The organism is Mycoavidus sp. SF9855 (genome assembly GCF_024582735.1).
GTDB lineage: Bacteria > Pseudomonadota > Gammaproteobacteria > Burkholderiales > Burkholderiaceae > Mycoavidus.
Map to the genome: position 1 here is coordinate 628,358 of NZ_CP102085.1, position 57,671 is coordinate 686,028.

A 57,671-nucleotide genomic window follows, 5' to 3' on the forward strand; every position below is an offset into this window, starting at 1 on the left:
ATGCAGATTATATTGTGGTTGAAATGGCGCGTCACCTGCTAGGTGAAAATTGGTTGCCCGATTATGTGAAGCAGGCCAATGCGGGAGGAATTGAACGGGTGCTAGTATGACAAACTGTGTGTTATGCGAAACTGCTGGGGGCGATTTACTTTGGCATGACGATAAAGTGCGGGTTGTGACTATCGATGAAGCCGATTACCCGGGTTTTTGCCGGGTTATATGGAATAACCATATGACTGAGTTCTCGGAGCTTGAGCCTCGGCAACGGGAATATTTAATCGATATCGTCAGTCAAGTTGAGCGGATTATCCGGCGGGTGATGCAGCCCGTAAAAATGAACCTGGCTAGCCTTGGCAATCAAGTGCCGCATTTGCACTGGCACCTGATTCCGCGCTATGCTGATGACGCCCATTTCCCAGCGCCGATCTGGGGGCCGCGCGTGCGCGCCACAGCCGAAGCGGTTTTACAGCTACGCCGCAGCCGTGCACTTGAATTGCGAGCAGCCATCATGAGTGGTCTTGCAAGTCAGCCGGTGGTGGCGCCTCACTGATGATTTATTATGGAAGGTTGATCTAATGAGTAAAACGCACTTTGGCTTTCAGACGGTTGCTGAAAACGAGAAGGCGCGCAAAGTGGCAAACGTATTCGATTCGGTTGCCGCAAAATACGATTTAATGAATGATTTAATGTCGGTCGGTCTCCATCGGGCATGGAAAGCATTCACTGTTGCGCAAGCCGGTGTAAGGCCCGGTTTTAAGGTGCTTGACTTGGCTAGCGGCACCGGAGATTTGGCTAAAACTTTTGCCAAACAAGTGGGCGACTTGAATCAAGGTGGCGAGGTTTGGCTCACTGATATTAATGAATCGATGTTGCGCGTGGGCAGGGACCGCTTGCTCGATCAAGGTTTGATCACACCCACACTCTTATGCGACGCAGAGCGAATTCCGTTTCCTGCTGGCTATTTTGATGTGGTGACGGTGGCTTTTGGTTTACGTAATATGACGCATAAAGAGGTGGCACTCGCCGAAATGCGGCGCGTGCTCAAACCGGGTGGCAAATTATTAGTGCTTGAATTCTCAAAGATCTGGGCGCCCTTGGCTAAGCTGTATGATTTTTATTCATTTAAAATATTGCCATGGCTTGGCCACAAGGTTACGCGTGATGCGCAGAGTTACCGCTATCTAGCTGAATCGATCCGGGTCCACCCTGATCAAAACGTTTTGCAGGCGATGATGGCACAAGCAGGTTTCGATCAGGTCAATTATCATAATTTGGCGGCAGGGGCGGTTGCCCTGCATATTGGCATAAAATATTAATTTTCTAACTGAGGTCTATCCAATGTTTTCTTTATCAGCTATACAGTTTGCTGATTTCTCTCTAAGTTCATTGGCTCGTGCTGGCCGGAATTTCCTGGTGCGGCGGATGGCCAGGCTGACTTTAAAGCGCGTTGTTGTGCTGATGCTAGCCAGTGTGCTCGCGCTGGGACTGATGATGCAAGAGGCTGAGGCTAAACGCATGGGCGGCGGCCGTAGCAGTGGTCGCCAAGCGCAGATGTTTAAGCGCCAGCAAGCCGCTCCTAATCCGCGCCCAAGTCGGCCCCATGCGGCTGCCCAGCCAACGCGTAATCGTTGGCTCGGTCCGCTGGCCGGGATTGCTGCTGGGCTAGGGATTGGCGCTCTTTTGTCTCACCTAGGTTTAGGTGGAGCGTTAGGTGGCTTGCTCTCTAACCTAATTATCATTGGCGGAATTGCTCTACTTGGCTATTGGTTGGTGCGTTGGCTTGCCGCGCGACAGGCGCGTAATAGCGTGGCGGCTTCGCCAGCGTTTATGCGTGGTGCGCATGAGCCGGCAATGGCTTCAAACGCTGGCTCGAATTTCGATATGCGTGCGGGTTTTGCGCAAGATCAGAAAGGTCTGGCGTCGCAATTTAGCGGCGGTATGGCGTCTGCTCATACAGCAGTACAGCCTGTAAACGCTGTGCCAGCCCATTTTGATACGACGCTTTTTTTGCGTAACGCCAAAGTTCTTTTCGTCCGCCTACAGGCCGCTTGGGATGCCGGCGATGCGGCCGATATTCGTGAATTCACAACCCCGGCCATGTTTGCTGAGATCAAACTCGATCTAGCTGAGCGCGGTATGGCGTTGAATCAAACAGAAATTGTGCAACTTGAAGCCGCGCTGATTGGCCTTGAAGAGCAAGCAGGCGAGACTTTAGCGAGCGTACAATTCTCAGGATTGATTCGGGAAGAGCTGGGGACCCATGCTCAGCCGTTTTCTGAACAATGGAATCTCACTAAACGAGGCCATGAAGGTTGGTTACTGGCTGGCATTGAGCAAGATACTTCACCTAGCGGCGTGCCATTACTTTCTTAGTGCGTTTGATTTAACTAAAAACATTTTTTGGGCGCTTCTTGTAGGCGCCCTTTATTATGTTAGCGCTTGCATTGTATCGCCCACTGCTAGCTAAATGCTATGTCTACTCCTGCTTTAACTGTTATGCTGCTTGACGACCATCCGGTAGTACTGGATGGATTTAAGACGCAATTATGCGCCGCGCCGGATATTAAGATCGTTGGTACTTTCATTACCAGCCGTGCGTTGCTAGCTGCGCTTAGAAGTCATACTTGTGATGTTTTACTGATAGATTATTCATTGGGTGAGCGCGATCTTGATGGCGTTAATTTGGTCCGCTATCTAAGCGTGCGTTATGAAAGGATTAAAGTCCTTGTGGCCTCAGCGCATCATGATCCAGCCACCATGATGTTAGTGATGCGAGCGGGCGCGCGCGGTTTTTTTAGTAAGCGCCAGAATTTAGCCGAGCTACCGCAGGCGATTCGTATCGTTGCCTCCGGGCAGGCTTACTTAGGCGTGCAGTTGGCAGAACAACTTTCTGGCCCATCTTATGCGCTAAGCGAAGTGGTCACTTTGGGGCATACGGGGCAGGATTCACGTACGGATTACGATATCTTATCTCCCCGTGAACGTGAAGTTTTACGTTGTTGTCTTGAGGGCCTGACATTGACGCAAATTTCAGAAAAATTCTCACGCAGTATAAAAACAGTAAGTGCTCAAAAGAGGGCTGCTTACCGTAAATTGGGTATTCAGAATGACTGCCAACTTTTTAAAATTGGCCCTTCTTTGAAAGCCAAGGTAAATCAAGGCTAGCCCTTTTAGCTAAATGACTGACTGCCTAGGGTAGTTGGTATGCTATCGGCTTTGCAGCATTCACTTCCCCATCAAGCTAAAAACCACATGCATAACCCAGTAGACCATGACAAAGCTGAACGTGCTGCAGCGCTGCGCGCGCAAATCGAGCAGCACAATGATGCCTATTACGTACAGGATGCCCCGGCAATACCTGATGCCGAATACGACCAATTGTTTGCCGAGTTGGTAGACATTGAAACAGAAAATCCTCATTTGCTGACACCAGACTCGCCTACGCAACGCGTAGGCGGCCAGGTTGCCGAGGGTTTTAAGCCGGTTGTGCATACGGTGCCGATGCTGTCGCTGAACAATGGTTTTAGCGATGAAGAGATTGAAGCATTTGATAAACGTTGCGCGCAAGGGCTGAATAAAACAGAGTTGGATACAGGCCTAAACTATGCTTGTGAACTCAAGTTTGATGGACTTGCGGTTTCATTGCGTTACCTCGACGGGGTACTGACGCAGGCGGCAACTCGGGGCGATGGCGTGCGCGGAGAGGATATTACGGCCAATATCCGCACGCTACGCTCGATTCCGCTGCGTTTGTATGGGTCCTCTATCCCTGAGCTGCTTGAAGTGCGTGGCGAAGTGTTTATGCTCAAAAGTGCTTTTGACACATTAAATGAGCGTCAGCGCGCAGCGGGTCAGCGAGAGTTTGCTAATCCGCGTAATGCAGCGGCAGGCAGCTTGCGCCAGCTCAATCCAAAAATCACCGCCAGCCGGCCACTGTCATTTTTTGCTTATGGGATAGGTGCGCTTGCCGGCGTTGCCATGCCACCCACGCACCAAGCTTTGCTGGATTGGTATCTGGAGCTGGGCCTCCCAGTCTGTGAAATGCGTGCGGTCGTGCAAGGAGCAGTGGGGTTACTTGGCTTTTTTAAGGCAATGAGCGAGCAACGCAATAGTTTGCCTTATGAAATCGACGGTGTCGTATACAAATTGAACCAGTTGGAAGATCAATTGCGGCTTGGTTTTGTTGCGCGTGCGCCGCGCTTTGCACTGGCGCATAAATTTCCTGCACAAGAGGCCTTGACCAAGTTGATTGCAATCGAGGTTAATGTGGGCCGCACCGGTGCGGTTACGCCGATCGCACGGCTTGAACCCGTGTTTGTGGGGGGCGCAATGGTGACCAATGCGACCCTGCACAATGAAGATGAAGTGCGGCGCAAAGATATTTTGATTGGCGATACAGTGATTGTGCGGCGGGCTGGCGATGTGATTCCAGAAGTGGTGAGCGCATTAATTGAGCGCCGGCCCATCGATGCGCACCGTTTTGAGATGCCAACTGAGTGTCCAGTATGCGGATCTGCGATTGAACGCTTGCCCGGTGAGGTGGTTGCTCGTTGCACGGGGGCCCTGGCTTGCGCCGCACAGCGTAAGCAAGCACTTTGGCACTTTGCTCAGCGGCGCGCGCTGGAGATTGATGGTCTGGGAGAAAAAATTATCGATCAACTGGTCGAACAAGAGCTGGTGCGTACGCCTGCCGATTTGTTTAAGCTAGACGTTGCAACGCTGGTTGCGCTTGAACGTTTTGCTGACAAGTCTGCCCAAAACCTGCTTGCTGCATTGCAACATGCTAAGCAGACTACGTTGGCTCGTTTTATCTATGCACTTGGTATACGCCACGTTGGCGAGTCAACTGCGCTTGGTTTAGCGCGTTATTTCGGTGCGCTTGATTCGCTGATACAGGCGTCCCGCGAAGGATTGCTCGAAGTCGATGAGGTCGGGCCGGTGGTGGCGGAATCCATCCTCCAATTTTTTGCCCAAGCGCATAATCTCGAGGTGATTGAACAATTGCGCGCAGCCGGTGTAACCTGGCCTGAAGGGCCACCTGCTGCGCGGCCTAGTGCTGGACCGTTGGCCGGTAAGACGGTCGTCCTAACGGGCAGTTTACCTAACTTAACCCGCGAACAAGCAAAGGCGCAACTGGAAGCCGCGGGCGCCAAAGTCGCGGCTTCAGTCTCCAGCAAAACCCATTATGTGATTGCTGGGGCAGATGCTGGTAGCAAACTCGCGAAAGCGGAGGCGCTAGGGGTTGAGGTGCTTGATGAAGAGGGTTTGCGCCAGTTGTTGGCAAGCGTAGAGTCGCCGCAAGATCTTTAGTGCCGGTGGCTCAAAATCTCAGACTGCAATGGCGCGGAGTAATTCGGTTTCAAGCTGAATCTGTTGCCGGTGGTTAGCGAGTTTTGCACCGGCGAGCAAAAACATGTCTTCAACGCGCTCTCCTAGCGTATTGATGCGTGCTGCATGTAGGCTGATTTGGTGTGCCGCGAGTATATAGGCAATTGCATAGAGGAGCCCTGGCCGGTCATTGGCTGAGAGTGACAGGATGTAATATTGGCCACGTTCATCGGCGCGCAAATTAACCCGTGGCGTGCTCGGAAAAGTACGTGATTGCCTTGACAGCCTGCCTGGAGATGGGCTGCGTAGTGGTTTGGCGGCCGCCAGATGGAGCGCTAATTGCCGCTCAATGCGCGCGGTGATTTCATCGTAGTCGTGCAGCGTTTCATTTGCTGCTCTATGCGGATTGTCGTCTAGGCTGTAATAAGCGTGAGTCACAAAGAAACTATCCAGCGCATAGCCATGGCGGGTGGTGTGGATGCGCGCATCTAATACGGATAGAGCATGACGGTCGAAGTAACTACAAATACCGGCAAACAAATCGGCTTGATCTTTCATATAGACCAGCACTTGCACCCCTTCCCCAAGCGGTGAGCGACGAGCTCGGACAATCGGCTGAGGGGTTTCGAGATATAAATAAAGTGCATGCGTTTGCCAGGCAATATCGGGGGCGTCATGGCGTAAAAAGTAAGCAATGTCTAGCTGCTCCCAAAAAGCTTGGGAGGCACCCGCCGGGATCAAGTGCTGCTGCAGCAGCACGAGTGCTTGCTCTTTACGGAGCGCCAGCGCCGAATGCGTATTGGGTTGCATACCGCCGAGTGTATTTAGGGTGAGCCGGTACAAGTCTTCAAGTAATTTGCCTTTCCAGGCATTCCAAACCTTCGGACTCGTGCCGCGAATATCGGCCACCGTCAGTAAATAAAGCGCGGTAAGTTGGCGCTCGGTTTGTACTTGATCTGCAAAACGCTTGACGACGTGCGCATCGCTGGTATCTTGTTTTTGTGCGACTCGGCTCATGGTTAAATGGTGCTCGACCAGCCAGACAATCAAGTGAGCATCTGCAGCCGCTAGCTTGTGCTCGCGGCAAAAGCGCTGTGTTTCGGCCATGCCAAGGATTGAATGGTCGCCTCCCCGTCCCTTGGCAATGTCATGAAAAAGTGCGGCAATCATGAGTACCCATGGCTGTTCAAAATTCATCATCAATTGGCTGCAGAATGGATATTCATGAGCATGTTCTGCAACGCCAAAGCGGTGCAAATTGCGCAACACCATTAAGATATGTTGATCTACTGTATAGGCATGATAAAGATCGTGCTGCATTTGCCCCACGATCCGCCAAAAGCTTAATAAGTAGCGACCCAGCACACTCGTTTGGTTCATCAGTCCCAGGGCGTGGGCGGTGCCTGAGCTCTCTGTAGAGTTCTGCGATAGCTGCAAAATCTCAAGAAAGTGTTGGCGGTTTTGTGGCGAGCGGCGCCACTCTTGGTTCATCACGTTGCGCGCATTGTATAAGGCACGCAACGTGCGAGTCGATAAGCCCTTAACGCCGGGAGTGCGCTCGCACAGCAAAAAAGTTTCAAAAATCGCATCAGGTTCGCGCTGATACAGATCATCTTGCAGAATTTCGATCATGCCTTGTTTTTCAGCGAAGCGCTCGGACAGTCTATGCGTAATGCCGCTTGTCTCTGGAAAAAAGTGCGCTTCAATCGTTTGCAGCAAAATCGTGGTGAGCTGGGTGACAGCCTTAGCCGCCCAGTAATAGCGACGCATCATTTGCTCGCTAGCACGCTTAGCAGGCGTTGCGCGATAGCCGAAGCTTTCAGCCAGCTGTGTTTGAAAATCAAAAGCAATCACATCTTGCCGCCGGCCAGCCAAAATATGCAGCCGGGCGCGTAGCGTTTTTAAAAAGAGTTCGTTGCGGCGCAATTCACGAGCTTCGCGCACGGTGAGTTGGCCGCCTAGCTCAAGTTCGTGCCAGCTATGGCCAAAGCCGGCTGTACGCGTCAACCATAGAATAAGCTGCAAATCGCGTAATCCGCCTGGGCTTTCCTTGCAATTAGGTTCAAGGCTATAGGGAGAATCCTGAAACTTCGCATGGCGTTGTTGCATTTCAAGCAGCTTTGCCTGGAAGAATGCGCGCGTATCCAGGGCTTGATTAAAGCAGCTTATAAACTGACTAAAGAGCGCTAAGTCGCCGCCGATACGGCGCGCTTCGAGGAGGGCAGTTTGCACCGTAATATCTTGGCTCGCCGCCTCTATACACTGTGCGATGGTGCGTACGCTGCTGCTAATTTCCAGGCCAAGGTCCCAAGCCATACCAATAAAGGATTCGAGCTTAGCGGTTAAGTTGGCATCGGGTTCAGCAGGCAACAAAATGAGAATATCGAGGTCAGAGTGGGGCGCCAGTTCGCCCCGGCCAAAACCGCCCACTGCCGTTAGCACAAAAGATGGCGGTAGCTGACATAAGTGCCATGCATTTAAAAGCGCGTGATCGGCAGTGCGTGCTAGCGCACGCATGAATGTATCAATTTTGCCGATGGCGTTAAACTTTTCAATGAGTGCGGCTTTGGTGGTTTTAAAGCTGGCAGCTTGAGCCGTAGGGTTGCCAGGCAAACGCTTACTTTGCATCGCACTCATTGTCAATTTGCATCGAGTACAAAATAGTTAATCATAAAGCAACGGCTTAAACGGCGACGCTATTTGTTGGACGTGCTGGGGAACCCGCCGATACGGTGAGCACTTCATGGCCCGTTTCTGTGACCAGTACCGTATGTTCCCACTGGGCAGAAAGGCTGCGATCCCGCGTTTTCACGGTCCAATGATCCGGCATCGTGCGAATCTCGCGGCGCCCGGCGTTAATCATCGGCTCAATCGTAAAGATCATGCCTGCCGCGAGTTTAAGACCGGTGCCTGGCCGGCCATAATGAAGCACTTGTGGATCTTCATGGAAGACTTTCCCAATACCGTGTCCGCAATATTCGCGCACGATGCTATAGCCTTGTGCTTGGGCATGTCGCTGAATGGCATAGCCAATATCGCCTAGCTGCGCGCCGGGGCGCACTTGATCGATGCCTAGCCACATGCATTCATAGGTTGTTTGCACGAGCCGCTTGGCGAGGATTGAACCCTCGCCCACAATAAACATGCGGCTCGTATCCCCAAAATACCCATCTTTAATCACGGTAATATCAATATTTAAGGCATCGCCATTTTTGAGCACCTTGTCACCCGGAATGCCGTGACAAACGACATCATTCACTGAAATGCAGGTCGCTTTAGGATAGGGCGGGTAGCCATCGGGCTGATAATTCAGTGGGGCTGGAATCGTTTTTTGCTCGTCGAGCATATATTGGTGGCACAGGCGATCAAGTTCGCCGGTCTTGATGCCAGCCGCGACAAACGGCGTAATGTAATCCAGCACTTCGCCCGCTAGTCGGCAAGCAACACGCATCTGCGCGATATCGTTTTCATTTTTAATGGTAATACTCATATTTTTGTCCAATTGTCTTAGCTGCGCTCATTTGTATTATGACCTCATGAGAGTATCGAGTGCAAGCGCATAGCAGCGAAGGCTGGGCCTGCTGACGAATGGATTTGAATAGTTGGGAATTAAAAGACGTTTCTTTAAGCGCCGATTTGTGGAATAATCTGGATACCACGGGGCCGACTTGGTTTCGACGTGGGTTGCAAAGCAATGTAGGGCATACCGAGGACCCGTTACCTCGTTAATCAATGGGAAAAAAAGTAACTGCAAACGACAAAACGTTCGCTGTAGCCGCTTAATTGCGGCTCGCCTCGCACTCGCTCTCTGACGGGTTAGGGTCGCAAGACCGCGCGAGGTCATTTACGTCAGACCGTAGTAGGTGATGTCACGGCGTCTACTATTAAATCTAGTGAATCGCTGTAGTAGAGCGTGTTCGTCCGCGCTGCTGCAGTTAAATTAAATGATTGAACTAAGTATGTAGAACTGCTTGTAGAGTGCTTGCGGACGCGGGTTCGATTCCCGCCGGCTCCACCAATATTTCCTTTGAAATCAATGGGTTAGAATTTTTGAAATATCGTTTTTTACCCCTGATTACCACTCATTTCTGATCGGAAAGACAGCATTCCGACAGCATTTTTTTAGCAAAAAGCGCTGTAGCCTTTTCTCCGGCTTGCTGATCTGCTGACGGCATCCAGCGACCATAGCGACGAGCGATCATTGTCCAATTTGGTTTAATACCGCCGAATGCCGCAGCAATTAATCACGATTCTCAGCCAGCTTAATCAAGTAAGACGCTTGAGACAGGCTAAACCTTGCCTACACTATGCCTAGCTTGCCAAGCTGCCAGTTGCATGGGGCGTAATCCGTAGCGAGCCAACACACCTTCATGCAAACGCCGCAACTCTTCAAGCGTCAACGCTAAGACATCTGCGCGCTTTTCTTCAGGTATGCCATGTTCTTGCAAATAACCCTCTAGCAAAGCTAAAGCATCCTGCTCTGGGCGCACTACCACATCGTGCACCATGCGCTTAATCAAAGTGCCATAGGCCAAACGTACTGGGTCTGGCTCAACTAAATCCCGCTTAAGCACAACATATTCTTGGGTCGAACGCTCATAAGCCCAAAGATATAAATCTCGTAATAATTGGATGCGTGTTAGCTCATAGACACCGAGAATAGCGCAGCTGTAGGCAGCTTCAGACACACCTAGAAAAGTAAGAGGACACAGATTCGTGCGCAACAGAGGCAAATTCGCAGCTAGCCTCGAAACCCGTTTATTTACATCAGCGAAGGGTTGCAAATAAGGCAGATGTACCATCATGAAAAAAGACTGCTCGAATGGGTCAGTGATTTTGCTCGCTTTATTTAACAATTTATCTAGCGCCTCACTAATCTGAGCCGGCACGGCAAGCGGCCGATAAACGCTTTGGCCAATTTCCACAGCATGTTGGCGCAGGCGCCCTTCGTCGGCTGGGTTCGATAATAAATTTTCTGCTAATAAACTATGTAAATTAAGCAACGTATAACGATTACATCCAACTACCTCTGCGTTCTCCACCAGCAACTCAATGGCCGCTTTATGGTTGAGAATCATCTGGGTTTCAAAAGCCGTCTTATTCGTTGCGACATGGCCGTGCTCAAGCAACTCCCGTGTATCGAGGCGACTGTAAGTATTCCCTTCTAGTTGGCTCGAAGCCCATGATAAGTCAATCAACAATCGATTCAATAGAGTGCGGCCATACGTACCAGCAGGTAATTTGGCCTGGCCTGCATCGCCCATTTTCCATAACTGACGGCGCAGTGGCGCAGGTAAATACCAGCTCTGATTGGGCCGATAACTCTCTAGAAGATCCCATTGATATCCAACTGGCTTGCGCACCATAAGAGGTTGATTGACGTACGCCAAAATCTCTTGGCTGTCTAAAGATAAAGAAATTGCGCTGGGGAAAACCGCGCTGAGCTCGGGCGCAGTAACTGAAGATGGGGTAGCCACCACATATCGTCTAGCGCGCCCTTCCCCCACACCCACGATTTTTCTCTGGGTAATCGATTGACTCAACCAACGCTGAACGGTTCGGCGCGCCAGCTCGGGATGCAGAGTAAGCAGCTTAGCTAAAGTAAGCCCTTCGGGGGAATGTTGGATAGAAAGTAATAATTGTTTAGCAGATGACTTCATTTAACGCTCTTTACTTCTGAATATGAAGCAATTATGGCGCAGTTTTTATAACTGCGCCATAAAAGTGGCGCAGTTTTTATAACCGCGCCACTTTTAATCAGAATTATTTATGCTAAACCTCATTTGAATGCGCTGCGCATTTATGAATGAAGCGGCTCTAAAAGCTGCCCCTTTACAGGATGCAGTAGACCTCAAAATAGCCACTGATGACGAAAGACAGCGCCTAAAAGCATGGAAACTGTATCGCGTCAAACTTAACCGCATTGAGCAACAGCCAGGCTTTCCGGCTCAGGTTGATTGGCCTAAACCGTCTGATCAATCTACCGTCAACACTATTGGTTTCAGCCTCGCTTGGATCAAATCAATGCGATTTATCCTAGGGCGTGTTGACGTTTCACATAGGCAGCCACAAGAAAGCGCATGCGATAGTGACCATACTCTCATAATTGCGTTTTAACTTATCGAATCGGGTTGCTAATGAAGCTGTTTTAACCGCGCGAAGGCTGTAATGCTAAACTCAATCGGTTTCCCCAAAAGCATCGACTGCTAAATGGATTTTGGTGGTCTGACCCGCATGACTTTTCCCGATGGCTTCATCTCGCTCACTTGCCGCTCCAGCGCTGTGCTGGTGAGCTTTGATATAGCTACCATCAATAAACGTCCACTCTAAATCCAATTGCCCAACCTCCGAAAAATCAAACGACTATCGCAGCACGATCCAGAACGAAATTCAAGATTTTTGAAAGGATGGTAGCAGAATATAGGATATTATAGCTATACCTAAATCAATCAAAGTACGGGTAAAACATGAGAAAACTTGATGTCAGTGTCATTATTCCGTTTTACAAAAAAGAAAGTGAATTTAAATTTGCGATTGAAAAAAATTATAAGCAATTTGAAAATATAAAAGAATTAATAATAGTATTTGATGAGCCAATAAATATTGATATTGATCGATATTTATTTAATTAATTAAATATAAAATACATTATAAATTTTATCAAAATTATGAAAAACACCCATGGAGAAATCCAAGTGTTGTCATTAATTTTGGACTCGCGCAAGCAACAGGAAAATATTGTATCGTCATTTCACCAGAATCAATCTTACTTGACAATGCTATTCATTCACTAGTATGTGAATGCGATGAGAATACATTTACAGTTGGCTCTATTCTATTTACGACATACGACTACTATGCGTCACATTGTAGTAATAATGAAATCTTGATGAGCCACTATGGTAATGAAACAAGATGCGAAAAATTTATAAGCGGATTTAATTATGGTTCTATTTGTTGCACCAAAGAAAATTTAGAAAAAGTGGAATATTATACAAATGACTTTATTAAAAAAGGATGGGGCGGAGAGGACGATAACATTAGATCAAAATTAGAAGCAAAAGGTATTGTTAAGAAAATTTTGAATGATGCCAAATTATTGCATTTGGAATCTAATCGTGAGTTTGAAATGAGATTTCTTAAAATGAAGAATATTATTCACCAAGGTAGTGAATTGGCATACGATAATTTTTCTAAAATTGATTGAATTAATTGGGAAGCTTTTGTATATTTTATTGTGTTTCATTTTACGTTAAATACTCACTATATGCAGAATGTTAGCTCGTTAACTAAACAGCCAGTTGTCGTATTAACCTTTGACACATTACCGACGGCTCAGACGTTGTGCATGGATGGAGAAATACGCATGCAAAAATATATTGATGCGCTTGCTCACGGGCTGCCATATACACCAAACGTATCTCGGGTAACTCGGCTGAGAGTTCTGCCAGTCGGCCTACAAGAGGCTTCATGCGGAAGCCCCGCTTCTTCAGCGATGGGGCGGTCAAACAGGTAACTTTTATGCTATGGTGTCTATGGGACCGGGAATGCTCGATCGGCGGGCGCTACCTGGTGTAACCGGGGGCGCCCGTTTTCATTGTGGGAACACCTTTAGGCTATTCACACTCCCATTACGATAGAAGTGCGGGAGCACTACATCAAAAGCACGGTTCGCTTCATCGGGTTGTAGGACGTGTCGCGCTACTGTTCACATAGTTAGAGCGAACTTGAGCTTGCCGTGTGTTCCCGAGTTGGCCCTAAGACGGCAATGGCAAGTCCACCCGCCAACACTAAGCCCGCGATAATAAATAATCCCATTTGCAGGCTACCTGTGACCTCTTTCAACCAGCCGATAATAACGGGACTTAAAAAGCAGCCTGCTAAACCAATGACATCCAAAATTGCAATGCTGCCCGCGGCGAGTTTGCCTTTTAAATAATCCGAAGCCATGGCCCAAAATACAACAGACACCGTAAATAGACCGGCAGTGGTAATCGTGATGCTAATCAATGCAATGATAAGGTTATTGCTGGCCATAGCACAGAGCCCGAGGGCGCTAATGAGCATTAAGAGCGTGGTATGCCAACGCCGCTCAAGGTAGCGGTCGGAAGTGCGCCCAAACACAATCATTGTAATGATCGAGACCGTATATGGAATGGCTGACAATAGGCCAATTTGGGTCAAACTGACTGAGTTGGCTGAACTGGCTTCTCTTAAGATGGTTGGCATCCAGAAATTGACCGCGTAAATACCCGCCAGAAAGCTTAAGTAGCACAGCGCCATTGCATAGAAGTGTTTGTCTTTGAAGACATGGTGCATCCGCTGGTAAGAGGGACGCACGACATGACGTTGCGCAAGGTCGGCATTGAGTCGGCGCTTTTCTCCAGCGGACAGCCATTTTGCTTGTGCTGGCGTATCCTCTAAGTAGAAAAAGATGATCAGTCCAAGAGCGATGCACGGTAAGCTCTCAATCAGAAACATCCACTGCCACCCTTTTAAAATCCAGATGTTCGTCATATGCGTCATCAGCCAAGTGGAAAGCGGGCCAGCAGTAATGCCTGCGAGTGCGGCAGCGCACATGATGAAAGAAATGGCGCGCGCGGTACGGGCTTCTGAGTACCAATAAGTAAGGTAAAAAATTACGCCAGGAAAGTACCCGGCCTCAAACGCGCCGAGCAAAAAGCGCAACACATAAAAGCTATAGGCGTCATGCACGAACAGCATGGCCGCCGAAGTTAATCCCCATAAAATCATGATCCGGCTAAAAGTTTTACGCGCGCCTATTTTTAAAAGCAATAGATTACTCGGTACCGCAAATAACATCAGGCCGATAAATAGGATACCCGCGGCTAAGCCATAGACGGCCTCACTAATGCCAATATCTTGTTGCATTTGCAGTTTTGCAAATGCAATGTTGACACGGTCCATATAAGCCAGGACATAACCTAATGTCAGTAATGATAGGATGCGCCAGTTGATTTTACGGTATATCGTTGCTAGCTCATGCGAGGGGGTAGCTAAGGTGGTGCTCATCTCTTTTGCTCCTTCAAGTGTCGTGTTTTTAATGCACTCGTCGTTTCCCGTTTAAAAAAATTTCAATTTAAAATTAGACTCTGTAGGGGTTCTTCAAAAGAGGATGATTGAAAGGTGGATTAGCGGGCAGCAAGTACCGCTTCGATCGCGCGGGCTATGCGGATAATCCGCGCGTCGCTATGTGCGAAACCGCACACGGACAGTCCGACCGGTAGTTCTCCGGCTTGCTGGCAGGGTAGAGTGAGCGCGCAGCCGTCCAAGATGTTGGTGATGCGTGCATTGCGCAAGGCCAGTGTATTGGTTGAAAAAAATAAAGCGTCGTCATGGATGAGCGGCGCTAACGGTGGCGGCACGATAGCCGCTGTGGGCATCAGCCATGCATCCGCATCCTCTAAACGCTGCCGAGCTGCTGCTTGTAAACGCTGGTGTCCGGCGAGTACATCAAGGTAGTCGGCCGCCGTATGGGTTTCGCCTTTGCGGATGTTGGCGGCAACCCGCGGGTCATAACTTGCGCCAGCACGCTTAAAGAGTGGCCGGTGCCAAGCCCAGGCTTCGGCTGCAACGAGACCCCCTTTGGCATTAATTTGGCTAAGCTCAAATAACTCGGGAAAAGAAAATTGTACGATATGCGCGCCTGCTTGGCCTAATGCCTCAAGCGCTGCTTGAAAAGCTGTGTTGACGGCATCGTCTAGATCGGCACTGACGTAATCGTCGGTGACGTAAAAGCGTAAGCCGTTAATATTGGCTGCGCTAGCCTCAATTGAGGGGGGGGATTGGCCGGCTAATACAGCATCGAAAATTGCACAGCAGTCAACCGACTGGGCGAGCGGTCCAGCTGAATCAAGCGATGGAGAAAGCGGTATGGCGCCCGCCATAGGAATGCGCTTGGCGGTTGGCTTAAAGCCAGTCAGTCCGCAAAATGCTGCGGGCACTCGAATCGAGCCGCCGGTATCGGTGCCTAGGGCAGCGACCGCCATTTCGCCCGCCACAGAAACGGCAGCGCCGGCACTCGACCCTCCCGCTACGCGGTTTGGGTGATGAGGGGTGCAGGGGTTGCCATAATGTGGATTGAGGCCGAGTCCTGAATAAGCAAATTCGCTCATATTCGTACGGCCAAGCAAAATGGCGCCCGCAGCTCGCAGGCGGGCGACTGCGGGAGCATCTGAGGTGGCCGGCGGCGCATCCATTAACGCGCGCGAACCGGCTGTCGTAATTTGCCCGGCGATATCAAACAAATCTTTAATCGAAACTGGCAAGCCGGCCAACAGCGATGGCGCATAACCGACAGTGCGCGCAGCATCGGCTGCGTGTGCCGCGGCTAATGCATTTTCTGCGTTGATGTTGATCCAAGCACTGCCGCCGCCACGACGGTGGGCATCGATGCGCGTGAGAGCGTCTTCAATCAGGCGTACGCTCGTAGTACGTCCGCTTTGCAATTCAGCAGCCAGATTCCGAATCGTCTTCATTTGTGCTCTTTTACTGTATTAAAGCCATTCAATCGCAGGTAGATTCACGAGGCTCGTTTCGTGCATGATTGACACAAATTCGCGCATATATGGTTGTGCCGAGAGCGCTGGCAGTGCTGCTGCATAAAGCTCGCCAGCCAGCAATTCACCATTATGCGCGACGATTGGCCGTGCGCTAACGTAGCGTTTTTCTAGATAAGCTGCTACTGCCCACCAGGGTAACGCAGCAATCCCGCGTCGGCTAGCAAGCAGTTGCAAGATAGCAACGGTCAATTCAGAAGTACGGCGTTTAGGTTCGATGCCGGCTGGTTTAAGGACTTGCCTGACGATATCGAGCATATCGTCCGGTACGGAGTAGTTCATTGAAGCTAGATCGCAGATACTGTTCGCCATATTCAAAGTTATGGCAAAACTTATAAGAGGGCGCCAGGCGGGTTGAAGAAACTCGCGCTGATCTAAAAGAATAGCCAATTAAAAAGAAATAATAGTTGCTTTTTATAATAAAAAGAGTAACTATTGTTTCTATGTCTAGACGATCTACCGCCGCTTCCATGCTCCCCGCACCTGTTGCTCGCAGCTTGGGCGAATTGGGCCAAAATTTGCGCATTGCGCGTAAACGCCGCAAAGAAACGCTTGCCTCGTTTGCAGAGAGAATGCAGGTATCAATACCGACTTTACGCAAAATGGAGCGAGGCGACCCGACTGTTTCTATCGCGATTTATGCAATGGCGCTGTGGCTCATTGGGCGGCTTGCATTTCTGAGCGAGATCGCTGATCCATTCAATGATGAAACGGCTTTATTGCTCGAGTTACGTAGGTTAGAACCTAAAGTCAACGGAAGTGCGCGATGAATAATCGGCTTTTTGTTTGGGTATATGTCGAGGGCGCAAGTGCTCCTATACCTTGCGGTGAACTTGAATTGTTGGGTGGGCGGCGCTGTTTGTTTCGATATTTGCCTGATTATCTGAGTAGGTCGAATGCGTTTGCGCTCGCGCCTGATCTGCCATTGCGGCGAGGTCAGTTAGAGCCCTCCGCTGGGCAAGATTTACCCCCGATTTTTGAGGATGCAGGTCCGGATCGTTGGGGCCGCCAAATTATTGATAAAATTTTTCAGCCGCAGCGGCGTTCACCGATTGATTATTTGGTGCTATCCGGTGAGGATAGGATTGGCGCGCTTGGTTTTTCACTGTCAGAAACCGTTTACCAAGCTGGGCATCAGCAGGTTTTTGGTTGTGCAGATCTGGCCGAACTATTGCAAGCAGCATCTGCTGTCGAGTGTCAGCTACCGATGACTGAGCATTTACGCCGGCTGTTGCAACCTGGGGCGAGTGCAGGTGGCACCCGCCCCAAAGTCATTTTGCAAGAAGGTGGACGCAAGTGGTTAGCTAAGTTTCCAGCCTATGGGGATGAAGCTGATGTGTGTGCGCTTGAATATGCTTCGCTGCGCTTAGCCGCTGCCTGCGGCATCGCAGTGCCGGCATCGGAACTCATTCCTATTCATGGCAAAAACGTTTTATTAGTGGAGCGTTTCGATCGGGCCAGCGATGGTCGCCGCTACCATTTTGCCAGCGCCCGTACTTTGCTATTAGCACAAGGCATCAAAGAGGGCGAAATGGCATACTCTGATATCGCTGAAACGGCGCGCCGGTTTTCAGCTTACCCTAAAGCAGATTGCTTGCAAATTTTTCTCAGGATGGCATTTAATGTGTTGATGGAGAACACCGATGACCACGAAAAAAATCATGCTTTTTTGTACCGGGACGGGCATTGGACGCTTGCTCCAGCGTATGATCTTCAGCCCCAGTTGCAAGCGGTGGGATATCAACAGCTGCTCGTTGGCGCAGGCAGTTATGAGCCAACGCTCTTTAATATGATGGCGGATTGTGGCCGTTTCATGCTCACCAAGACTGAAGCGAGCGCGGTGCTGAAACAGTTAGCCATTCAATTAGAACGCTGGCCGCAAATTTTTGCCCAATCTCATGTATCAGCAAACGATATTGAGCTTTGCCGGCGGTTTATTTCGCTGGAGCAGATATCAGCGCTTTGTCAATGATTTCGCGGACGTCTTTTGATTGTACTGAGGCCAATACTGTTGCAAGCGCCTCGTGCATTTGCTCGCGTAGTGCTGGGGTAAATTTACGCCAGCGCTCAAGTAGGCGGGCAAGCCGCGCAGCAAGCTGAGGGTTGAGCGTATCAAGTGCCAGCACCTGTTCAGCCCAGAGTGCGTAGCCTGTGCCATTCGTTGCGTGAAATTGCGCAGGGTTGCCGCTGATAAAGCTAAAAATGAGCGCGCGTACGCGGTTCGGGTTTTTTAATGTGAAGGCAGGATGATGCATCAAAGTGCGTACAACCTTGATCAGGTCCATCTCTGTGCGCTGTTGAGTGGCTTGTAATGCAAACCACTTATCAATTGCCAGCGGTTCGTTTTCAAACCGTTGGTAAAAATCGGCAAGCGCTGCTTGCGCGGGCTGGCCACCTAGATGTATCAAAGCGGCAAGGGCTGCACTACGATCGCTCATATTATCGGCGCGAGCATATTGTGTTTGCGCTAGATGTAGCGCGTGCGCGCTTTGCTTGCTGTTGGTTAAATAGCTAAGCGCTAGGTTCTTTAGAGCACGTTGTCCCATATCGGCGGGTGTTGGCTGGTATGGGCCGGGCGTTTGGTGACGTGCATAAATAGCGGACCAGTCGTGACTCAGAGCGTTAGCCAGCTGGGTGCGTAGATATTGCCGTGCAGTATAGACTGCCGCTGGGTCTGCCTGGTCCATTTGCTCCGCCAGGTAAATCTCGGTCGGTAAGGTCAGTACCTGTTCTCGAAAGGCAGGGGTCAGTGTTTCGTCACGCAAGATGCGGCCAAAAGCATCGATGATCGACTGGTTAAGCTCATTGCCAGTGAGTTGGGTACGCCCGGCTTGGTGGGCGAGGGCAAGCAAAGTGCGGGTTACAAGCCGTTGGCCAGCCGCCCAGCGATTAAACGGATCACTGTCATGGGCCAGTAAAAAGATGAGCTCATCGTCAGTATAATCGTATTCGACAATCACCGGCGCCGAGAAGTCACGTAGCAGTGATGGTACGGGTTGAGTCTGCACGTTGATAAAGCGAAACGTTTGTTCAGCTTGGCTTAATTCAAGCACGCGTGTTGCAGTGCCTGGTGCGTCTTCGCCATCCAGTTGTAATGCAAAGTCCTGCCCATTTGCATCGACCAGCCCAATGGCAAACGGAATCAGGAGTGGCGCGCGTACTGTACGAGGTGCATTCAGCACAGGTTTATAGTGCTGTGCCAGTGTCACCGTATAAGTTCGGGCCGCTTCGTCATATTGGCTGCGCACTAAAATGTAAGGCGTACCTAGCTGGCTGTACCAATGTTCAAATTGCGCCAGGTCGCGCTGATTCGCCTCGGCCATTGCTTGCCGGAAATCATCACAACTCACCGCTTGCCCATCGTGGCGCTGAAAGTACAAATCCATGCCTTGGCGAAAACCGTCGCGGCCTAGCAGCGTTTGATACATGCGGACGACTTCAGCGCCTTTCTCGTAGATCGTAGCGGTATAAAAATTATTGATTTCAACGTAACTTTCTGGGCGCACAGGGTGCGCCATTGGGCCCGCATCCTCAGCAAATTGCACTTGCTGCAAAATACGCACATTCTCGATCCGTTGGCTTGCCCGTGCGGCCGCAGCATTGACCGCGCCTGCCGCCGCTATATCGGCTGAGAATTCTTGGTCGCGAAATACGGTAAGTCCCTCTTTTAAGCTGAGTTGGAACCAATCGCGGCAAGTTACGCGGTTGCCCGTCCAATTATGGAAATATTCATGGCCGACGACGGCCTCAATATTGGCGTAATCACTATCGGTAGCGGTTTGAGGATTGGCTAACACGCATTTAGTATTGAAAATATTGAGCCCTTTATTTTCCATGGCCCCCATATTGAAATCGCTGACCGCAACAATCATAAAACGTTCAAGATCAAGCTCAAGGCCAAAGCGTGCTTCATCCCAGTGGATGGCATGAATGAGTGCGTCCATGGCATGACGCGTTTTATCGAGATCATGCGCTTCAACCCAGACTTGTAATAGTTTCTGAGCGCCTGAGCGGGTTACGATGTGCTCTTCAAGGGCCACCAATTGGCCCGCAACCAGGGCAAACAAATAGCTCGGTTTGGCAAAGGGGTCGTGCCATTTGGCATAATGTTTGCCGTTAGGTAAATCACCCGCCTCAATCAAATTGCCATTGGATAACAAGATGGGATAAGCCGCTTTGTTGGCGCGCAGAGTCACCGTATAACGCGCCATCACGTCTGGGCGATCAAGAAAATAAGTGATTTTCCGAAAACCTTGCGCTTCGCACTGAGTAAAAAAATGGCCGTTTGATAAATATAAGCCCATGAGAGAAGTATTGCTGGCAGGCTTGCAAGAATTGACGATAGTGAGTTCAAAAGCATCGGGGACATTATAGAGGGTGAGTTTTGCCTCATCTATTTGCCGGTTGGTGCAGGGAACGCCATCAAGGTGGATGCTAATCAGCTGAAGGGCTTCGCCGTTTAGCTGTAATTCAGGACAGTAAGCGGCCTGCGGGTTGCGGCGCAGCTGCATTTTACTGGTGACGGTGGTGCACTCAGCTTCAAGCTCAAATTCCAGTTCGATTGTATCGATCAGAAAAGGGGGCGGAGTGTAGTCAGTACGATGAATGGTGCTCGGGGAGGTGGAATTTGGCATTGTCAAGTGAGTGCGGAAAAGGATTGTTTGCTCTATTGTACAAAAACTGGGTGGTCTGGTACAAAATGAATCGATTCATCAGCCGCAAAATTAGCCATCCGGCTAGGTATTCATCCGAGTCCGATCGAGTCAGAATAAGCTGACTCATTACACGGCGAGGGCAGAATGAATACACTATCGATGCCACATGATGCATTGTTCAAACTTTTTTTGATGGATGTGGATATCGCCCGCGAATTTTTGCAAATCCACTTGCCTTCTTCTTTGCAACAACAGTTTGATTTTAATACGCTGGCTCTTGCACCCGGCGCATTTGTTGAGGCTGATTTAAGCCAGCATTATTGCGATATCGTTTATTCAATCCGTGTGCTCAAAGGCCAAGGAGCGGCATATATTTTGCTCGAGCATGAAAGTGCTGTGGGGAAGCTGACGCCTTTTAAGCTGTGGCGCTATCAAAGCGCGATCATGAAGCAGCATCTTAATCAAGGTGACACGCTATTACCGGCTGTATTTCCGATTATCTTTTATCGAGGCACAACTGCTTATCGAGGCCCGCTTAGTCTTTTGGATTGCTTTCGAGATAAACCATTGGCACAAGAAATGTTTGTCTTAATCAAGCCCATCCAACTGATCGATTTGTCGGCAATAGCAGACGATATCTTGATGACACATAAGCGTTGCGCGGTATTGAAATTAGCTCAAAAGTATATTCATAGTTTGGATTTACAGCAACTCGCGCCTAAAATTTTTGAGCTTTTTGAACGCTATCCATTATCCATTGAAAAGAGAAAAGGATTGCTATATTATCTAGCAAAAGAAGGCCGGGGATTGGACGAACATTTTGTCCAATCTATGATCAGCATTGCACCAAATTATCAGGAGGACATTATGTCTGCTGCACAATATTTAATTGAGGAAGGACGGCAAAAGGGCTTGCAAGAAGGCCAGCAAAAAGGTGAGCGTCAAATGGCTCTCACCATTGCTGAAAATATGTTGAAATCAGGCGCTGCCCTAAATTTCATCAAACAAGTCACCCAACTTTCTGATGAGAAAATTGCAACATTAAAGTTAAAGCAGTTAAGCCACTAAGGCTTGCATTTGCTGTGATTTTTTTAATGTGTTGGGGCCGGCAGTTGAATCGCGCCTGCATCTTTACAGATTAATTGCGATACAGTAACCATCTGTTTGCACTGGAGTGCAAGCAGCTTTAATTCTTGTACGATTTCATTAGGCTCAGTATTCGCTTGTTCGGCCTCGATGACCATTGCATCCAATCTGTGCGTTAGCTCTTTTTTGATCTGCGCAAAATCACTTTCTACCTGCGCGCCTGCTTCTGCTTGCATCAGATTTTCGCGTATTGCACTCAGGGCATGGGCGAGCGCAGGGTTGTCAGCTGTGCCGTCTGCAGCTAATAAAGGTGCAGCTGCCGCCATTTGTGAGGCAAGTGTATGGCTTTGGATTAATAAGTCGTTTATTTCAGCTACGAATTTTTGTTGTGCCTTAGGTTCTAACATCATGCGAGCAAATGCATTGCCTAGATTGGCAAAGGCGATCTGTGTATTTTTACGCGCCAACCGACAGCGGAAGTCGTTGCTGATGGCGGGTGAAGCCGGTAGAGCGTTAGTCGCGGCTGTTTTGCTGGCGCCCATGCAGATGGCGTCGAAATATTGCCGCATTGAAGCAATCATTTCTTTGACCAGCGGTTTCATTACGCGATATTCCCAATATGGAAATAGGTGGCTAATGCCAAGCGCAATGGCGCCGCCAATAGCGGTATCGAGTGCGCGCTCACCAATCAGTCTCATGCCTTCTGGTGCGAGTAGATGATATAAAAGTAAGACATAAGAAGACGTAAAAACCACGCTTGCAGTATAGTTAAAAAGCACCAGGCTATAGCTCATGACCATGCACGTGAACATCACGAGTAGTAGAGTGACAGGGGATTTCACTAGCAAAATCAAAGCAACGCTCGCAGCACAGCCAATGACTGTGCCAATCAACCGTTGCGTATTGCGTTGTTTAGTGAGAGAAAACCCCGGCTTCATAATGATCACGATGGTTAAGCAGATCCAATACGCATTAGTCAGAGGCAGTAGTGTGCCGATCCACAGTCCGAGTGCCACGGCGATGCTCACGCGTAGCGCATGCCTAAAGCTGGGTGAGGCGATTTTCAAATTTGAAAAAATCTGCCGTAGTGGCACATGCTGGCGCTGTAAGAAATGCTGCAAGGCTTTATCAAGTTGTAATTCAGTGGTGGGCTGAGGATTATCGCTGCGCGTATTGCGATGCATTTTATCGAGCAGCCTTGAGACACTCCAGACGCGCCGGAAAGCGGCGACGAGCATTGCATAAGCTTCAGGTTCTTGTGCCGGGAAGGCTTTTTTGCGCTTAACGTCAATTTCAAATTCAAGGGCGCGCAGTTCAGTTTTGAGGGTGACAAGTTGTTGCGAAGCGCTGTTTTGCGATACGGCAAGCCCAATATTTTCAAGATCGCGGGCGCATTTTCGTAGAAAATCGTGGAAAAAAATAAGCACATCTGAATCTGCAAATACCGTGCGCATTAAAGTGTAATCTACGTGTGCGGCAACCACGGTTTCATGCAGATCTACAATATTGATAAAAAGATTAAAAAGCATGGTGCGCCGTACATCGAGGTGTCCTGCGCGCAGCACAGGCAGATTGCGCAGTACAATGCCTCGCGCGACGTCGTGTTTATCGATGGCGGCAATTTGTTTAAGCACGAGTTGCCGGTGGCACTCGTCAAGATCGTTATTCAGTTTGTAAAAATCGGCGCGGGCGCGCAGATATTCGGCTGTTGCAAACATGCTTTCGGCAATCGATTGCTGTTCAATACGCTCGGCTTGCCAGCGGTTAACTAAAGTACTCCAATAGGTATACCAAAGTCCGCCAAGCAATAACCAAGCGGCATTCATTAGTGCCTCTAAGACAGTGAAATGGTTGCCAAGGGTGGCAATCATCATAAAGAGCGTGGCAAAGCTAATTTGCAGCCACTTATCGCCATACACCACCAACATTGACAGTGCAAAGCTTAAGGGCGCAATGGTCAGCCATAGCGGCAGCGAGGCGCCGGTAGCAATGCCAGTCGCAAATGCCGCCAAAAAACCAAGCAGCGAGCAGAGCAGCATATCGTTATGTTTATGCTTAAGCGGTCCTGGTTTATCCACTGCGCAGACGCCAAGCGCGCCGGTGGCGATGGTAAAACCTAGCGCTCGGTCGTGAAATAGCGCAAGCATTAACACCGCCGGCAACGAAATGCCAAACGCGATGCGTAGCCCACCATAAAAATATTGGCTATATAAGAACTTTTTAATTTGTGTTGAGTAGCGCATGGAGATAAAAAAGCCGGTACGCCTCCACCAGGCGGAGGGTAAGAGTCTAGCGTATTTTTGTGAAAGTGGTATTCTGTTATTCGGGTTGTTTTTCGGAGAACGCTATGCCTTATAGAGAGATCAATGATTTACCCGAAAGTGTACGCGCGCATCTCCCTCAGCATGCACAGGAAATTTACAAAGAAGCTTTCAATCATGCGTGGGACGAATATCGTGATGAGAAAGACCGTAGAGATAACGCTTCACAAGAGGAAACTGCTCATAAAGTAGCGTGGGCAGCTGTCAAGCGATTCTATCAAAAAGACGCTAACAGCGGTCAATGGGTGCCAAAGCAAAAATCGAATGCTTAAGCTGTTTTATTCAAATCGCTATGAAGCGCTGACGGATGCTTTGCTGGATAACCTGGCCGATGATAAGTCCGATCCTTGGTGTGCCACTTCTATTATTGTGCCTAGCGTTGCCCTGCGCCGCCGCCTCGAATTAGATATTGCTACGCGCTTTGGCATCTGCATGAATGTCGACTTTGCTTATTTAGCACAATGGCTATGGGCACAAATCGGCCGCATCTATGAGATTCCTAAGCATTCTCCCTTTGCGCCAGAGCGGTTGGTATGGCATTGCTACCATTGGTTGGATGCACGCACATGGCCGCATGAGGATAAGGAGAGACTTGGTGCTTATTTGCAGGCGGCCGACGATACCATGCGCTATGAGTTTGCCGAGCGTGTTGCAGTGCTCTTTGATCAATATCTAACCTACCGCCCAGACTGGCTTACCGCCTGGTACGAAGGTCGCTCGCTGATGGCTCGGCGCTCGATGGCACCAAGCCAGACGCCAAATGATATTGGCATAGGTGCTACCTGGCAAAGCGATGAGTGCTGGCAAGCACAATTATGGCGTTTAATCTTTGCTGAGCTTGCAATGTCAGGCGAGAGCGCACCCGGCGCCTATCGCTTTCTCAATGAAGCCTCTACGCTGAGTTCAGAGAGCGTGGCGCGTGCCGGCTGGCCTAAATCTGTGAGTATCTTCGCTTTACCCGCAATGCCGCCATTGCATATTGCTCTATTGCGTGAGCTGGCGCGCTGGATCGAGGTGCGTCTATATGTGATGAACCCTTGCCGTGAATATTGGTATGACATCGTCGATGCGGCTCGGGTGACTGAACTGGCATTAGGCAACAAGGCTGATTATCACGAAACCGGCAATCTGCTACTGGCTGAATGGGGCCGGCAAACACAGGCGCAGTTGCATTTATTGCAAGAGCTAAGCGAAGGCACAGTCAGTAGCGAGACTGCGCACTATATCGAGAACGATGCCCCGACTTGGCTAGCTGCGTTACAAAATGCTGTGCTCAATTTGCAACAGTGGCCAGTGCCGCCAGCGGCAGGCGAGGAGGCTGCGACCGGTGTCGAAGTGCATGTTTGTCATAGCCTAGTGCGCCAGCTTGAAGTGTTGCATGACCGGCTACTCGCGCTATTGGATGAAAATCTTTCATGGACGCCGTCCGATGTGCTGGTGGTATTGCCTAATTTGGCCGCCGCCGCCCCGCTGATTGATGCGGTGTTCGGCGCAACTGATGGCAAGCGCCGTATTCCTTATAGCATTACAGGGTTGCCGTTTTTGCACACCAACCCGATGGCGCGCGTTTTGTACGAAATGCTCGACCTACCGGCACGCAATATTGGCGTAGCGAATTTAATCGAATGGCTACGCACTGACGCACTGGCCGCGCGTTATGAAATTCGCCAAGCGGACAAAACTCAGATCGATGCTGTCGCCTCTATGCACACCCAGGACGGGAGTGATGCCGCTGTCTTCGAAACGCTCCGGCTATGGCTTGCCACAGCACTTGCCCGGCGCGGTCTGGCGCCATCCAATGACACCCTGAGCAGTCATGACAGCCTCAGTGCGCCAGAACGCCACACTTTTGCAGACGCCTTAATGCGGCTCTATCTTGGCTATGCTTTGCCTGCTGGGGCGCTGCCGATTGAAGGTTATTTGCCTATACTCTCTGTCAGCGGCGCTCAGGCTAGCCTGTTAGGTTCTTTGTCACGGTTCATTGATGATCTGGCTGCCTTGGCGGATGAATGCGCGTTGGCTCGCCCGGCAGCCGCCTGGCGCATTGTTTTGCTCAATGCCATCGAGCGTTTTTTCGTAACAGATACTGAATCAGCCCAACCAATCGCTGATCTACGCGCTACGATTATAGAGCTCACTGAGGCGATGGAAGCAGGGGGCGCAAAGCAGCCTTTATCAGCAGCCGTACTGCGCTTGGCGCTTGGCCGCGTGCTTAATCAGCCAGTGCGGGGTGGTGTGCCAACGGGGGGCGTGACATTCTCTGCACTGACGAGCTTGCGGGGCCTGCCCTATCGTGTCGTCTGTCTGCTTGATATGGGGGAGGGTGTGTTGCCGGGTAAGGTGCGGACAGATGAATTTGACCTGATGGCTAGCTTCAGCCAGCCGGGAGATCGCCAACGGCGCGATGATGAACGTACTTTGTTTCTTGATTTGGTGCTTGCTGCGCGCGATTGTTTATTGCTGGCTTATACTGGCCGTAGTATTCGTGATAACACCCCACTGCCCAGTGCTGCTGTGGTGAGTGAATTATTGGATTATCTAAGCCAGGCGTTGGCTGGGCCGGATGCTACGCAGACTGAAATGGCGGCGGCGCGCAGGCGCTTTGTGATTGAGCATCCGTTGCAATCTTTCTCCGCCGAATATCTAAGCAATGATGGCGCGCTTTTTACTTATGATTCAGATCGTGCGGAAATTGCCACAGCGCTTAACTCACTCAATGCGCCTTCCGCTGAGGGGAGGGCAGCAGCGTTTTTTAGTGCACCGCTGCCGCTAGAAGAAAGCCAGGAAATCATCTTTGATGATTTCGAGCGCTTCTGGCAACATCCAGTGCGGGCATTATTGCGCGATAGGCTGGGTCTCGCCCTGGCTCGTGCCCAGTACGAGCTATCCGATTTTGAGCCGTTCACCCTTGAGTATGCTGGGCGTGATGCATTGGCAAAACGTCTGTTGCCTCTGTTGCTGGCCATAGGAGAGCAACCCGAAGACATCGAGGCCAATCAAACTCAGGGGGGGCCGCCTGTTTTATTCGAGCACGCGCGCTGTATTGCGCAAGCAAGCCCCGAGCTACCGAATGGCGCAACCGGCGCATTTGTGTGCACGCGCGAATTGGATGCACTGGCAGCACTTGCTGCGCGCATTCGTCTGGCCCGTACGGCTGGAGTGGTGAGCTATCCGTTCACGCTTGAACTGGAGCCAAAATGGCCTGATGTCCCATGCTTGTTAGGTGAGCACAGTGCCGCGGCTGGCGGAGGTAGCCAGCTTCAGTTGATGGGTGTATTGCATGATGTCAGTCAAGACGGGTTGATTCTGTATCGCCATGGGCGGCCTGGCGCACGTGATTATCTTGGCGCATGGCTGCGTCATCTAGTTTTATGTGTGATGGCTCCGGCGGGGGTGAAGCTGTGCACAGTATGGCTAGGCAACTCGATGAGTTTTACTTTAAACACGGTTAATGACGCCCAGACCTATTTGGCTGAATTAATGGCGCTTTATCGTGCAGGCCGCTGTGCGCCGCTGCATTTTTTCCCCAAAAGCGCATGGGCTTTTATCAATGATGGAGAGGAAGCCGCTCGTAGAATGTGGGCTGGCAATCAAACAGCGCGGCAAACCGTGGCTGAAATGGATGATGCATGGCTGCAGCTTATGCTGCGCGGAGAACCGCCGGAAGGGGCCTTGGATGCGCGTTTTAAGGCGCTTGCGCGAGCAGTATTGATGCCGCTGAACGAGCATCTTGAGCGAACTGGCAGCTAATCGCGAGTAAAACTTTAAATTGTCCTATACAGATAGAAATAGGTCCCCCTTTTTTGAGGAAATGGGTGAGTACTTTAGAACCATTTTGGAAAAAGCAGATGTACGCAAAACGGCGGATTTGTGGACAGTATTTCGTTTGAGCGTGCGCGCATCGGAGCAAATGCGGTGAGCGCTACGGAGCAGCACAACCATAGTGATGGCGGTGAGTTTGATGCGTTCAAGTGCCCGCTTGATGGAGTCAATTTGATCGAGGCATCCGCTGGCACGGGTAAGACCTGGAATATTTGCGCTTTATATGTGCGTCTTTTAGTTGAGAGAGCGCTCGATGTTGAGCAAATTCTTGTCGTTACGTTTACTAAAGCGGCGACCGCTGAACTCCATGAGCGGATTCGTAGCCGTTTGACTGAACTCGTCCACGTACTGACAAAGGTGGCCGCGTGCGACGATCCTTTTATGGCCGGCTTACTGGCTGTGATAGAGCAGAGCAAGATGACGCGCGCTCAAGCAAAGCTCAGGCTTGAATACGCACTACACCGTTTTGACCAAGCGGCAATTTATACGGTCCATGGGTTTTGCCAGCGCGCGCTGCAAGAAGCGCCTTTTGCGGCCGGCATGCCATTTGAATGCGAGCTGCAAACAGATGACGAAATAGTGCGTTTTGAGTTAGCAGTTGAATTTTGGCGTACGCGGATTGAGCCGGCCGCTGCTGCCCATGCCGAGTTTGCAGCTTGGCTGGTTGAGCATGGGGCAGGACCTGCAACGCTGGCTGAAGAGTTTGCGCGGTGCGCACAAAAACCGTTAGCACGGCTGAGGTTCGGCGCAAATCATCTTAACCCTATAGATCAATCCTGCTGGCACAATGAGACTGTGTCATCGCCGCCGCTGATGACTTTGTTTGCCGCTGCCCGTAGCCTATGGCAAATGCAGCAGAGCGAGATTAAGCAGCAGTTAGATGAGGCATTGCCCGCTCTTAACGCAAATACTTATAAACCCACGACAGTCGCACTGGCGCTAAGCTCCTGGGCACGGTATTGCGATGAGGGCAATCCGTCTATTGCGCTGGGTGAAAAAGCCGAACTTCTCACCGCATCAGTCCTCGAAAAGCGCACTAAAAAAGGGTGTGCCGTACCAAGCCATCCATTTTTCAAGCTAGCGGATGAACTCGTTAGCGCATTACACACGGCCGCTACGCTTAACCGCGCCCATTGGTTATCACTATTATCTGCCTGGTTAAGCTGGGCAGGAGGCGCTTTACGTGAGAAAAAACGCACCCAGCGTGTGATGTCCTTCAATGACTTGCTCACTCATTTACACGGTGCGCTCAATCAGCATCCCGGACTCGTGCGTGCGCTTAGGCGGCGTTATGCCGCGGCCTTGATCGACGAATTCCAAGACACTGATCCAGTGCAGTTTGAGATCTTAAGCCAGATCTTTGCGCCGCATGGCCCGCTCTTTCTAGTTGGAGACCCTAAGCAAGCCATTTATAGTTTTCGCGCGGCCGATCTACATACCTATTTACTGGCGCGCAAAGAAGCGTATGCATGTTATACGCTGACCGTGAATCAACGCTCAAGTGCAGCGTTAATTGCTGCCTGCAATCGGATTTTTAGCGCGAATCCGGCGGCTTTTGTGTTGCCTGGCCTTGATTATCGTTCGGTACGTGCGCATACGCGTGCACGCGACCTTTTTATCGAACCGCCGCGCTTAAGGTTAGCTTCCGCGGAGCAGCTTGAACCAGAGACAAAGGCGCAGACACCGGATTGCCGCGTTTGGTTATTGCCGCATGGCGACGCCATACTCACTAAGCCACAAGCGCTCAAAGCGGCGGCGAATGCCTGCGCGGCTGAGATTGCTCGCCTGCTTTCGATCGGTACTGCGGCGCCCATGTCAGAAGGGGCAACGTATATCGGTGCTGTCCCGCTTAGCGCGGGTCAAATCGCCGTATTGGTGCAAACCCACCGGCAAGGAAGCCTGATGAAGCAGGCGCTGGCCGAGTGGGGAGTGGGTAGCGTTGAACTAGCGCAAGTCTCAGTGTTTGAGACTCAAGACGCTGCTCATCTTGAGCATATACTGCTGGCGATTGATGCGCCAGGCGACTTACGCCGCTTGCGTACAGCGCTTGCCACTGACTGGATTGGCCTAGATGCGCTGGCGCTCAATGCAATGGATGCCAATGAGCAGGCGCTGCTAGAGCCTAATCTTCACCTATGGGCGCAAGGGCAAATCGAGGGCTGGGCAGAGTGGATTGATCGATTCGCGCATTACCGTATGCTATGGCATGAACGGGGCTTTGCCTTTATGTGGCGCACACTCCTGCGCGCTTTGCGTATCGCCCAACGTATCGCAGTTGGCCCCAATGGCGAGCGGCGCTTAACGGATTTAAGCCACTTGGCGGAACTGGTGCAAGCTCATGCGGCTCAGCAAGCGGGAATTGAGCCAGTGCTGCGCTGGCTGGCTACACAGCGTGCCGCGCGCAAGGGCGGCGATGAAGCGCAGTTGCGGCTTGAATCCGATCGCGATCTGGTGCAGATTGTGACGGTGCATAAGGCCAAAGGCTTGGAATATGCAGTGGTATTTTGTCCATTTTTAAATGATGGTGCAATTCGTACAGCGCCCTCAAACAAATTACCTAGTGCGCGAGAATATCATGATGAGCAGGGTCATGCGGTGATTCACTATGGCGCTGACCAAGCTGACGAAGACCGGGCCAAGGAAGCTGCTAGTTTTGAGCATTCAGCTGAGCGTGTGCGCTTAATCTATGTTGCGCTGACGCGCGCAGTTTACCGCTGCTATATAGTGGCTGGCTTGTATATAAGCGGGCCACAACGCTCAACTAAGCAAGCGCGGCAAAGTATGCTGAACTGGCTGGTGGCAGGTGCCGGGTATGATTTTTCAAGCTGGTTAGTTAAACCGCCAACAGAGGACGAAATATCCGCCTGCTGGCATGCATTGGCTAATGAATATTCTGTTTTGGACACAACTGAACTGGATGCGCTCAATTCTAAAAAACGTATTGAGGGGAAGTTCATTACGATTGAACCGTTGCCGATGCTGCCCCAGCGTGCGCTAAAGCCCTTGCCCGTAGCGCCGCCGGCGGTGTTGCGCGCGCGCGTGCTGCGGCGGCCATCCTTTGTCAGCTGGCGGCTCGCCAGTTTTAGCTCGCTCTTAAGCCATGCACGCCCTGTTGAACCGGCAGAAATCTCATCCGCTGCCAGTCCGTCTGCTGGGGCAGACGATATTGTTCATTTTCCGCGTGGTGCAGCTGCCGGCGAGTATCTGCACCGGTTATTTGAGCTAACGGATTTCACTACGTCAGCGAGCTGGCCTGCAGCGATTGAGCGCGTGTTGCAAGAGCGCATGTTGCCAGCAGGGGCAGAGCCTACTGTGTCAGTCGCCATGATGACGCGTTTATTAAGCGATCTAGCCATGACAGAGTTGGTGCCTGGTCTGAGGCTTGCTACGGTGGCTGCAAACCGTATTTTCCGTGAATTGGAGTTTACTTTTACCACTCATGCTCTAGATTTATCCGCCCTGCACGCACTCTTGAAAACGCACGGCTATCTAGACATTGACTTTGAGGCAAGCGAGCTAACGGGCTATATGAAAGGCATAATCGATCTCGTGTTTGAGCATGAAGGCCGTTTCTGGATTGCAGACTGGAAATCGAACCATCTTGGCAACACTGCCGTGCACTATAATCAAGCCGCATTGCATACTGCTATGGCTGCCCATGGCTACCATTTACAGGCGCTTCTCTATACGCTTGCGCTACATCGTTATTTACGCATTAAACAGCCCGCCTATGACTACACCACGCATTGCGGCGGGTACTTATATTTATTTGTGCGAGGCGTGCGTCCAGACTGGCAGGTAGAAGGGCAGGCGGCTGGTGTTTATCATCATAAACCTACAGCAGCGATGATCGATGCGCTGGATCGCCTCATGCATGGAGAGCGCTCATGAGGTCGGGGTGGTTAACGGATAGCTTTCCGCCGACACCAGTTCATGCAAATGATGCAGCTATACTTACGCAGCGGCCACCAGCTGCATCTCTATTTTTAGCGGAGGGTTTTGCGCAGCGTATCAATGCCCTGGCCCTGCAGCTTGGCGCCAGCGCCCAGGCCGCACGTGTTACTGCCCTGGCGGCGGCCGAAGTAAGCCGTGCGGGTTCGTCTGGACATGTTTGCATCGTACTCGATGCCTTCGCTGAGCGCCTCGGTGAAACATCACAGGCGGTGCAGCGGTGGCTATTCTCAAGTGGTCTGGTCAGTGACGGCCAGGCCGCAGATATCGAATTGTTGCCGCTGGTACTGGATGAGGGCGGGCGGCTTTATCTGGCGCGTTATTATGCCTATGAGCGGCGGATTGCACAGGTGCTTGCCGCGTGCGCCTGCTCGGGTCGACTCACTGTAGTCAGCGGCGGGCCAGGCACAGGTAAGACCACGGCAATGGTCGGTCAGCTGGTTCGTCTACTTGAAGCCAACCCGGAACTTCGTATCGTGCTTGCGGCACCCACCGGTAAAGCCGCTCAGCGCATGCTTAGCGCGCTCGCCGAACGTGCCAGCGCTCTACCTGCAGCGATTAAACAGCGCTTACCTAAACACTCTTTCACCTTACACCGATTGCTTGGCACGGGTTTAAAGGCTAACGCTCAGCTTCCTGTGCCGCTGCCCTATGATGTTGTTGTGATTGACGAGGCGTCGATGATCGACGTTGCACTGGCAGCACAACTGGTCGCGGCCCTCGCGCCGCATAGTTGGCTTATTTTGTTAGGTGATAAAGATCAGCTGGCGGCGGTTGAGGCAGGGGCAGTATTTGCTGAGCTGAATGTCAGCAAAGGATTGGCCGAGTGTGTTAGCCGCCTCGAACATAATTACCGTTTTGGGCTTGAGTCAGCCATCGGACGGCTATCGCTAGCGATTCGTGCTGGCTTGCCAAAGGATGCATTAGCGGCATTAGTCCTACAGCCGCCAACGTTGCCAGCGCAAGCAGACCTCCTATCTGATTCAACCGGGGCTGCAGTCTTGATAGACGATCACGGTGAGACACTTGCAGCGAGTTCGTTAAACCTGATGGCGGACGGTTTCGCACCGTATGCAAAGGCGTTAAAAGACTTGCTATATGCGCTGACTGAGCTGCAGGCGAGTCCTGATCTAGGCCCTCTATTTGAGGCCTTAAACCACTATCGGGTATTAAGTGCCGTACGCGCAGGCCCGCGCGGGGTTGAGACGCTCAATGCGTTGTTAGCGACTCGTGTATGCGCTATGGCCGGCATTCCGGTGGCGAGCGGGGCAGTATGGTTTGCTGGCCGGCCGGTGATGATTACACGCAATGATTATGCGCTTGGCCTTTTTAACGGCGATATGGGCATTGCATTACCCGTTGCGGGAAATAAATTTCGCATTGTTTTTCCAACCACGGGTGGCGGTTGGCGTGTGTTATCTTCTGCTGTATTGCCACCTCATGAAACTGCGTTTGCTTTAACTGTGCATAAATCGCAAGGCTCGGAATTTAACCAGTTGGCTTTTGTCTTGCCTGCAATAGCCCATGGCGGGCTCACGCGTGAATTGGTCTATACCGCCATTACGCGTGCTCGGCAAACTCTGACAATATTGGGTAGTCCCAGTGTATTTGGGCAAGCAGTCGCAACCCCAACCATCCGTGCAGCAGGATTATCCGCTCGTCTAGAAGAGGCGATCATGGCGCTCTCATTAAAGCCCTTGAAATAACGCATAGACTCCCGCTGCTGTTAATACACTTTTGTTTTTTTAGCGCGTAGAGAGTGTTTTAAAATAAAGTTTACAGCAGCGGGGATCCCGCACTCTGCACGCGCTGCTTAACTTTCTGGCCAAGCTGGTAGACGCTTAGCGCATAAAAAAAACTGCGGTTATAGTGTGTGATCACAGCAAAATTGCGTAGGCCCAGTTTATATTCGGTTGGCTGCTTAGGCGTGGGTAAATCGATAATATTAACCAATGTCTTCGACTCAGCCTCTAGGTTGAGAGTTTCATTGAGTAATAGGCCTGCTTTATGAAGTTCGCCTAGCGTTCGGCGAGGTTCAATTTTCCCATCTGCGCCGGCTTGTGCTAGGCCTAGGCTAGCGCTATCAGAGGCAATTTCCCAAATCACCGGCCGGCCAGCTTCCCAGCCGTGTTGGCGCAGATAATTGGCAACACTGCCAATTGCATCAGCAACGCTCGTACTTAAATCGACCTTCTGATCACCATCATAATCAATGGCGTACTGTATAACGCTGCTTGGCATAAATTGCGCAATACCCACGGCTCCGTTATAGGAGCCTAAAATGCGAGTTGGATCAAGACCCGCAGCACGGGTCCAGAGTAGAAAGTCTTCTAAATTTTTGCGAAATAGCGCTGCACGCTTAAACTGATTTGGCCTCGTTGGATAGTCAAAAGTTAAGGTCGTCAGGACATCCAATACAGGGTGACGGCCCATATTACGGCCATAAAAAGTCTCAACGCCAATGATCCCAACAATAATCTCAGGTGGCACACCAAATTCTTGCTGCGCGCGCTGTAAAGTTGCTTGATGAGTGCGCCAGAACTGCACGCCAGCATTAATGCGCTCCGCATTAAGAAACCGTGACTGATAAGTACGCCAATCGCGAGGCGATGCTGCGAGGGGAGGCTGTTCAAGTTTAACAACCGCGGCTGAGTATTTAGCTTGCGTGAAAAGCGCGCGTAGCGCGCTAGGCTCAAAGTGATGGCGTATCACTAGATCACTGATGAAAGTCTCGATAGCTGGATTGTTTTGATAGCGTTTTGAAACGTTTTCTTTTTCGGAATTTTGCTGTGCCGGTGTGCAACCTGCTACGAGCGTACTCCCTACAGCCAATATTCCGACCCCGCTCAGCAACAGGCAGGAGAGAAATATACGGCGAGTAGCAGAAATAGCTAAAATGTGCGTCGCAGTCATCATGAATAAATAAAATAATATGAATTTGGATCAATATATAGCACGAATGTCCTGTTTTCGCTATAACTCGCCTCTTGTTAGGCGTGCTGAGCAGGATGTTGACAAGCGACCTCTCTGAAGACTGCTGAGCAATACACCAACGCAATGCCACTGGCCGCCCATGTCGAGCAATAATTATTTCACGCTCTTTGCAAAAATTACAGATGCAAAACTGTGACAACAGTCGTAACTACATGTGTTAATACGAAGACCGTTAATAAAGCCAGCCACGCCATAAGCATTCTTCATTTGAAACTCTAGCGAGTAGGTGACAGTCCCCGCAAAGTATAGATATACTCCTTGCACGTGCTGGAACGACAGACCAAGAGGCTCGCGTATCATCATCTAGTGCCAATCATGCTCCTAGCGCACTTGACCCTAGCGGAAGCTAGCGGACGAAACATCGAGGCAGGTTTGCCCAAGTGGGCGCTGCGTTGAAACACTTAATAGAAAATAACAGGGGGGACATGATATGTTAGGCAATATCTTTTCGTCATCACGGAGCGCGCTCTCACCACAGAAAACACTAGACCTTGCTAACTGTTATTTAGAGAATGCCCGCAAGGCCAAGGACCTCGAAATAGCTTTAGTGTTATGCGACGACGCGGAAGCCTCGTTATCTCAGATGAAAAGAGCTTTGAGAAAAGCGCATACTCCTGAGACCCTAGCAGATCAAACCCTGCGGACTAAAATCGGTACCGTTTATTTCGAGCACGGCAAAGTGTTAGAAAACTTAGGTCACCCCGATAAGGCGCAGGTCAGCTATAAAAAAGCAGAAAAGTGGGGATATGTCCAGGAGCAAGCCAGGCCGACTGTTTCATCTCGTCCCAGCAGCACGTTTGAGTCGATTAAAGGCGGATTCCATTCTCACCCCGCTTCAGTCACGCCCCAACACGCCTCCACAGCAGATAATAAGGGTAGTCTGGGCCGCAATATCGCCCAGATTCCTGCCCATATTTTTGTGCAGAATGTGTCTGCACCGGTTGAGCGCTATGACTTACCGCAAGCAGATGACCACTTCACCAGCACCCCCCAACTTGTGTACTGCTTGAGCCTGTTACCCAGTGTCTCGTTAGAACATAGATCCCTCAATGAAAAAGAAAGTGACTGGTCACAGGCCCTAGCAAAAGATGAAGTAGAACAAAAAAGGCTCCGTAGCCTGGCAACCAATTTGATTCGGGAATTCATTGAGGATTCACTCCAAGAGGCCACCACCGTAGCCGAAATGGTGTACCTGGCCCCAGTTCTCGAGCAGGAGCACTTTAAAAAGCTCATAGCACAGTGTGTAGATGGCATAAATCAATCAGTCTTGTTGGATTCTCCTTTACTGGAAGGACTGGCTCAACTGATTCAACATACGACTCCTGGTTATTTAACGGAAGATGATTTAGCAAAAATATTAAAACTCTTAGATGCTCGTTTAGAAGATACCCATGGGCAGTCTACGGACTCTATTTATCAATTAACGCGCACGGTATCGCACGTATTGGATGCGATGGCCGATAGCCACGTCACGGGCGTAAAACGCGAAGCCCTCCATGCTCCGCTCTCTGCGTATCTAGAAGGGTTAAAGAGTAGCGATGACCCATATCTTGTCTACCAAGCCGCCTATGCCGCTCAAGCTTTGCTATACGTGCCCAATGATGAAACGCTATTGGACGCGGTGCAACGAATCGGAGGAAAAATATTGGGGGGTGCCGCAGGGATAGTGAGTGCCATCAAAGGCTTTGACCTGAATGGCTTCATAGACGGTTTAAAGAATATTCAAGAGGGAGTAGGCGGGATCGTAATCGCCGCTAAAACCCTCAAGGAAGGCTATGACACGGTGATGTCATTGAAGGAGAGCGGGCAAAGTTTTCTTGAAAGCCTGCAAGAAGGATACAGTTTTGACCGTAAAAGTGCATGGTATCCTGCCTTGCAAGTCGCCGATCAGTTGCTACAAAAAGGGCGGCTCGCAGACTTCAAAGAGTTGGTGTGCGCAGCGCCCTGTCGGCGCGCTTCTGCTTTTCAGTGGGGGGTGTGCGAACGCTTAGCGCAACTGGCTTCTAATCCGCTGTGGGATGGGGGCATACGGCAAAGCGCGTTGGACTTTTTAGGTGCGCTGTATAAAGACGATGCGACGTGGGGGCACCACGCCAACGTCAAGCAATGGATTATTAAGATTCTAATGCACCTAGCCGATTCGTCTGAGCGTACGCTAAAGAGCAAAATTTCCCTTAAAGCCTCGGAAAAGTCGTTTGAGATAGCAGTAGCGGCCAAAACTCTGCTTAAAGCGTTGAAAAAGAGTGAGGATGCTAAGAAACAAAAGCTTTATGAAGACTGTATAAAAGAGGGCAAAGGCCGATGTCCCTATACCCTGAATGTAGGACCACCGCTGCTCGCTTCGCCATCCTTGTTAGACCGCATTCAGAATAAGCCTGACGTCGAGACTGACTTGCGCAAGCTCAAACGTCAGCGCTTAAAAGAACGGAGTGGCGGCGTGTATGTCTCCCCACAAGCTAAGCATAGCCTAAAAGCGCGTGATACAGCACTGTTTGATTTAACCCAAAAGGTCAACGACTTTTTGGATAATAATCAAAAGGTGATGTTGCTCTTAGGCGATTCCGGTGCGGGTAAATCGACCTTTAATCGGGCGCTCGAAACCGCCCTCTGGGACGTCTATGAGACAGCGGAAGACCCGAGCATCCCCCTCTTTATTAACTTACCTGCGATTGACAAGCCAGAACAGGATCTGATCCCCAAACAATTACGCAAGGCAGGCTTTACCGAACCGCAGATTAGAGAGTTAAAGGAGCATCACAAATTTGTCTTGATTTGTGACGGCTATGATGAGAGCCAACAAACCCATAATCTGTATACCAATAACCTGCTAAATCAGCCGGGAGAATGGCAGGCGCAGATGGTGATCAGCTGCCGTAGCGAATATATTGGCCTCGATTATCGGGATCTCTTTCAGCCGACGGACGGCCATCACCAGGATGAATCGACGCTTTTTCAGGAAGCGGTTATCACCCCATTTTCCGAGGGGCAAATTAAAGATTACGTCAGGCAATATGTGTCCGTGATTAGACCGCTCTGGCAGGAGAGTGACTACCTACAGGCACTTAAGGGTATCCCCCATTTACAAGATTTGGTGAAAAATCCCTTTCTTTTAACCCTATCCCTAGAGGTGCTCCCTCGCTTGGTGGATCTAAGAAAAGAGTTTTCTATGGTTCGCTTAAGCCGCGTTGCGCTCTATGACCAGTTCGTGGAGCAATGGCTGGAGCGTGGTAAAAAACGATTAAGCAAAAAAGAATTAACCGGTCCAGAAAAAAAAGCCTTTGAAAGTTTAGCAGATGAAGGGTTTACGCAGAACGGCATCGTTTTTTTGAAAAACTTGTCGGCCGCTATTTATGAGCATCAAGCGGGGCATCCGGTGGTCGAGTATTCGCACTTTAGAGATCAAGAAACGTGGAAAGAGGCCTTTTTTAGCCGAGAAGATGAAAAACACCTGCTGCGTGAAGCCCTGCCGTTAAACCGCAGCGGCAATCAGTATCGATTTATCCATCGGTCGTTACTGGAATACGGAGTGGCCCGCGCGGTGTTTGAACCGCAAAATAAGGAGCACGCAAAGAAAGTTGCCTTTAAGCCAGCTCTGGCCCGTCGAGGCAGCGTGAGTTCCATCTTAAGTTTTGAAAGCCAAACCGCTTCGAAAGAAGCCGCTATAGCCGTTGAGCAGCCGGTGCTCGATTCGCCTTTGGCGAAGAAGAGTTTCGTCGGTGAGCCGTCCGTTCTGCAATTTTTAGTGGAGCGCGTTCAACAAGAGCCTTTGTTCAAGCAACAGTTGCTCGCAGTGATTGAACGTTCAAAAATAGAAAGAACAGACAACCCGCTACGCAACGCAGTGCGTAAGGCCGCGGCCAATGCGATCACGATCTTGGTGAGAGCGGGTGTGCCATTTAATGGCGCGGATTTACGGGGCATCCAGATTCCCGGGGCGGATCTGAGTGAGGGCGAGTTCGATTCTGCGCAGTTGCAAGGGGCCGATTTAAGAAAGGTCAATCTCCGCGCTATCTGGCTGCGCCAAGCGAATTTGAATGGCGCACAGATGACCGGCGTGCAGTTTGGCGAATGGCCTTTTATCCAAGAAGAGGCCGGCGTGCTGGCCTACGCGTATTCACCTGATGGCGATGCTTGTGCCATTGGTCTGAGTAACGGAAACATCAATCTTTATGACACAGCAAGTCAGGCAAAAATCTACGCCTTACGCGGCCATGCCGACGCCGTTAGGAGTGTCGCATATTCATCGCAAGGTGGGCAGTTCGCCTCTGGCAGTCGGGATACTACCGTGCGGCTGTGGGACGTAACAACAGGCACTGTGCGCCACACCTTACGCGGCCATACGGATGAGGTGAATAGCGTAGCTTATTCACCGTCAGGGGATCAACTCGCCTCTGGCAGTTGGGACAATACTGTCAGGTTGTGGGATGTGAAAACGGGTACCTGCCTGCGCACTTTAGACAAACATGATGATAGAGTCTTGAGCGTAGCGTATTCACCGCAAGGTGGGCAGCTCGCCTCAGGGAGTTGGGACGATACCGTCAGGCTGTGGGATGTGAAAACCGGCACTTTGCTCCACACCTTACGCGGACATACTCATGGGATCAATAGCGTAGCATATTCGCCGAAAGGGGATCAACTCGCCTCTGCGAGTGCTGACAGTACAGTGATGCTGTGGAATGTAGAGGGCGGCACTTGGCTTCGCACCTTAAGCGTCGAGGGCCATGCCCTTGTCGTTAATAGTGTAGCGTATTCGCCGCGAGGAGATCAACTCGCCTCAGGGAGTTGGGACAATACCGTCAGGCTGTGGGACGTAGAAACGGGCACTTGCCTACGCATCTTAAGCGGGCATAGTGGTAACGTTACGATCGTAGCCTATACACCGCAAGGGGGATTAATCGCTTCTGGTAGTGCAGATGAAACAGTCCGGTTGTGGGATATAGAAACGGCCGTTTGGCGCTCCATCTCAAACGGCCATACTGATTGGGTTAACAGTGTGGCGTATGCATCCCAAGGGGATCTGATCGCCTCTGGCAGTGATGACGAGACCGTGCGACTGTGGGATAGGGAAACGGGCGCTTTACGCCACACCTTACGTGGACATGCTAAGTGGGTAAATAGCGTAGCGTTTGCACCGCAAGGCGGACAGATCGCCTCTGGCAGCTGGGATAATACCGTGCGGCTGTGGGACGTAGAAACGGATTCTTTGCCTCGCATCTTAAGCGAACATACGGATAGAGTTAGGAGCGTAGCGTATTCACCGCAAGGGGATCAACTCGCCTCTGGAAGTCACGACTGCACCGTGCGGCTGTGGGACGTAAAAACAGGTACTTTGCGCGCTACCTTAAGCGGCCATACGGATAGAGTTATGAGTCTAGCCTATTCACCGCAAGGGGATTTGATCGTCTCTGGCAGTGATGACCGGACCGTACGGCTGTGGGACGTAACTACGGGCACTGTGCGCCACGTCTTACACCAACATACGAGTTGGCTTAGGGGCGTGGCCTATTCACCGCAAGGCAATCAAATCGCTTCTGGCAGTAATGACCAGACCGTGCGGCTGTGGGACGTAGAAACCGGCGCTGTGCTCCACATCTTAAAAGGACATACTAATTGTGTTAGAAGCGTAGCCTATTCACCGCAAGGAGATTTGATCGCCTCTGGCAGCGATGACCATACCGTGCGGCTGTGGGACGTAAAAACGGGCCAGTGTCAGGGGGAGGTTAAATGTTTTACCGGGCCAGTCATGAGTGTCGCTTGGAATGCGAGTATCAATGGGACGTATTTAGTGACCGGCGGTGCCGATCACTCGGTCCGCCGGTGGGAGATAAAAAAAGAGGCGGAAAAAGATAAGGTGATTTTGTGCTGGAGTTCGACACATCACGTGCTTACCGTGACGGATACATCCATCGAAGGTGCACACGGCTTAAGTGGGATAAAAAAGCAACTCTTAAAGCAGCGCGGGGCAATGGGTGAGCCAGCTTTACGCTTCCACCAGACAGCTAGGCAACTAAGCGGCGTGTTATCCGCGGCAGCTAAATTCAAGCAGCTGGCAAAACCTAAAACGTTGGATGCCCCCCTGCAGCTGTCAAACAGCGCCCAAAATTTGCCAGTAAACAGCGCCGAAAAGTTTCCAGTTAAGGCACTAAATGAGAGGGGATATTTCGATGTTTGAAACGGTAAGATTGATTGCCAGTTTCAAGGATGTGGCAATGATGGGTAATCCGGTCCAACAAAGCGGTGGTCATTTTTGGGTCGCCGAAGACCTGTACCCATTCGCTAAATGAGAGATTGGTAGTGATAATTAAAGAGGTTTTCTCATAAAGCTGTCCGATGAGTTGGAATAGCAGTGCGCCACTGGAGGCAGGGAAAGGCAAATAGCCAAGTTCGTCAATGATGAGGGCGTCAATCTGTGTAAGGCGTTTGGCTAGGTTGCCTGTTTTACCGAATTGCTTTTCGTGTTCGAGAGCGTTGACCAATTCGACGCCATTGAAGAAACGGACACGTTTTCCGGCATGAATGGTGGCCACGCCCAGAGCAGTGGCAAGATGAGTTTTGCCGGTTCCACACCCGCCCACGAGAATCAAGTTATGTGCGGTATCGGTGAAGTCGGCACTGGCGAGTTGCTCGATGACGGCTTGTGACAGAGGCGTTTCTTGCCAATTGAAACTGAGTAAATCTCGATGGATAGGAAAGCGCGCGGCTTTAAGCTGATAGCGTAAACGGCGTAATGCTCGATCCGTCTGCTCAGCGGCGATCAGGCGTTCTATCCAAATTTCAGGGCGGTTAACGAGCTTTGGCTTTTCGGCTTGTAATTCGCTCCAGGCGGTGGCCATGCCATGCAGTTGCAATGCCGTGAGAGTGGCGTGGATGTCAGTGGGCATGGGTTTCTCCGAGCAGGTGGTCATAGCGCTGGCAATCTGCTAGGGGTTCTAGCGTCAAGGCGATACCATCGGGCCATTCAAGCGGAGTGGGCGGGCTTGGGTCGGTCAGTCTGCGCATTTCGTTCATAATTACGGGGGCCGTCACTGTACCCGCTTCCAAAGCACATTCACACGCCACGGTTAAGGCATCCAGGCCAACTTTCTCAGCCAACAGGAGCAGTTCTACAAAGGCACGATCCCCCTGAGGGCGCTTCAGAAGGCATTTCCGTACCGCTTGAATGGGAAGCGGTAAATCCCACTCAACAAAAGGCGCACCATTGCGTAAGGCACCGGGTTTCTTCTCTAGCACAGGCAGATAATGCCAAGGATCGCAGATGAGTTGGTCACGCCCAAAGACTCGCTGGTGAGTCGCAACGACCTGAGCCTGGGCCACTACCTGGATTTGGTTGGCGCTCATACGTACGGACACGGCTTGTCCCGCAAAGCGGGCCGGCACGCTATAACGATTTCTATCCACGCACACCAAGCTGGTATTTGAGACTCGCATCATCCGTTCAACGTAACCGTCAAACGGGGCGACGATCGGGCGTAACAAGCGTTGTTCTTCTTGGAAACATTCGTTGATAGTGCGTCCACTATGACAGGGGTGTTTGCGTTGAGCGAGTTCTCGGCAGCGTATAGCCAGCCAGTCATTGAGTTCGACCAGATTAGCAAAGCGCACAAGCGGCGTGAATAGCCATTCTCGTACGTTGCCCACCTGATTCTCAATTTGCCCTTTCTCCCAGCCTGCTGCTGGCGTACAGGCGACCGGCTCGAATAAGTAATGATTGGCTAGAGTCAGGAAACGCCGATTAAATTGACGCTCCTTACCGACTAAGATGGTGTCCACCACCGTCTTGAGATTATCGTAGATGATTCGGTTGGGCACACCACCTAGAAAAGCAAAAGCCCGCCTATGTGCATCGAATACCATCTCTTGGGTTTCACGCAGATAAGCTACAACAAATAGCTGACGGCTATATGCGAGCCGAAAATGGGCCACCTTGATCGTTTGCCCAACGCCCCCTAATTCGACATGCTCATGGCTCCAATCAAATTGGCAAGCGTCAGCAGGCTCAAATACGAGCGGCACAAAAACCTGTGTGACTCGTGGCCCTTGAGCCTTCAGTTTCCAATCCTTAACAAAGCGTTGCACGCTGTCATAAGCACCCTGGTACCCCACTTCCTGTAACCCTTCAAACAATCTACGGGCGGTACGACGACGGCTACGGGGAAACTTTGCTTCTTTTTCTAACCATTGCTCTAGTTTCCCTTCATAAGCCCCCAATTGGGGGCGCATCGGCTGTGCTCGCTCATATTTGGGCTCCTCTACCGTCTCCACATGTTTGCGCACTGTCGGGCGCGATAGACCCATCTCTCGCGCTATCGCGCTGATGCTCTGCTTTTGTACTTTGTATCGACGTCTTATCTCGTAAATCATATCCATGTAAAACACTCCAGTTACCCCGGCAAATTCGCCGGATCATTGCATAAATAGGCTGGAAACTTTTGGACGCTGTTTCCCCTCCTAAACTGGAAAGTTTTGCACGCTGTTTAACAGTTGTACTTCACCAGTATTACTACAAGAGGCAATAAATTTCCCGTCAGTAGAAAATGCAATCATGCTCATAATTTTCTCTTTTGAGAATAATTAAAATTTGTTAATTCTCAATTAAATTATCTAGACAATTTAAGAAGAAATTTGAAATACTTTGGATTGGTATAGTTGGGGGCTTCGAGTTGGGTTGGTCCGATTCTATACTGTGCGATCAGCACCTACCGGACCTGTCATTGAGTGTAGCAAAGGATATACCAGCATTTAGCTTGCTGAGATCACAAAAAACCATGTCCACAATGCTAGCGTCTGCTTGCAGTGGCGCGAACAGGCGCTTGGATTAAGAGCATTCTATAAGCAGTTGCAGCAAAATCAGTAATACACCATAGCAGAGGATCAGCGACTCTAGCTTAGCATCTCATAAAAAAAGATGTCATTAAATTTGATTATGATATCAAACATTCAAAATGGACACTGCCTAACCTAGGTGCTTGGGGGCACTTTGCATTCCGTTGATCCCCAATGGCTGTTAATCACAAATCTTTGAGGCACAAATCAAATAGTTGTCTTTTTAAAAAGGAAAATTCCTCATTTTCCTTTTTCAAAGGGTATCCATCTTTATGAAGAGTGAGATCATTTAATGATCCCATACCTCTATATAGTGACAGGATTTCTCGCTTGGTTTCATTGGGTTTATCGAGAAGCTCATAACTGAATGGCTCGATGATCCCTTCCCAGTCTTTAGCATCACTTAATTTAATCAAGTCTAACATTTTGATTAAAGTCAATTTTATGTTTTCAGTTTGAGTCATTTTAGTGGTCTCACATCAAGTATTTTTATACCATCAATCATCGAAGCATCTGGCACAATGATCTGCTGGGCTCCACCAATATAAAAGCTTCCTTGCGAACTAACTTCACCTACATAAACCTTGGTTCCCGCTGGTACCTTAACCGTTATTAATGAATCAATAGGCGAAGCCTTACCGTTTGGCCACGTAGGTAGAATGGCTTTATCAATTCGGCTTTGAATAACACCATTTGAAGCTTGTTGGCTAAAAAAATCTCCAAATGGGCGACTAGCAATCCCCGCTCGATAAAGGACAGTGTCCTGTTTCAATAAAACTTCAGTATATCGACCGCCAGAAAAAGTTCCTGCCAAATCTCCTGTCAACGGACCTAGCTTGATCGCTGAATATTGGCCTAGTGTTTTCCCAAGTTCTGTACTTTTTACCAGAATATTTAGCTGGCCCAAATCCTCTATAGTTTTACGGCCCAAGCGAATTCCGGTCTTGCCCAGCATCCCACCTACTTTTACTACCCCCACTGCACCCATAATTGTCGAACCGGCTTCAAAAAGCAAATTCCCCATATCCCGGCCTGCTTGTAGAGTGAGTGTACTTCCCCCTACTTCTCCCGCCTTTTCTATTCGAGCAATCTTTTCTTTTATTCCTTTAACGACTACTTCACCTAATTGCTGCAATAGTTCTTTATCAGTTATCAGGGTTTTCACCGCTTTCAATCCTGCGATTGGGTCCTGTATTAATTCAACTAAGCCTTCGGCAAGGTACATACCCGCTTCAGTTAAACCCGCTCCTACACCAATCAGAGTCTCTATATTTTGAGTCTCAGATATATTTGTCCACGCTTCTTCTTTTTGCTGGCTACACATCGTATCTTGACCACATGCATCCACTTCCTTTTGTTTCTGGATCCTTTGTTCGCTCGCCAGCCAGTTGTTTTCTATCGCTATACTTGCGCTTGTTAGCGCTGAGGATGGATCCTGGCCAACGGCTGCAGCAATACCCGTGACTAAACCCGCCAATAGATTGCGTTTCGCTTCTTGCTCTTGTTGCGTTGCATCAGAATCTGTTTTGAATAAGTTCGTCAATAAACTGGACGTGGCTCCTCCTATCGCGCTAGCACTTACGCTTTGATTGCTAGCGACTGCTCCGCCAGCTGCCACTAAGGCATGTAGTGTCGCATGCGCTGCACAGCCTTCTTCTAGAGCCTTAGCTTGCACCAACTTGCCGATATAGCTTGCGCCTTGCTGCTGGATTAAGTTCACCACGCCGCTTTGCACGAACTGTGCAGTTGTCCCCGTTACATTGCCAGAGGCTGCCGCTGTTAACGCAGTCAATATCCGCCGGTTGAGACCACCTGGGCCCCACTTATCATTCAACGCTTTCGCTTGCACACGCAACTCAGCGGCGTCTTCCTTTAACTGCCGCCGCCGCTCCTCCGGGATCAACGCGTTTTCATTGGCGAGCGTCTCTTTATTTTTAGCTTGCTGAATTTTATGATCCGCATCTTTGGCTCTATGTTGAATGAACGTATTCACTTCCCGGCCCAAGGCCTGCACGATTTCAAAGCCCGCTTCAATCTCCGCTTGATTAAAAATGGGTGCGAGCGCCGAATGATTGAGCGCTGGATCACGGCTTAGGCTGGCGAGGGTGTCCTCTGAACTTTGCCCTGTTAACGCCTTGTGCCGGGTTTCATCCGTAATCACGATCTGAGCGCCACTGATAGTGCTCTTTGTCGTAGACGATGCGGTGCCTGAAGCACTCATTGCAATGGGTATCGAGGGGCTGATACCTTTCCGACTCGCCAGTTGATTGCCGCTATGCGCAGGCGTGACGGCTTCGCCAGACTGGCTCGAGCCAACGTTTTTTCCGCTTGAGCTATACCCTATGCCTAAGCTGATGCTGTGTGCATCGTACTTAGCCTGATTGGTAATGTCATTGGCAACCAGAGTCGCCGTTACAAATTGATTCTTACCTTCTGCGATTGCTCGATCTGTACTTGCAATCACCCCGCCAACCAGCTTTGTATCGCCTTTGACTTTAATCTGGAAGCCTCCGTCACCGGCTTGTATGCCTGTTTGCTCCGCTACGCTCCGATAAGTACTGTCTATCTTCTGTTGCGAGAAGTTAATGCTGACTGCAGAAGTGGGTCCTACCGTGGCACTGCCACTGATACTGTGATAGTGGCTTTTATAGTTATTTGTGTTCTGCACGCTTTCAACCTCAAGATCACCCTCGATTCTGGCTTCGACTTGCTGGCCGGAGAGTTGAGCGCCTTTTAAGTGGACATCGCTTTGCGCGTTTAACATCAGTTTATGACCAGCTTTGATCTGCGCGTGCGTATGGGTGACTTCAATGCCATCTGTGTGGCCACGCCCAAGACTGATTGTGGCGCATGCACCCATTGAGTTATGGGTGCCGAATGTGGCTGCCATTCCTACTGCACTACTCTGGTTATGGCGCTCACTGTGCTGGCTAAACGTGTTAAGCGCTGCTTCAACGCTCAGTGGACCTTCTATATTGAGCTCGACATCGTGCTTGGCTTCAATCTGAGAGCCGATGACAGCGAGGGTTGACTCTTCACCTAAACCCTTCATATCCAAGCGCACAGTGCCGCCCGCCTTGATCGCACTGCCCAACGCGGTGGTGCTCAGTTGGGTTTGCTGGAACTCCTGATGACTTTCACCTATCATCGCGCTGACGGTAACGCCACCCGCGGCTTTTGGATCTGCTTGGATCGCATCGTAGGCGTTTTTAGCCGCGAGCGCGCCAGCGCCAGCGGCTAAAGCGTGCATGCGTGGATCACTCACTTGCGTGCTGGCTGCAAGCATTTGCTGGCCTGTTTGCGCAGCAGCAATCACGGGTGCGCTGACTGAGACGGTCAAGCCGGATTGATGCCATTCGTTATGCTGCCAGCGTCGGCCTTGTTCATAGACCGGAACGACGGTGCCTTTAAGTGCTTTCCCCTCGATATTGCCCTCAGGCGCTACCAGCTGGCTGCCGCTTTGGTGATATTCGCGGCCGGCGATGGCCTGGATGTAACCCGAGACACTGCCAATAACGGTGCCTATATGCGGAGTGTTTTCGCCTTCAAATTTATCTTTTTGTTGGCGCTCGCCAATGGTAAAACCCAAACTACCGCTGTCCAATAAGCCGGAGCGCTCTTTGACTGAGTAATGGCTCGCTTTCTCAATCTGCTGGGCAGCGTTTAGGTTGATGTCATTGTCAGCGTACAAACCCACAGCGTGTGTGCCAATGATATTTGAGCCTGTGGCACTGAGATCATGCCCGGCCTCCATTTTGACGGTATCGCCTGAGAAGGTACTGCCCAATGCTTGTTTTCTATGCAGTTTGTTTTGCGTTAATTCACTCGAAGAAGAGAATACATTGCTCGATTCAGAATAGTGAGATTCGGCAAAATCGAGTTCTTCATGGGCTGCCGCCACGTTAATATCCCGATCAGCTTTGACAGAAAGTGCTTCTCCGACATTCACATGAGCGCCAACCGCATGAATATCTCGACCTGCCTTGAGTTCAAGTGTTCCACCGGTTTGAATGAGAGAGCCTATTTCTGTTTTTGTGCTTACGCTTAACCCATTACGCGCATCCCATGTCAACTGGTGCTGAGCGCCTACCGTGGCTGTGCCTAACGTTAGGTCACCTCTGGCTTCTAAGCTAGCATTTTCATCCACCTTGATTTGAGTCGCCGCCAGATGAATGTCCGATTCGGCATACGCTTCTAACTGCTCGGCTTGGACCTGGGTGATGCCATCTAGCGCCGTCTGGCTACCACTGGCGGCATGAGTCGTTTGGGTTTGGCTCTGGAGATGGATATCATGGCCGGCTTTTAGAGTCATTTTTTTGACGGCAATCAACTGGCCAGCACGGCTATCGATATCATCGTTAGCCTCCATCGATAGGGTGTCCAGGCTGACGATTGCGCCGCGCTGGTTATCAATATGGCGTGCATTGAGATTCACCTTACCGCGGCTGATCATCGTGCCAGCATTTTTTAGGGGATGATCGCTATGCAGTTCAATGGCGTTAGCTGAAATCAGCGAGCCGCTCAGAGGGACCGGGCTGGCGTCGTTTTTAGCCAGATAGAGTTTGGGCATCATGACCGTGTGCTCTGAGCCATTGGGCAATTTGATGCTTTGATTCACCAGCCAGACTGGGCTCGCGGTTAAAGCGGCAATTTGCTGTGGCGTGGGCTCTATGCCGAGCGTCAGATTATGCTGCTTGGCCCAGTTTGCGCCTCTATGCATTAACGCTTTGAATTCAGTAATCGGGTTTCGATAGCCGGATAGATAGTAGTGACCCGTCAAACCGATAATCTGATCACGAATCAGTTGCTGTTCATAAAAGCCATCCCCTAAGCGCTTGGGTACGCGTTGGGGGTCAAGATTAAGTAAATTCAGCAAGAAATTGCTAGAAACGGTATCGCTGTTGCGCGTAAAACGGGAATCGGTTTGAATCAGATAGGGTTGATTAGGATCGAGGTTAAGGCGTTGTAAGCCACTATTTAAGAAAGGGCTGCTTGTTAGGGCAGAGGTGCTCGGCACTAGCGCAGTTGAGGGCGCTTGATGGTCAACCGCGGTGTGTTGTTGATAGACGGCTACATTCAGATTGTGGTGTTCTATCACCGGAGCTGGATGGTAGGGTACGTGCCCGCTCCAATCACGACTCCAGCCCCGACTGAACATGCCACCATGCCAGTCTCTGTCTGACCATTGCGATGTTCCCTGATCGGTCGTGACACGCTGACCGTTGGCATCACGGTTATCAATCTGAGCTGGTCCACCCTCGAGGTCGCTGAGCGCTCCCCCTGCAATAATTCGGCTTTTATCATTAATGACCACTCCCGATAAGCGGATCGCGCCACCCGCTTGAATTTTACCGGGTTCGCTGTGCGTGACCACGGTCGTTGACACACGACGGGTGAAGTTATAGTTAGTAAAACAAAACACTTCTGCACCGGAGTGGTGCACATGGTAAAGGCCCCCTACGTCACCACGCCATCCAATTTGAGATCCATCGTAGCGTTGGTTGGTATGGTGATCCTGACATTCGTGTATATCTCGCTGTTCGATGATCTGTTCTTTGGTCTTGAACTTCTCGTTTGCATTGAGCAACGTTTCTGAATTGATCACAAGGTCGCCTAGCGCATCTATCGTTGATCCATAATTGAAGACATGCTCACTGGTGCCCTTTACTTTGAGTTGAGTATCAAGCTGACCGCCAATAGCCAGATTACCGCCGCTATAGAGCACACTTTGTTCGAAATTGTTAACGCACTTAGCACCGATCTCGAGGCTGTTTTGTGCGAAGATCACGGCATTCTTATTGATCAAGCCATCCTGCGTGCTTATTGAAATCGTATTGCCAGTAATCAAATACTCGGGGGTTTTAAACGGATTCGCCTGAAGAGACTCTTGTATCGACCTGAATAGGTCATGACTTAATTTAGCCAATGCGCTCAATAGAGCCTTTTTAGGCCCTTCAGCTATTTCAGACTCTTCAAGCTCTTCAAGCCATTGACTTATACCGTTGCTTATCCCTCCAGCCTCGATCCAGACGTGATCCCTACCGTGCAAAGCGCCTTGGTTGTCCAGAAGGATGGCCGCTTTTATTTTGAGCGATTGGTCCGAAAAAAATGTCCCCCCCTCATCATTTGATATTTGAGGAGCGGTGACGGTAACAGAGCCTTTACCACTGATTGAACCTGCCCCTTTTATTCCTCCGGCATTGCCGTTCACCATTGAGGCGCGAGCCACAATTTCGATCTGTCCTGTGTCATTATGAAGCAGTCGACCCGACGTATTGTCAATCGTGTCTGTCTGCAGATCCAATACGCTTTGGCCCCCGCTAACTTCTATATGGCCACACGTATTGTTGAGTGTTTGACTCCTAAGAATAAAATCTGAGCTCGTTGTCATTTGCCCATTTTGGTTGTCCAAATGATCGGCTTGAATTGAGAGCTTTTTTCTTGACTCAATCGTAGAAGACGTGGTGTTGGTTAGTTTCTGTGCTGAACTGTCTACTTTGCGCTGGGTATTTAGAGAACCCCCTATCGTGAGTTCGCCATCGCTGTGCATTAACCCATGCTCTTGATTGTGTAGAGTCTGAGCGCCAATCGTAAGCTGACGGCGTGCCATGATCACCCCAGCTTGATGTTCCTCTGTATCTTCTAGACCATCATTGATTAAGCTCTGCGCACCGATGGTTACCGTGCTGCCTTGAATCACACCTTGGTTTTTGAGTTGCTCTTGGGTATTCAGTGTCAGAATTCGCCCGTCGATCAAGGCGTTTGCTTTATTCTTTAGGGTTTTCGCCTCCAGCGAAATATCGCGCTGAGCACGGAGTGTGCCGGCATTGTCTAAGCGATCAACTTCAAGTGTTACATCACCGCTTGATTGAATCTGATGACTCGAGTTGTATAAGAGAGCCGCTTTAATTCTTAAGTGTTCATGAGCGCGTACTTTGGCGTTCTTTGTGAATTTTAGCCACCCCGCGCTGACCTGGTTTAATTTGGACAGATTTTGCCCACTCTGGATGCTCGCGGCTGGCTGAGTGGCAATCACCGGGACGCCTAGCTTTGTGTAATTGACTTGATGCTTGCCAGTGCTAATGTTGATTGTATTCGCCTGCAACTCTCCATCTATTTTGATGGAATAGGCGATGAGATCAATTTGGTCAAACTGCTTAAGCTTTGCAACACTGTTGATGGTAATTTGCCCTTTTTTGCTCACGAGAAATGCATCAAGGTTGCCGTTGCTGCCTACCATAGGCTCACCCGCTGCAAATATAATGCGACTGGTATTGAGGAAATTGCATCCCCATAAATGAATGCCATTAGCATTGGAAAAGGCCAATTGGGCTGGTTGTCCTGCGATTTTTACGATGCCCTCGAGTTTGGATGGCCTGTACCCTATGGTTTTATGCAAGATCATCCGCGCAGCAGGGCCATTCTGTAGGACTATGCCTGAGGAGGTAACATCGAGCTCTTGATACGAGTTATACGAGATACCCGCTGAATTGGGAGGGGCAATATCGACAGTAGGGGGATGCGCCGCCGTATGAGCATCCGTTGTGGTTTGCCTCTGTTCGTCGGACGAAGTGGACGCTGTGGGAATCTGTTGAGCCGATATCGCGTTAACTACTTTCAACATCATTAATACCCCCATTCAGAACTGGCAAACCCGTTTGAATGCTGCTCTGAATCAGTAATTTAACCAAATACGGGCAATGCCCGCGGCGGAACATCAAAAGCTATGAATATCTAAGAGGAATTAAACCCAAGGGGGTCATGCTTCTTGTCGCTTAGCATCCATTCATTGAAACGTTCGATAAAGGTTCAAAGAGTATTTTTGTGTATGCAAAATGACTCTGCCCGCCCGAAGTGCAGATCACAATCTGATCTGCGGGTTCTGTAGCCATTTTCCTTGAAGGCGCAGTCTTCCGGGAGGTGATGATATAGGGTACAGCAATCGCCGCTGCACCTGCGGCAATGAGGGCCTTAATTGCATTACGGCGATTATTGCGAGGTGGATTTTTACTCTGCATTTGATGCTCCGAGTGGAATTGACGAATTATTATCCACCTCTGGCGAGAAAGTAAAAACGGATAATCTTTCTTTGAGTAATCTAAGTAAGTGATCCGTGGCCGGAAAAATGGGGTTGCCACGCTTGGTAAGTAAAGCCATCTTGCTAGCTTGAAAAGCCAGGTGATCCACTTCCAGCGCAATAAGCGTACCTGCCTCAATTTCTTCACGTGCAGAAAAAGCGGACATAAACACGGCACCGGGGCCAGTAGACGCAAATATTTTTCGGGCTGTTGTTGAGTTACTGACAAATGATGAAAAACAAAGTTGAACTCTTTCTGATTGTGCTACCGCTTGTATCTTTTGTCGTAATATCCCCGAAGCGGGCAGCGAAACCGGATAGCTTACTGCCTCCGAGAAAGTTACTTTGCGCTTACCTGCCAACGGATGGTTTTTGCCTACTAGAAGATATAAAGGGAAAGGCACATGCGCATAATGTTGAATATCCGGGGATTCTTGGAAAACATCTGCTATCCCTATATCAGCGGTATCGCTAAGTATTTGGTCGATTATCTTTGTGGTTTCAAATATTTCTTCAATCTGTAGATGCACGCCGGGATATCGAAGACGAAAATTATCAAATATATCCATAAATACATGCACAAAGATGGCCGGTATAGCAAGATGAATATTACCTTCTCGTATATCGCCTAGCTCTTGTAAACCAACCTCAAAGTCCATCCGTGCATCGCGGCTCTGGCGATAATATTCAAGCAATAACTCAGCTACATAAGTTGGCGCTACTTCACTCGGGCGATACTCGAATAATTTGTATCCTATCTCTCTTTCTAAAATCTTTATCTGGTTCGTAATAACGGATGCGTTTGTACTCATACTTTCCGCGGCTTTACAAATTTCTCTATGTGTAAATACGGCATTGAAGTAACACAATCGCTGCTGGTTAATGATCACTGTCCCCGCTCCTAAAGTAATTTCACCTTATTCTCAAGAAAAATTATAGTACTAATTTGAAAATGCAGAATTTGCTTATTTATTTTTTAAACCTGCTTGATAAGCAATAAAAAATATCTTTTGAAGATTGGGAACCTAATCATTGGTTAAATGCATCTTTACTCCAGAAACGCTACCATTAATAATTTAGTAGCTAGTTGCTCTTGAAAAAGAAATATAAATTCACCAGAAATTGTACCTATTTATCAATTTTGGCAAATCAATGGAGTGGGTTTCAATTTTTAGAGTAGTCACGCAGGCTTATCCAGAAAATACGAATCGCTTCTCCATCTTATTTGTGCAAATCGCGACTCCAACATGTAGTTAGCTTATCATCCACTGATTAAAGCGTTCGATAATGGCACTATGCTTATCTGCCCAATACAAGCCACTACTAGGCATCCCTTTTTTTAAATTATCTGGATACGTTGAGAGTGACTTTACATATTTTGGATCAATTCGGTTTCTTTCCAAGACATCTTTTTCCAACGCACTAGGCTGTGTAGGGCTAATCCCATAGGGTATAAGCCGCGCCTGTCGCTCTGGGTCAGTGGCAAATCGGATAAATTGGCGGCAGGCATCCACATTAGGAGTTCCCTTCAAAATCGTCCAATTATCATATCCATAGACATGTTGGTCCCATGAAAATGCAACCGGTGCACCGGCATCAATAGCAGATAGTGTTGAAATGATAAAAGCAGGCATTAAATCTACTTCGCCCGTTTTTAATAGCTGTTCGGCGTGCGGCGTATTCTGCCACCAGACGGAGATATGCGGTTTGATTCTATCGAGGCTATGAAACGCACGGTTAAGATCGCAAGGGTAGATTTCAGTTGGAAGCGCACCATCTGCTAGCAAAGCTTCTTCAATGGTATCAAAAGGGATTTGACGTAGACCACGGCGGCCTGGGAAACGTTCCACATCCCAAAAATCTTTCCATGTTTTAGGGGGCGGGCGTCCTTTAAAAGCATCCGTTCGATACGCGAGCACGATAGAGTAAACGTTCATACCAACGCTATAGTCTGACAAAAGGTGCGGCATAATGGTTTTGACAACATCATCGTTCCCCAGTCTATGCGCTTCTAAATAACCCTGTTGCACCAGTACTGGAATAGCCCTATTACCCAGGCACGCCATATTCCACTTGTACTCTCCTGTATCGACCATCGTTTTAATTTCTGCAACAGGCTCCACATTCGACGGAATGCCGATTACCTTAATACCCGTTTCTTTTCTAAAGGGTTCAAAGAGTATTTCTGTATACGCATAATGACTCTTGCCCCCCGAAGTACGAATCACAATTTGATCTGCGGATTCTGTAGTCATTTTCCTTGAAGGCGCGCTCTTCCGGGAGGTGATGATATAGGGCGCAGCAATCGCCGCTGCACCTGCGGCAATGAGGGCCTTAATGGCATTACGGCGACTATTGCGAGGTGGAGTTTTACTCTGCATTTGATGCTCCGAGTGGAATTGACGAATTACTATCCATCTCTGGCGAGAGAGTAAAAACGGATAATCTTGCTTTGAGCAATCTAAGTAATTGATTCATGGCCGGTAAAATGGGTTTGCCACGCCGGGTAATTAAAGCCATCTTGCTAGATTGAAAAGCCGGGTGATCCACTTCCAACGCCATAAGCTTACGTGCCTTAATTTCCTCTCGTGCGGAAAAAGCAGACATAAACACGGCACCCGAGCCAGTAGACGCAAATGTTTTACGGACTGTTGTTGAATTACTCACAAACGATGAAGGGCAAAGTTGGAGTTTTTCTGATCGCGCTATCGCTTGCACGGTTTCTAGTATCATCCCCGAAGCGGGTAGTGAAACTGGATAACTTATCGCTTCCGCAAAAGTGACCTTCCGTTTACCAGCTAACGGATGATCCTTACTTACTAACAGATATAGCGGTAAAAGCACGCTTGCATAAAATTGAATATCCAGAGTTTCTGGGCAAACATCGGCTATCCCTATATCAACAGTATCGCTAAGTATTTGGTTGATTATCTTTGTGGTTTCAAATATTTCTTCAATCTGTAGATGCACGCCGGGATATCGAAGACGAAAATCATCAAATATATCCATAAAGACATGCACAAAGACAGCCGGTATAGCAAGACTCACACTACCTCGTCGCATATCGCGCAACTCCTGTAAGCTATCCTCAAAGGCTTTCAGCGCCTCGCAGTTCCGGCGATAATATTCAGACAATAACTCAGCTACAGGAGTTGGTTTCATTTCACGCGGGCAGCGATCGAATAATGGGTATCCTATCTCTTTTTCTAAAATCTGTATCTGGCGCGTAACAACGGATGCGTCTGCACTCGCACTCACCGCGGCTTTAGAAATTTGTCTATGGGTAAATACGGCGTTGAAGTAAAGCAATCGCTGCTGATTGATGATCACTGTCCCCGCTCCTAAAGTAATTCCACCTTATTTTCAAAAAAATTATAGAGCTAATTTGAAAGTGCAGAGTTTGTTTATTTATTTTTTAAACATGCTCAATAAGCAATGGAAAGTATACTTTGAAGATGAGAAACTGAAGAACTGGTTAAATATACAGTGTTTTAAAAACAACGTTTCGATAGAAGATTATTCATATTTTATGTAAGAGATAGTTTATATATTTAAAAAACTCTTATTCCACCTTAGTTAAGAAGCCTCTACATAACTTTGTAGCGGTGCCCTGGCTCCTCTTCGATCTTTCCCTCAGCAACGCTGCCTCAATCCTGGTTCATTCGATTCTTTGCCCAATGAGCAAAGATAAACCTTGAGATTACTATTTTTTACATATTCTTTGCCGTCCATACTAGCGCTCAAATCATATATGAGGGATCTACGGAACTCTCAACGCAAGATGATTTACATAGAGTGCCTTTAGTTGATAACACTCAAAGAACCACTTAGGAGCCACCTTCTGGCAACTAGTGTGAAATGAATAACTCAAATCATGGAGATGTAGGCAAATGAATACTTCATCGGCTGATAGCGGTGTTTTGTTGGTGCATAAAAAGTGGCGATATTTTCAACGGCAACATAAAACGGGTATGTTTTATCTCGCATTTATTTGTACCCAATTGCAAATGCTGATGCACAGGCGCATCGGCATTATTCCGTTACCCCTGTATTGCGTTATTCTTTTTTGCTTGAGCATTCTTTTAGCCTTTGGAAAAATCTCCAGTGATATCTCCATCATGGTGGCGATACTCACGACCTTAGGCTTTACCTGTGCCGAATTGGGCGCGCGTATTCCTGCGCTACGTCTGATTGGTGGGCCGGTTATCGTCACAACCTTTCTTCCTTCCTGCCTGGTGTATTACAAACTCTTGCCGGGTGAATTGGTCAGATCCATTAATGATTTTTGGCAGTCAACCAACGTTTTGTATCTCTTTATCGCCTCTGTAGTGGTTGGCAGCATTCTTAGTATGGACCGCAGAACACTTGTTGCGGGGATGGCTAAAATTTTTGTCCCTCTTGCTGCCGGCTCAGTTGCTGCCGCTATCGTTGGCACGCTTACCGGGATGGCTTTTGGGCTAGGCGCTCACCATACTTTCTTCTATCTTGTCGTTCCCGTTATGGCAGGGGGTATTGGAGAGGGGGCTATTCCTCTCACGCTGGGCTATGCGGATATTCTGAACTTGCCACAAAAGCAATTATTTGCCCAAGTAATACCCGCTATCGTGCTCGGGAATTTGATAGCGATTATCTGTGCCAGTTTGCTTAATCAATTCGGTAAGCGTCATGCCCGCTATAGTGGCAAAGGCCGCTTATCCGCTGCTGATGAGGGTATATCCACAAACCCTAGCGACGCTTCCTCCGTCACGGTTGAACATATCGCCGCCGCGGGCATGATCGCGATTTGTTTATATATGTTGGGAATACTTGTGCATAAGCTGATTGGCTTGCCCGCACCCGTAGCAATGCTCTTTCTTGCGGTACTCGCCAAGCTAACTTACGCCATTTCACCCAAGTTGGAGGGCGGCGCTCGTATCGTTTATCGTTTTTTCTCGACGGTGGTAACTTATCCTTTGCTCTTTGCAATCGGAATCACCATTACGCCGTGGAACGACTTACTAGCTGGCTTCACCTTAGCCAATATCGCCACCATTACGGCGACTGTTTGCACATTAACCACCGTGGGGTTTTTTGTAGGCAAATGGGTCGGTTTATACCCGATTGAAAGCGCCATCATTAATGCCTGCCACAGCGGTATGGGCGGTATTGGTGACGTGGCTATACTGTCTGCATCCTACCGCCTAGAAATGATGCCCTTTGCGCAAATAGCTACTCGCCTAGGGGGAGCAATCACTATTACTGCCGCTATTCTCTTGCTTGGGATGATTTCGTAAAATTTTTATTTAAATGACGATGCGACCTATTTTTCTTTCCATACTATTATGTATTTTTCCTTTTATGGGCTGTGGTGGTGACAATCCTAGCCATGGAGAACAGGCGCTCACGCTTGGAAAAAATAAAAATGCAAAAAAGTCCTTAGCGGAGCTTGCAGATGAATTAAGCAGAGTGAAAGTAGAAGATTATGGCCGTGCTGTGCATGATAGAGCAGTAGACTTAGGGGAGATCGCACGTAATTTAGAAAAAATTATGCCAGAGCCCACTGGGAGGATCGCAAGTAGAACCTTATTGCTGATGGAGCGTTTAATAAACGTAATCCATTATTATCCAAGTGTAGAAAATAAGAGTTATATTTTAAATAACATCTCAACAGAGACGGAAGAATTAAAAGAAGAAATGAGTGAGGATATCGAGGGAATTCTAGAAAATTAGAAAATAAATTCAATTGCCTAGAGGCATCTCGTTATACACAAGTCCACTTAATTTTATCTGGAAAGGCTTTGCGGCCTTTAGATAAATCGATCTGGTGTCTGCCACTCGTAGTAAAGGTACTTTCCGCGCGCTCCAGGCTATGTATGGGGAGTACGGCCAGAAACCTAGATTGTCAGTGAGCATGAACAAGCGCCATAGCTTGGGACAAATGAGGGGAAACCGGAGACAATTTTTCTAAAAGATAGGGGGCCAATTTTATTTTTCTAGGCAGTCGCTCTATAAAAATAATCCTAAAAATAGGGCGATTCCAGAACGCAATTTTCGT

Annotated in this window: 35 protein-coding genes, 1 other RNA gene and 2 pseudogenes (1 of these 38 cut by a window edge); 20 read left to right on the forward strand and 18 right to left on the reverse strand. The window is 49.6% G+C overall.

Going from position 1 to position 57,671, the window contains the following annotated elements; all coding sequences use genetic code 11:
• From NQD60_RS02725 to ligA, 6 genes are all read left to right on the forward strand, one after another.
• A protein-coding gene (locus NQD60_RS02725) for an FAD/FMN-binding oxidoreductase (protein WP_257100960.1) crosses the window boundary here: on the forward strand, positions 1-110 show its 3' portion. Its footprint begins 3,871 nt before the window's first position; only the last 110 of its 3,981 coding nucleotides appear in the window; the start codon falls outside the window, past its left edge; it ends in the stop codon at positions 108-110.
• A complete protein-coding gene (locus NQD60_RS02730) occupies positions 107-550 on the forward strand; it encodes an HIT family protein (protein ID WP_257100961.1) in 444 nt (147 codons plus the stop codon). Before NQD60_RS02725 ends, NQD60_RS02730 begins: the two co-directional genes overlap by 4 nt.
• A 25-nt stretch (positions 551-575) precedes the next feature.
• Positions 576-1,316, forward strand: a complete 741-nt coding sequence (gene ubiE / locus NQD60_RS02735; protein WP_257100962.1) for a bifunctional demethylmenaquinone methyltransferase/2-methoxy-6-polyprenyl-1,4-benzoquinol methylase UbiE — start codon at positions 576-578, stop codon at positions 1,314-1,316.
• A 22-nt stretch (positions 1,317-1,338) separates the two neighbouring features.
• Positions 1,339-2,373: a Tim44 domain-containing protein gene (locus NQD60_RS02740; RefSeq protein WP_257100963.1), complete on the forward strand. Its 1,035-nt coding sequence runs from the start codon at positions 1,339-1,341 to the stop codon at positions 2,371-2,373.
• A 99-nt stretch (positions 2,374-2,472) separates the two neighbouring features.
• Positions 2,473-3,165 (forward strand): response regulator transcription factor, encoded by a 693-nt coding sequence (locus tag NQD60_RS02745; RefSeq protein ID WP_257100964.1) that lies wholly within the window; start codon positions 2,473-2,475, stop codon positions 3,163-3,165.
• Between the two features lie 87 nt (positions 3,166-3,252).
• Positions 3,253-5,310 carry an NAD-dependent DNA ligase LigA gene (ligA, locus tag NQD60_RS02750; RefSeq protein WP_257100965.1) on the forward strand — a complete coding sequence of 686 codons (2,058 nt, stop codon included), beginning with the start codon at positions 3,253-3,255 and terminating at the stop codon, positions 5,308-5,310.
• Positions 5,311-5,328: 18 nt separating this feature from the next.
• On the opposite strand, the gene NQD60_RS02755 is transcribed toward ligA, so the two are convergent.
• Entirely contained in the window at positions 5,329-7,965 is a 2,637-nt protein-coding gene (locus tag NQD60_RS02755; protein ID WP_257100966.1) for a [protein-PII] uridylyltransferase, read from the reverse strand.
• 46 nt (positions 7,966-8,011) lie between these two features.
• Positions 8,012-8,818, reverse strand: coding sequence for a type I methionyl aminopeptidase (gene map, locus NQD60_RS02760; RefSeq protein WP_257100967.1), 807 nt, complete (start codon positions 8,816-8,818; stop codon positions 8,012-8,014).
• Between the two features lie 169 nt (positions 8,819-8,987).
• On the opposite strand from map, the gene ssrA reads away from it, so the two are divergent.
• Positions 8,988-9,346: a transfer-messenger RNA gene (gene ssrA, locus NQD60_RS02765) on the forward strand.
• Positions 9,347-9,617: 271 nt separating this feature from the next.
• Here the strand turns inward: ssrA and NQD60_RS02770 are convergent.
• The gene (locus tag NQD60_RS02770; protein ID WP_257100968.1) at positions 9,618-10,988 is read right to left on the reverse strand and encodes a Fic family protein; all 1,371 of its coding nucleotides are present in this window, start codon (positions 10,986-10,988) and stop codon (positions 9,618-9,620) included.
• Between the two features lie 142 nt (positions 10,989-11,130).
• On the opposite strand from NQD60_RS02770, the gene NQD60_RS09130 reads away from it, so the two are divergent.
• Positions 11,131-11,445: a tail fiber assembly protein gene (locus NQD60_RS09130; RefSeq protein WP_306438080.1), complete on the forward strand. Its 315-nt coding sequence runs from the start codon at positions 11,131-11,133 to the stop codon at positions 11,443-11,445.
• Here NQD60_RS09130 and NQD60_RS02780 read toward each other — a convergent pair.
• Positions 11,383-11,673 (reverse strand): annotated as a pseudogene (locus NQD60_RS02780) (IS5/IS1182 family transposase); the annotation flags it as partial. The gene NQD60_RS09130 and the pseudogene NQD60_RS02780 overlap by 63 nt on opposite strands.
• Positions 11,674-11,795: 122 nt before the next feature.
• Between NQD60_RS02780 and NQD60_RS02785 the strand changes: the two are divergent.
• Together NQD60_RS02785 and NQD60_RS02790 are read left to right on the forward strand one after the other, a co-directional pair.
• Complete coding sequence (locus NQD60_RS02785) at positions 11,796-11,960, forward strand: hypothetical protein (protein ID WP_257100969.1); 165 nt, start codon at positions 11,796-11,798, stop codon at positions 11,958-11,960.
• Positions 11,961-12,217: 257 nt separating this feature from the next.
• Entirely contained in the window at positions 12,218-12,535 is a 318-nt protein-coding gene (locus NQD60_RS02790; RefSeq protein WP_257100970.1) for a galactosyltransferase-related protein, read from the forward strand.
• Positions 12,536-13,044: 509 nt separating this feature from the next.
• Here NQD60_RS02790 and NQD60_RS02795 read toward each other — a convergent pair.
• The 3 genes and pseudogenes from NQD60_RS02795 to NQD60_RS02805 all read right to left on the reverse strand — a co-directional run.
• Positions 13,045-14,361 carry an MFS transporter gene (locus NQD60_RS02795; protein WP_257100971.1) on the reverse strand — a complete coding sequence of 439 codons (1,317 nt, stop codon included), beginning with the start codon at positions 14,359-14,361 and terminating at the stop codon, positions 13,045-13,047.
• A gap of 119 nt (positions 14,362-14,480) precedes the next feature.
• On the reverse strand, positions 14,481-15,827 hold the full coding sequence (locus NQD60_RS02800) for an amidase (RefSeq protein ID WP_257100972.1): 1,347 nt from the start codon (positions 15,825-15,827) through the stop codon (positions 14,481-14,483).
• A gap of 18 nt (positions 15,828-15,845) precedes the next feature.
• A pseudogene (locus NQD60_RS02805) lies at positions 15,846-16,178 on the reverse strand (LysR substrate-binding domain-containing protein); the annotation flags it as partial.
• A 173-nt stretch (positions 16,179-16,351) separates the two neighbouring features.
• Here NQD60_RS02805 and NQD60_RS02810 point away from each other — a divergent pair.
• Both NQD60_RS02810 and NQD60_RS02815 read left to right on the forward strand, forming a co-directional pair.
• Positions 16,352-16,678, forward strand: a complete 327-nt coding sequence (locus tag NQD60_RS02810; RefSeq protein ID WP_257100973.1) for a helix-turn-helix domain-containing protein — start codon at positions 16,352-16,354, stop codon at positions 16,676-16,678.
• Positions 16,675-17,880: a type II toxin-antitoxin system HipA family toxin gene (locus NQD60_RS02815; protein ID WP_257100974.1), complete on the forward strand. Its 1,206-nt coding sequence runs from the start codon at positions 16,675-16,677 to the stop codon at positions 17,878-17,880. The genes NQD60_RS02810 and NQD60_RS02815 overlap by 4 nt, the downstream gene beginning before the upstream one ends.
• Here the strand turns inward: NQD60_RS02815 and pepN are convergent.
• Entirely contained in the window at positions 17,843-20,542 is a 2,700-nt protein-coding gene (gene pepN, locus NQD60_RS02820) for an aminopeptidase N (RefSeq protein WP_257100975.1), read from the reverse strand. The genes NQD60_RS02815 and pepN overlap by 38 nt on opposite strands.
• A 165-nt stretch (positions 20,543-20,707) precedes the next feature.
• Between pepN and NQD60_RS02825 the strand changes: the two genes are divergently transcribed.
• Positions 20,708-21,631: an Rpn family recombination-promoting nuclease/putative transposase gene (locus tag NQD60_RS02825; protein WP_257100976.1), complete on the forward strand. Its 924-nt coding sequence runs from the start codon at positions 20,708-20,710 to the stop codon at positions 21,629-21,631.
• Between the two features lie 23 nt (positions 21,632-21,654).
• Here the strand turns inward: NQD60_RS02825 and NQD60_RS02830 are convergent, their stop codons facing one another.
• Entirely contained in the window at positions 21,655-23,892 is a 2,238-nt protein-coding gene (locus NQD60_RS02830) for an FUSC family membrane protein (protein WP_257100977.1), read from the reverse strand.
• A gap of 104 nt (positions 23,893-23,996) precedes the next feature.
• Between NQD60_RS02830 and NQD60_RS02835 the strand changes: the two genes are divergently transcribed.
• The 4 genes from NQD60_RS02835 to recD all read left to right on the forward strand — a co-directional run bounded on the left by NQD60_RS02835 (position 23,997) and on the right by recD (position 33,449).
• Positions 23,997-24,242 carry a ChaB family protein gene (locus tag NQD60_RS02835; RefSeq protein ID WP_257100978.1) on the forward strand — a complete coding sequence of 82 codons (246 nt, stop codon included), beginning with the start codon at positions 23,997-23,999 and terminating at the stop codon, positions 24,240-24,242.
• Positions 24,235-27,720, forward strand: a complete 3,486-nt coding sequence (gene recC / locus NQD60_RS02840; RefSeq protein WP_257100979.1) for an exodeoxyribonuclease V subunit gamma — start codon at positions 24,235-24,237, stop codon at positions 27,718-27,720. Before NQD60_RS02835 ends, recC begins: the two co-directional genes overlap by 8 nt.
• Before the next feature lie 165 nt (positions 27,721-27,885).
• Positions 27,886-31,683 (forward strand): exodeoxyribonuclease V subunit beta, encoded by a 3,798-nt coding sequence (recB, locus tag NQD60_RS02845; RefSeq protein WP_257101244.1) that lies wholly within the window; start codon positions 27,886-27,888, stop codon positions 31,681-31,683.
• The gene (gene recD / locus NQD60_RS02850) at positions 31,680-33,449 is read left to right on the forward strand and encodes an exodeoxyribonuclease V subunit alpha (RefSeq protein ID WP_257100980.1); all 1,770 of its coding nucleotides are present in this window, start codon (positions 31,680-31,682) and stop codon (positions 33,447-33,449) included. Before recB ends, recD begins: the two co-directional genes overlap by 4 nt.
• Before the next feature lie 70 nt (positions 33,450-33,519).
• Here the strand turns inward: recD and mltB are convergent, their stop codons facing one another.
• Positions 33,520-34,659 carry a lytic murein transglycosylase B gene (gene mltB / locus NQD60_RS02855; protein WP_257100981.1) on the reverse strand — a complete coding sequence of 380 codons (1,140 nt, stop codon included), beginning with the start codon at positions 34,657-34,659 and terminating at the stop codon, positions 33,520-33,522.
• Positions 34,660-35,167: 508 nt separating this feature from the next.
• Here mltB and NQD60_RS02860 point away from each other — a divergent pair.
• On the forward strand, positions 35,168-40,909 hold the full coding sequence (locus tag NQD60_RS02860) for a pentapeptide repeat-containing protein (protein WP_257100982.1): 5,742 nt from the start codon (positions 35,168-35,170) through the stop codon (positions 40,907-40,909).
• On the opposite strand, the gene istB is transcribed toward NQD60_RS02860, so the two are convergent.
• From istB to NQD60_RS02900, 8 genes are all read right to left on the reverse strand, one after another.
• Positions 40,872-41,618 carry an IS21-like element helper ATPase IstB gene (istB, locus tag NQD60_RS02865; RefSeq protein ID WP_257100983.1) on the reverse strand — a complete coding sequence of 249 codons (747 nt, stop codon included), beginning with the start codon at positions 41,616-41,618 and terminating at the stop codon, positions 40,872-40,874. The two genes, NQD60_RS02860 and istB, sit on opposite strands and share 38 nt — an antisense overlap.
• Positions 41,608-43,113 (reverse strand): IS21 family transposase, encoded by a 1,506-nt coding sequence (istA, locus tag NQD60_RS02870; RefSeq protein WP_257100984.1) that lies wholly within the window; start codon positions 43,111-43,113, stop codon positions 41,608-41,610. Before istA ends, istB begins: the two co-directional genes overlap by 11 nt.
• A gap of 632 nt (positions 43,114-43,745) precedes the next feature.
• Positions 43,746-44,024, reverse strand: a complete 279-nt coding sequence (locus tag NQD60_RS02875) for a hypothetical protein (RefSeq protein ID WP_257100985.1) — start codon at positions 44,022-44,024, stop codon at positions 43,746-43,748.
• Positions 44,021-51,187: a hemagglutinin repeat-containing protein gene (locus NQD60_RS02880; protein ID WP_257100986.1), complete on the reverse strand. Its 7,167-nt coding sequence runs from the start codon at positions 51,185-51,187 to the stop codon at positions 44,021-44,023. The genes NQD60_RS02875 and NQD60_RS02880 overlap by 4 nt, the downstream gene beginning before the upstream one ends.
• 148 nt (positions 51,188-51,335) lie before the next feature.
• Positions 51,336-51,578, reverse strand: a complete 243-nt coding sequence (locus NQD60_RS02885) for a hypothetical protein (RefSeq protein WP_257100987.1) — start codon at positions 51,576-51,578, stop codon at positions 51,336-51,338.
• Positions 51,568-52,527: a LysR family transcriptional regulator gene (locus NQD60_RS02890; protein WP_257100988.1), complete on the reverse strand. Its 960-nt coding sequence runs from the start codon at positions 52,525-52,527 to the stop codon at positions 51,568-51,570. Before NQD60_RS02890 ends, NQD60_RS02885 begins: the two co-directional genes overlap by 11 nt.
• A gap of 363 nt (positions 52,528-52,890) precedes the next feature.
• Complete coding sequence (locus NQD60_RS02895) at positions 52,891-54,018, reverse strand: ABC transporter substrate-binding protein (protein WP_257100989.1); 1,128 nt, start codon at positions 54,016-54,018, stop codon at positions 52,891-52,893.
• A complete protein-coding gene (locus tag NQD60_RS02900) occupies positions 54,008-54,967 on the reverse strand; it encodes a LysR family transcriptional regulator (protein WP_257100990.1) in 960 nt (319 codons plus the stop codon). The genes NQD60_RS02895 and NQD60_RS02900 overlap by 11 nt, the downstream gene beginning before the upstream one ends.
• A gap of 560 nt (positions 54,968-55,527) precedes the next feature.
• Between NQD60_RS02900 and NQD60_RS02905 the strand changes: the two genes are divergently transcribed.
• Positions 55,528-56,910 carry a 2-hydroxycarboxylate transporter family protein gene (locus NQD60_RS02905; protein ID WP_257100991.1) on the forward strand — a complete coding sequence of 461 codons (1,383 nt, stop codon included), beginning with the start codon at positions 55,528-55,530 and terminating at the stop codon, positions 56,908-56,910.
• A gap of 13 nt (positions 56,911-56,923) precedes the next feature.
• Positions 56,924-57,346, forward strand: coding sequence for a hypothetical protein (locus NQD60_RS02910; protein ID WP_257100992.1), 423 nt, complete (start codon positions 56,924-56,926; stop codon positions 57,344-57,346).
• The last annotated feature ends 325 nt before the right edge of the window (positions 57,347-57,671 follow it).

Excerpts from the sequence above, each read along its gene's own strand:
- NQD60_RS02905 (WP_257100991.1), top strand. The coding sequence starts at position 55,528 with ATGAATACTTCATCGGCTGATAGCGGTGTTTTGTTGGTGCATAAAAAG.
- NQD60_RS02730 (WP_257100961.1), top strand. The coding sequence starts at position 107 with ATGACAAACTGTGTGTTATGCGAAACTGCTGGGGGCGATTTACTTTGG.
- NQD60_RS02755 (WP_257100966.1), bottom strand. The coding sequence starts at position 7,965 with ATGAGTGCGATGCAAAGTAAGCGTTTGCCTGGCAACCCTACGGCTCAA.
- ubiE (WP_257100962.1), top strand. The coding sequence starts at position 576 with ATGAGTAAAACGCACTTTGGCTTTCAGACGGTTGCTGAAAACGAGAAG.
- NQD60_RS02860 (WP_257100982.1), top strand. The coding sequence starts at position 35,168 with ATGTTAGGCAATATCTTTTCGTCATCACGGAGCGCGCTCTCACCACAG.
- recD (WP_257100980.1), top strand. The coding sequence starts at position 31,680 with ATGAGGTCGGGGTGGTTAACGGATAGCTTTCCGCCGACACCAGTTCAT.
- mltB (WP_257100981.1), bottom strand. The coding sequence starts at position 34,659 with ATGATGACTGCGACGCACATTTTAGCTATTTCTGCTACTCGCCGTATA.
- NQD60_RS02825 (WP_257100976.1), top strand. The coding sequence starts at position 20,708 with ATGAATACACTATCGATGCCACATGATGCATTGTTCAAACTTTTTTTG.
- NQD60_RS02895 (WP_257100989.1), bottom strand. The coding sequence starts at position 54,018 with ATGCAGAGTAAAACTCCACCTCGCAATAGTCGCCGTAATGCCATTAAG.
- ligA (WP_257100965.1), top strand. The coding sequence starts at position 3,253 with ATGCATAACCCAGTAGACCATGACAAAGCTGAACGTGCTGCAGCGCTG.
- NQD60_RS02815 (WP_257100974.1), top strand. The coding sequence starts at position 16,675 with ATGAATAATCGGCTTTTTGTTTGGGTATATGTCGAGGGCGCAAGTGCT.
- NQD60_RS09130 (WP_306438080.1), top strand. The coding sequence starts at position 11,131 with ATGAATGAAGCGGCTCTAAAAGCTGCCCCTTTACAGGATGCAGTAGAC.
- recC (WP_257100979.1), top strand. The coding sequence starts at position 24,235 with ATGCTTAAGCTGTTTTATTCAAATCGCTATGAAGCGCTGACGGATGCT.
- NQD60_RS02835 (WP_257100978.1), top strand. The coding sequence starts at position 23,997 with ATGCCTTATAGAGAGATCAATGATTTACCCGAAAGTGTACGCGCGCAT.
- NQD60_RS02910 (WP_257100992.1), top strand. The coding sequence starts at position 56,924 with ATGACGATGCGACCTATTTTTCTTTCCATACTATTATGTATTTTTCCT.
- NQD60_RS02770 (WP_257100968.1), bottom strand. The coding sequence starts at position 10,988 with ATGAAGTCATCTGCTAAACAATTATTACTTTCTATCCAACATTCCCCC.
- NQD60_RS02790 (WP_257100970.1), top strand. The coding sequence starts at position 12,218 with ATGAGCCACTATGGTAATGAAACAAGATGCGAAAAATTTATAAGCGGA.
- NQD60_RS02880 (WP_257100986.1), bottom strand. The coding sequence starts at position 51,187 with ATGATGTTGAAAGTAGTTAACGCGATATCGGCTCAACAGATTCCCACA.
- NQD60_RS02745 (WP_257100964.1), top strand. The coding sequence starts at position 2,473 with ATGTCTACTCCTGCTTTAACTGTTATGCTGCTTGACGACCATCCGGTA.
- NQD60_RS02885 (WP_257100987.1), bottom strand. The coding sequence starts at position 51,578 with ATGCAGAGTAAAAATCCACCTCGCAATAATCGCCGTAATGCAATTAAG.
- NQD60_RS02740 (WP_257100963.1), top strand. The coding sequence starts at position 1,339 with ATGTTTTCTTTATCAGCTATACAGTTTGCTGATTTCTCTCTAAGTTCA.
- map (WP_257100967.1), bottom strand. The coding sequence starts at position 8,818 with ATGAGTATTACCATTAAAAATGAAAACGATATCGCGCAGATGCGTGTT.
- pepN (WP_257100975.1), bottom strand. The coding sequence starts at position 20,542 with ATGCCAAATTCCACCTCCCCGAGCACCATTCATCGTACTGACTACACT.
- NQD60_RS02800 (WP_257100972.1), bottom strand. The coding sequence starts at position 15,827 with ATGAAGACGATTCGGAATCTGGCTGCTGAATTGCAAAGCGGACGTACT.
- NQD60_RS02785 (WP_257100969.1), top strand. The coding sequence starts at position 11,796 with ATGAGAAAACTTGATGTCAGTGTCATTATTCCGTTTTACAAAAAAGAA.
- NQD60_RS02875 (WP_257100985.1), bottom strand. The coding sequence starts at position 44,024 with ATGACTCAAACTGAAAACATAAAATTGACTTTAATCAAAATGTTAGAC.
- NQD60_RS02810 (WP_257100973.1), top strand. The coding sequence starts at position 16,352 with ATGTCTAGACGATCTACCGCCGCTTCCATGCTCCCCGCACCTGTTGCT.
- istB (WP_257100983.1), bottom strand. The coding sequence starts at position 41,618 with ATGCCCACTGACATCCACGCCACTCTCACGGCATTGCAACTGCATGGC.
- NQD60_RS02830 (WP_257100977.1), bottom strand. The coding sequence starts at position 23,892 with ATGCGCTACTCAACACAAATTAAAAAGTTCTTATATAGCCAATATTTT.
- NQD60_RS02795 (WP_257100971.1), bottom strand. The coding sequence starts at position 14,361 with ATGAGCACCACCTTAGCTACCCCCTCGCATGAGCTAGCAACGATATAC.